At 69.6% G+C, this 57,408-nt stretch carries 48 protein-coding genes and 1 pseudogene (1 of these 49 only partly in view); 11 read left to right on the top strand and 38 right to left on the bottom strand.

Features of this window, described 5'->3' with window-relative positions; genetic code table 11:
- The 4 genes from BLQ77_RS06660 to BLQ77_RS06645 form a co-directional block, all read left to right on the top strand.
- Positions 1–1,449, top strand: the 3' portion of a protein-coding gene (locus BLQ77_RS06660) for an acyl-CoA synthetase (protein ID WP_089956993.1). Its footprint begins 219 nt before the window's first position; the window shows 1,449 of its 1,668 coding nt (coding positions 220–1,668); the start codon falls outside the window, past its left edge; it ends in the stop codon at positions 1,447–1,449.
- A 27-nt stretch (positions 1,450–1,476) separates the two neighbouring features.
- Positions 1,477–2,244, top strand: coding sequence for an SDR family NAD(P)-dependent oxidoreductase (locus BLQ77_RS06655; RefSeq protein ID WP_089956990.1), 768 nt, complete (start codon positions 1,477–1,479; stop codon positions 2,242–2,244).
- Between the two features lie 252 nt (positions 2,245–2,496).
- Positions 2,497–3,681 carry an acetyl-CoA C-acyltransferase gene (locus BLQ77_RS06650; RefSeq protein WP_089956987.1) on the top strand — a complete coding sequence of 395 codons (1,185 nt, stop codon included), beginning with the start codon at positions 2,497–2,499 and terminating at the stop codon, positions 3,679–3,681.
- On the top strand, positions 3,681–4,808 hold the full coding sequence (locus BLQ77_RS06645; protein ID WP_089956983.1) for an acyl-CoA dehydrogenase family protein: 1,128 nt from the start codon (positions 3,681–3,683) through the stop codon (positions 4,806–4,808). Before BLQ77_RS06650 ends, BLQ77_RS06645 begins: the two co-directional genes overlap by 1 nt.
- A gap of 47 nt (positions 4,809–4,855) precedes the next feature.
- Here BLQ77_RS06645 and BLQ77_RS06640 read toward each other — a convergent pair whose 3' ends face one another.
- Positions 4,856–5,434, bottom strand: coding sequence for a hypothetical protein (locus BLQ77_RS06640; protein WP_089956980.1), 579 nt, complete (start codon positions 5,432–5,434; stop codon positions 4,856–4,858).
- Between the two features lie 103 nt (positions 5,435–5,537).
- Positions 5,538–5,855 carry a hypothetical protein gene (locus tag BLQ77_RS06635; RefSeq protein WP_089956977.1) on the bottom strand — a complete coding sequence of 106 codons (318 nt, stop codon included), beginning with the start codon at positions 5,853–5,855 and terminating at the stop codon, positions 5,538–5,540.
- A gap of 709 nt (positions 5,856–6,564) precedes the next feature.
- Here BLQ77_RS06635 and BLQ77_RS06630 point away from each other — a divergent pair.
- From BLQ77_RS06630 to BLQ77_RS06620, 3 genes are all read left to right on the top strand, one after another.
- Entirely contained in the window at positions 6,565–7,149 is a 585-nt protein-coding gene (locus tag BLQ77_RS06630) for an ImuA family protein (protein ID WP_089956972.1), read from the top strand.
- Positions 7,064–8,554 carry a Y-family DNA polymerase gene (locus BLQ77_RS06625; protein ID WP_089956967.1) on the top strand — a complete coding sequence of 497 codons (1,491 nt, stop codon included), beginning with the start codon at positions 7,064–7,066 and terminating at the stop codon, positions 8,552–8,554. The genes BLQ77_RS06630 and BLQ77_RS06625 overlap by 86 nt, the downstream gene beginning before the upstream one ends.
- Before the next feature lie 317 nt (positions 8,555–8,871).
- On the top strand, positions 8,872–12,213 hold the full coding sequence (locus BLQ77_RS06620) for an error-prone DNA polymerase (protein WP_089956963.1): 3,342 nt from the start codon (positions 8,872–8,874) through the stop codon (positions 12,211–12,213).
- A gap of 843 nt (positions 12,214–13,056) precedes the next feature.
- Here BLQ77_RS06620 and recN read toward each other — a convergent pair.
- The 12 genes from recN to ftsW all read right to left on the bottom strand — a co-directional run bounded on the left by recN (position 13,057) and on the right by ftsW (position 27,860).
- Positions 13,057–14,709, bottom strand: a complete 1,653-nt coding sequence (gene recN, locus BLQ77_RS06615) for a DNA repair protein RecN (protein WP_089957735.1) — start codon at positions 14,707–14,709, stop codon at positions 13,057–13,059.
- A gap of 33 nt (positions 14,710–14,742) precedes the next feature.
- Entirely contained in the window at positions 14,743–15,603 is an 861-nt protein-coding gene (locus tag BLQ77_RS06610; protein ID WP_008883859.1) for an outer membrane protein assembly factor BamD, read from the bottom strand.
- A gap of 116 nt (positions 15,604–15,719) precedes the next feature.
- On the bottom strand, positions 15,720–16,649 hold the full coding sequence (gene lpxC, locus BLQ77_RS06605) for a UDP-3-O-acyl-N-acetylglucosamine deacetylase (RefSeq protein WP_089956961.1): 930 nt from the start codon (positions 16,647–16,649) through the stop codon (positions 15,720–15,722).
- A gap of 255 nt (positions 16,650–16,904) precedes the next feature.
- On the bottom strand, positions 16,905–18,557 hold the full coding sequence (gene ftsZ / locus BLQ77_RS06600) for a cell division protein FtsZ (RefSeq protein ID WP_089956957.1): 1,653 nt from the start codon (positions 18,555–18,557) through the stop codon (positions 16,905–16,907).
- Positions 18,558–19,170: 613 nt separating this feature from the next.
- Positions 19,171–20,502: a cell division protein FtsA gene (gene ftsA / locus BLQ77_RS06595; RefSeq protein WP_008884898.1), complete on the bottom strand. Its 1,332-nt coding sequence runs from the start codon at positions 20,500–20,502 to the stop codon at positions 19,171–19,173.
- Positions 20,499–21,386, bottom strand: a complete 888-nt coding sequence (locus BLQ77_RS06590; RefSeq protein ID WP_089956953.1) for a cell division protein FtsQ/DivIB — start codon at positions 21,384–21,386, stop codon at positions 20,499–20,501. The genes ftsA and BLQ77_RS06590 overlap by 4 nt, the downstream gene beginning before the upstream one ends.
- Positions 21,383–22,303, bottom strand: a complete 921-nt coding sequence (locus BLQ77_RS06585) for a D-alanine--D-alanine ligase (protein WP_207545818.1) — start codon at positions 22,301–22,303, stop codon at positions 21,383–21,385. The genes BLQ77_RS06590 and BLQ77_RS06585 overlap by 4 nt, the downstream gene beginning before the upstream one ends.
- 201 nt (positions 22,304–22,504) lie before the next feature.
- On the bottom strand, positions 22,505–23,434 hold the full coding sequence (gene murB, locus BLQ77_RS06580) for a UDP-N-acetylmuramate dehydrogenase (protein WP_089956946.1): 930 nt from the start codon (positions 23,432–23,434) through the stop codon (positions 22,505–22,507).
- A gap of 204 nt (positions 23,435–23,638) precedes the next feature.
- Positions 23,639–23,881: a DUF2484 family protein gene (locus tag BLQ77_RS06575; RefSeq protein WP_089956943.1), complete on the bottom strand. Its 243-nt coding sequence runs from the start codon at positions 23,879–23,881 to the stop codon at positions 23,639–23,641.
- Positions 23,882–23,927: 46 nt separating this feature from the next.
- Complete coding sequence (gene murC, locus BLQ77_RS06570; RefSeq protein ID WP_040384461.1) at positions 23,928–25,325, bottom strand: UDP-N-acetylmuramate--L-alanine ligase; 1,398 nt, start codon at positions 25,323–25,325, stop codon at positions 23,928–23,930.
- A gap of 26 nt (positions 25,326–25,351) precedes the next feature.
- Positions 25,352–26,494 (bottom strand): UDP-N-acetylglucosamine--N-acetylmuramyl-(pentapeptide) pyrophosphoryl-undecaprenol N-acetylglucosamine transferase, encoded by a 1,143-nt coding sequence (locus BLQ77_RS06565; RefSeq protein WP_089956939.1) that lies wholly within the window; start codon positions 26,492–26,494, stop codon positions 25,352–25,354.
- Positions 26,495–26,693: 199 nt separating this feature from the next.
- Positions 26,694–27,860, bottom strand: coding sequence for a putative lipid II flippase FtsW (ftsW, locus tag BLQ77_RS06560; RefSeq protein WP_008884345.1), 1,167 nt, complete (start codon positions 27,858–27,860; stop codon positions 26,694–26,696).
- Positions 27,861–28,188: 328 nt separating this feature from the next.
- On the opposite strand from ftsW, the gene BLQ77_RS06555 reads away from it, so the two are divergent.
- Together BLQ77_RS06555 and BLQ77_RS06550 are read left to right on the top strand one after the other, a co-directional pair.
- Positions 28,189–29,379, top strand: coding sequence for a BaiN/RdsA family NAD(P)/FAD-dependent oxidoreductase (locus BLQ77_RS06555; RefSeq protein WP_089956936.1), 1,191 nt, complete (start codon positions 28,189–28,191; stop codon positions 29,377–29,379).
- A gap of 55 nt (positions 29,380–29,434) precedes the next feature.
- A complete protein-coding gene (locus BLQ77_RS06550) occupies positions 29,435–30,121 on the top strand; it encodes a hypothetical protein (protein WP_089956933.1) in 687 nt (228 codons plus the stop codon).
- 44 nt (positions 30,122–30,165) lie between these two features.
- On the opposite strand, the gene murD is transcribed toward BLQ77_RS06550, so the two are convergent.
- The 24 genes from murD to BLQ77_RS06435 all read right to left on the bottom strand — a co-directional run bounded on the left by murD (position 30,166) and on the right by BLQ77_RS06435 (position 56,416).
- Positions 30,166–31,569 (bottom strand): UDP-N-acetylmuramoyl-L-alanine--D-glutamate ligase, encoded by a 1,404-nt coding sequence (gene murD, locus BLQ77_RS06545; protein ID WP_089956928.1) that lies wholly within the window; start codon positions 31,567–31,569, stop codon positions 30,166–30,168.
- Positions 31,570–31,885: 316 nt separating this feature from the next.
- Positions 31,886–32,968, bottom strand: coding sequence for a phospho-N-acetylmuramoyl-pentapeptide-transferase (mraY, locus tag BLQ77_RS06540; RefSeq protein WP_089956925.1), 1,083 nt, complete (start codon positions 32,966–32,968; stop codon positions 31,886–31,888).
- A 13-nt stretch (positions 32,969–32,981) separates the two neighbouring features.
- Entirely contained in the window at positions 32,982–34,415 is a 1,434-nt protein-coding gene (locus tag BLQ77_RS06535) for a UDP-N-acetylmuramoyl-tripeptide--D-alanyl-D-alanine ligase (protein ID WP_089956922.1), read from the bottom strand.
- The gene (locus tag BLQ77_RS06530) at positions 34,412–35,893 is read right to left on the bottom strand and encodes a UDP-N-acetylmuramoyl-L-alanyl-D-glutamate--2,6-diaminopimelate ligase (protein WP_089956920.1); all 1,482 of its coding nucleotides are present in this window, start codon (positions 35,891–35,893) and stop codon (positions 34,412–34,414) included. Before BLQ77_RS06530 ends, BLQ77_RS06535 begins: the two co-directional genes overlap by 4 nt.
- 57 nt (positions 35,894–35,950) lie before the next feature.
- Complete coding sequence (locus BLQ77_RS06525) at positions 35,951–37,741, bottom strand: peptidoglycan D,D-transpeptidase FtsI family protein (protein WP_008883684.1); 1,791 nt, start codon at positions 37,739–37,741, stop codon at positions 35,951–35,953.
- Positions 37,738–38,100: a cell division protein FtsL gene (gene ftsL, locus BLQ77_RS06520; protein WP_008885697.1), complete on the bottom strand. Its 363-nt coding sequence runs from the start codon at positions 38,098–38,100 to the stop codon at positions 37,738–37,740. The genes BLQ77_RS06525 and ftsL overlap by 4 nt, the downstream gene beginning before the upstream one ends.
- The gene (rsmH, locus tag BLQ77_RS06515; RefSeq protein ID WP_089956917.1) at positions 38,100–39,092 is read right to left on the bottom strand and encodes a 16S rRNA (cytosine(1402)-N(4))-methyltransferase RsmH; all 993 of its coding nucleotides are present in this window, start codon (positions 39,090–39,092) and stop codon (positions 38,100–38,102) included. The genes ftsL and rsmH overlap by 1 nt, the downstream gene beginning before the upstream one ends.
- The gene (locus BLQ77_RS06510) at positions 39,093–39,503 is read right to left on the bottom strand and encodes a division/cell wall cluster transcriptional repressor MraZ (protein WP_089956914.1); all 411 of its coding nucleotides are present in this window, start codon (positions 39,501–39,503) and stop codon (positions 39,093–39,095) included.
- Positions 39,504–40,523: 1,020 nt separating this feature from the next.
- Positions 40,524–43,046, bottom strand: a complete 2,523-nt coding sequence (locus BLQ77_RS29250) for a hypothetical protein (protein WP_242661639.1) — start codon at positions 43,044–43,046, stop codon at positions 40,524–40,526.
- A 9-nt stretch (positions 43,047–43,055) separates the two neighbouring features.
- Positions 43,056–46,415, bottom strand: a complete 3,360-nt coding sequence (gene gpJ / locus BLQ77_RS06500; protein WP_089956911.1) for a TipJ family phage tail tip protein — start codon at positions 46,413–46,415, stop codon at positions 43,056–43,058.
- Positions 46,412–46,813 (bottom strand): C40 family peptidase, encoded by a 402-nt coding sequence (locus BLQ77_RS06495; protein ID WP_089956908.1) that lies wholly within the window; start codon positions 46,811–46,813, stop codon positions 46,412–46,414. Before BLQ77_RS06495 ends, gpJ begins: the two co-directional genes overlap by 4 nt.
- The gene (locus tag BLQ77_RS06490) at positions 46,810–47,334 is read right to left on the bottom strand and encodes a hypothetical protein (RefSeq protein WP_089956905.1); all 525 of its coding nucleotides are present in this window, start codon (positions 47,332–47,334) and stop codon (positions 46,810–46,812) included. Before BLQ77_RS06490 ends, BLQ77_RS06495 begins: the two co-directional genes overlap by 4 nt.
- The gene (locus tag BLQ77_RS06485; RefSeq protein WP_089956902.1) at positions 47,331–47,753 is read right to left on the bottom strand and encodes a hypothetical protein; all 423 of its coding nucleotides are present in this window, start codon (positions 47,751–47,753) and stop codon (positions 47,331–47,333) included. The genes BLQ77_RS06490 and BLQ77_RS06485 overlap by 4 nt, the downstream gene beginning before the upstream one ends.
- A complete protein-coding gene (locus tag BLQ77_RS06480; protein WP_089956899.1) occupies positions 47,750–50,929 on the bottom strand; it encodes a phage tail tip lysozyme in 3,180 nt (1,059 codons plus the stop codon). The genes BLQ77_RS06485 and BLQ77_RS06480 overlap by 4 nt, the downstream gene beginning before the upstream one ends.
- Position 50,930: 1 nt before the next feature.
- Positions 50,931–51,257: a DUF1799 domain-containing protein gene (locus BLQ77_RS06475; RefSeq protein WP_207545817.1), complete on the bottom strand. Its 327-nt coding sequence runs from the start codon at positions 51,255–51,257 to the stop codon at positions 50,931–50,933.
- A gap of 20 nt (positions 51,258–51,277) precedes the next feature.
- Complete coding sequence (locus BLQ77_RS06470; protein ID WP_089956891.1) at positions 51,278–51,586, bottom strand: hypothetical protein; 309 nt, start codon at positions 51,584–51,586, stop codon at positions 51,278–51,280.
- Between the two features lie 17 nt (positions 51,587–51,603).
- A complete protein-coding gene (locus BLQ77_RS06465; RefSeq protein ID WP_089956887.1) occupies positions 51,604–52,536 on the bottom strand; it encodes a phage tail tube protein in 933 nt (310 codons plus the stop codon).
- Positions 52,533–52,694 carry a hypothetical protein gene (locus BLQ77_RS28690; RefSeq protein ID WP_165617044.1) on the bottom strand — a complete coding sequence of 54 codons (162 nt, stop codon included), beginning with the start codon at positions 52,692–52,694 and terminating at the stop codon, positions 52,533–52,535. Before BLQ77_RS28690 ends, BLQ77_RS06465 begins: the two co-directional genes overlap by 4 nt.
- A complete protein-coding gene (locus BLQ77_RS06460; protein ID WP_089956882.1) occupies positions 52,691–53,122 on the bottom strand; it encodes a phage tail terminator protein in 432 nt (143 codons plus the stop codon). The genes BLQ77_RS28690 and BLQ77_RS06460 overlap by 4 nt, the downstream gene beginning before the upstream one ends.
- Positions 53,122–53,550, bottom strand: coding sequence for a gp436 family protein (locus BLQ77_RS06455; RefSeq protein ID WP_089956878.1), 429 nt, complete (start codon positions 53,548–53,550; stop codon positions 53,122–53,124). Before BLQ77_RS06455 ends, BLQ77_RS06460 begins: the two co-directional genes overlap by 1 nt.
- 86 nt (positions 53,551–53,636) lie before the next feature.
- Positions 53,637–54,029 carry an HI1506-related protein gene (locus tag BLQ77_RS28685; RefSeq protein ID WP_089956873.1) on the bottom strand — a complete coding sequence of 131 codons (393 nt, stop codon included), beginning with the start codon at positions 54,027–54,029 and terminating at the stop codon, positions 53,637–53,639.
- An 11-nt stretch (positions 54,030–54,040) separates the two neighbouring features.
- Entirely contained in the window at positions 54,041–54,937 is an 897-nt protein-coding gene (locus tag BLQ77_RS06445) for a Mu-like prophage major head subunit gpT family protein (protein WP_089956870.1), read from the bottom strand.
- Between the two features lie 13 nt (positions 54,938–54,950).
- The gene (locus tag BLQ77_RS06440) at positions 54,951–55,382 is read right to left on the bottom strand and encodes a hypothetical protein (RefSeq protein WP_089956866.1); all 432 of its coding nucleotides are present in this window, start codon (positions 55,380–55,382) and stop codon (positions 54,951–54,953) included.
- The gene (locus BLQ77_RS06435) at positions 55,382–56,416 is read right to left on the bottom strand and encodes a phage protease (protein WP_089956863.1); all 1,035 of its coding nucleotides are present in this window, start codon (positions 56,414–56,416) and stop codon (positions 55,382–55,384) included. Before BLQ77_RS06435 ends, BLQ77_RS06440 begins: the two co-directional genes overlap by 1 nt.
- A gap of 239 nt (positions 56,417–56,655) precedes the next feature.
- Here BLQ77_RS06435 and BLQ77_RS06430 point away from each other — a divergent pair, with 239 nt between their 5' ends.
- Together BLQ77_RS06430 and BLQ77_RS06425 are read left to right on the top strand one after the other, a co-directional pair.
- Positions 56,656–57,072 (top strand): hypothetical protein, encoded by a 417-nt coding sequence (locus BLQ77_RS06430; RefSeq protein ID WP_089956860.1) that lies wholly within the window; start codon positions 56,656–56,658, stop codon positions 57,070–57,072.
- 63 nt (positions 57,073–57,135) lie between these two features.
- A pseudogene (locus tag BLQ77_RS06425) lies at positions 57,136–57,408 on the top strand (transposase); the annotation flags it as partial.

Below are 57,408 nucleotides of genomic sequence, written 5' to 3'. Positions count from 1 at the left end.
GAGATGTCGGCCCGCATGGCCGCCGTGCTCAGGGACGCGGGCGTGCAGCCCGGCGACGTGGTCGCGGGCCTGCTGCCCCGGACGCCCGACCTCGTGGCGACCGTGCTGGGCGCGTGGCGTCTGGGCGCGGCCTACCAGCCGCTCTTCACCGCCTTCGGCCCCAAGGCCATCGAGCACCGCCTGACCACCGCCGCCACAAGGCTCGTGGTCACCGACACCGCCAACCGCGGCAAGCTCGACGGCATCGCGGACTGCCCGCAGGTGGCCGTGGTGCTGAAGGAGGGCGAGACAGCCCCCGACGGCGACATCGACCTGCGCGCCGCCATGGCCGCGGCGCCGGCCGAGTTCGCACCCGTGCAGCGCGGCGCCGACGACCTGATGATGATGATGTCCACCTCGGGCACCACCGGCCTGCCCAAGGGCGTTCCGGTGCCGATGCGCGCGCTGCTCGCCTTCGCCGCCTACATGCGCGACGCGGTGGACCTGCGCGCCGGCGACACCTTCTGGAACATCGCCGATCCGGGCTGGGCCTACGGGCTCTACTACGCGATCACCGGCCCGCTGGTGCTGGGACAGGCGACGATCCTCTGCGAGGGCGGCTTCACCGCGCAGAGCCTCTGCGACACCGTCGAGCGGCTGGGCGTGACGAGCCTTGCGGGCTCTCCCACCGCCTTCCGGATGCTGATGGCGGCAGGCCCCGAGGTCGCGGCCCGCATCAAGGGACAGCTCCGCGTCGTCAGCAGCGCCGGCGAGCCGCTCAACCCCGAGGTCATCCGCTGGTTCGACCAGAACCTCGACGTGCCGATTCACGACCACTACGGCCAGACCGAGCTTGGCATGGTGGTGAACAACCACCACGGGCTCGACCACCCGGTGCGCGCGGGCTCGGCGGGCTATGCCATGCCCGGCTACCGCGTCGCGGTGCTTGACGAGGCCGGGCGCGAGGTCGGCCCCAACGAGCCCGGCACGCTGGCGGTGGACATCGCCAACTCGCCGCTGCTGTGGTTCACCGGCTACCACAACAAGGACACTCCGGCGATCGCGGGCGGGTACTACCGCACCGGCGACAGCGTCGAGTTCGAGCCCGACGGCTCGATCAGCTTCATCGGCCGCGACGACGACGTCATCACCTCGTCGGGCTACCGCATCGGGCCGTTCGACGTCGAAAGCGCGCTGCTCGAGCACCCGGCGGTGGTGGACGTGGCGGTGATCGGCGTGCCCGACCCCGAACGCACCGAGATCGTGAAGGCCTTCGTGGTGCTGGCGGACGGCGTCGAGGGCACGCCGGAACTGTCCGAGGAGCTGCGCCTGCACGTGCGCGGGCGGCTCTCGGCCCACGCCTACCCCCGCGCGTTGGACTTCGTGGCGGATCTGCCGAAAACTCCCAGCGGCAAGGTGCAGCGCTTCGTGCTGCGCAAGGCCGAGGTCGAAAAGCAGGCGCAGGCCTGAGCCCGGACTCTTGAAAGGACAATTGCAATGAAGATCGAAGACAGGGTCTTTCTGGTGACCGGCGGAGGCTCGGGCCTCGGCGCCGCGGTGGCGGAGATGATCGTGGCGGGCGGCGGCAAGGCCGTGCTGCTCGACGTGAATGCCGAGGCCGGCGAGGCCAAGGCGGCAGAGCTCGGCGCCTCGGCGCTGTTCGTGAAGACCGACGTCACCAGCGACGCCGACGGACAGGCCGCGGTGGCGGCGGCGAAGGAGCACTTCGGCCGGCTCGACGGGCTGGTGAACTGCGCGGGCGTGGCACCGGGCGAGAAGATCGTCGGCCGCAACGGCCCCCACGCGCTGGAGAGCTTCGCGAAGGCCATCACCATCAACCTCGTGGGTACCTTCAACATGCTGCGCCTCGCGGCCGCGGCGCTGACGGCGAACGACCCCTCCGAGGACGGCGAACGCGGCGTGATCGTCAACACCGCCTCCGTCGCGGCCTTCGACGGGCAGATCGGTCAGGCGGCCTATGCCGCGTCGAAGGGCGGCGTCGCCTCGCTGACCCTGCCCGCCGCGCGCGAGCTGGCGCGGCACGGCATCCGCGTGGTGACCATCGCGCCGGGGATCTTCGGCACGCCGATGATGGCGGGGCTGCCGCAGGACGTGCAGGACTCGCTCGGCGCCTCGGTGCCGTTCCCGCCGCGTCTGGGCAAGCCCGCGGAATACGCGTCGCTGGTGCGGCAGATCTTCGAGAACACCATGCTCAACGGCGAGGTCATCCGCCTCGACGGCGCGCTGCGCATGGCGCCGAAGTGACACTGTCATCCGGGAGAGCCGCGCCGTCGCCAGCCCGCGGGTTGGCGATGCGACCGTCGAGCCTCTCGGTTTATCCCGGCCACGTCCGAAGGAGCTCGACACGACGCGCTGTCGGCTCACAATCGCCAGCCCCGGGGGCGGGCTGGCGATGGCGCGGCGGCGCTTCGCGCCCTGTCCCGCGCCGGACACCGTTCGACCCCCAAGAGTTTCCGGCTGCCCCGGCAGCCCGCACCCCCTGAGGAGGACACCATCATGGAAGATCCCATCGTCATCGTCGGCATGGCCCGCACCCCCATGGGCGGGTTCCAGGGCGACCTCTCCGGCGCCACCGCCTCCGAGCTCGGCGCCAGCGCCATTGCCGCCGCACTCGCGCGCGCGGGGGTGCCCGCCGGCGACATCGAGGAGGTGGTCTTCGGCTGCGTCCTGCCCGCCGGTCAGGGCCAGGCGCCCGCCCGCCAGGCCGCGCTCGGCGCCGGCCTGCCGCTGTCCAGCGGCGCCACCACCGTCAACAAGATGTGCGGCTCGGGCATGAAGGCCGCGATGTTTGCCCATGACCTGCTCACCGCCGACAGCGCGAAGGTCGCCGTCGCGGGTGGCATGGAGAGCATGACCAACGCCCCCTACCTGCTGCCCAAGGCGCGCGGCGGCTTCCGCATGGGACACGGGCAGGTCATCGACCACATGTTCCTCGACGGACTCGAGGACGCCTATGACAAGGGCCGCCTGATGGGCACCTTCGCCGAGGATTGCGCCCAGTCCTACCAGTTCACCCGCGAGGCGCAGGACCAGTACGCCCTCACCTCGCTGGAGCGCGCCCGGAACGCCATCGCCGACGGCAGCTTCGCTTCCGAGATCACGCCGGTCACCATCAGGACCCGCAAGGGCGAGAGCCTCGTCGAGATCGACGAACAGCCCGGCAAGGCGCGCCCGGACAAGATCCCCTCGCTGAAGCCCGCCTTCCGCGACGGCGGCACGGTGACCGCCGCCAATGCCTCGTCGATCTCGGACGGTGCGGCGGCGCTGGTGATGATGAAGCGCTCCGAGGCCGAGGCGCGCGGGCTCACGCCGCTTGCGGTGATCCGCGGCCACAGCACCCATGCACACGCGCCGAACCTCTTCCCCACCGCCCCCATCGGCGCCATGCGGAGGCTCTCGGACAAGACCGGCTGGGATCTCAGGGACGTCGATCTCTTCGAGATCAACGAGGCCTTCGCGGTGGTCGCCATGGCCGCGATGCGCGACCTCGACCTGCCGCATGACAAGGTCAACGTCCACGGCGGTGCCTGTGCGCTCGGCCACCCGATCGGCGCCAGCGGCGCCCGCGTCATGGTCACCCTGCTGGCCGCGATGCAGAAGAACGACGTGAAGCGCGGCATGGCCTCGCTCTGCATCGGCGGCGGCGAGGCCACCGCCATCGCGCTGGAAAGGGTCGCGTGATGCTGCTTGACGAGCTTCAGGAACAGATCCGGGACGGGGTGCGCGCCTTCGCGCAGGACCGTCTCGCCCCCGGCGCCGCCCGGCGCGACGCCGAGCACGCCTTCCCGCTCGAGGAGCTGGCCGAGATGGGCGAGCTCGGCTTCCTCGGCATGCTGGTGCCCGAGCAATACGGCGGCTCGGACCTCGGGATGGTGGCCTACGCGCTGGCGCTGGAAGAGATCGCCGCCGCCGACGGTGCCTGCTCGACCATCGTGAGCGTGCACAGCTCGGTCGGCTGCATGCCGATCCTGCGCTTCGGCACCGAAGAGCAGAAGGCGAAATACCTGCCGAAGATGGCGCAGGGCAAATGGATCGGCGGCTTCGCCCTGACCGAGCCGCACACCGGCTCGGACGCCTCGGCGATCCGCACCAGGGCGGTGCGCGACGGCGACCACTACGTGCTGAACGGCTCCAAGCAGTTCATCACCTCGGGCAAGAACGGCGACGTCATCATCACCTTCGCGGTCACCGATCCAACGGCGGGCAAGAAGGGCATCAGCGCCTTCATCGTGCCCACCGACACACCCGGCTACGAGGTGATGGCGGTCGAGCGCAAGCTCGGCCAGCACAGCTCGGACACCTGCGCGCTGGCCTTCAACGAGATGCGTCTCCCGGCCGAGAACCTGCTGGGCGCCGAGGGCGAGGGCTACCGGATCGCGCTCTCGAACCTCGAGGGTGGGCGCATCGGCATCGCCAGCCAGGCGGTGGGCATGGCCCGCGCGGCCTTCGAGGCGGCGCGCGACTACGCCCGCGACCGCCACGCCTTCGGCAAGCCGATCCTCGAGCAGCAGGCGGTGGCGTTCAAGCTGGCGGACATGGCGACCCGGATCGAGGCCGCCCGCCAGATGGTGCTGCATGCCGCCGCCCTGCGCGAGGCCGGACGCCCCTGCCTCACCGAGGCGTCGATGGCCAAGCTCATGGCCTCGGAAATGGCCGAGGAGGTCTGCTCGGGCGCGATCCAGATCCACGGCGGCTACGGCTACCTCGCCGATTACCCGGTCGAGCGCATCTACCGCGACGTGCGGGTCTGCCAGATCTACGAAGGCACCTCCGAGGTGCAGCGGCTGGTCATCGCCCGCGGGCTCTGATCCTGTCCCCATACCGTCGCGCCGGGCAAGGGCTCCGGCGAGCGGCCTCAGCTCCGCCGGGCCGCCGACAGGCGCATCCGGCGGAACACCATCATCAGCAGAAGCGTGGTGACCACGAGCCCGATCAGGTCGCCGATGGCATAGATCACCAGCACCGTCACCGCCTCTCCCGGCAGGATGCTCTGGCTGAAGATCGTCGACTGCGCGAGGGAATTGGTGAAGGACGCGATCGAGCCCGCCAGCAGCAGCCACTTCCAGTGCCCCCGCCGTGGCTGGCGGGCATAGAGGTTGAAGCCGAAGCCCCGCATCATCTCGAAGGCCAGCGGCGAGGCCGCCGCCCCCGCGGCGATGGACAGCAGGATCACCGGTTGGGTGGCCTGGCTGACGTCGGACGGGGTGAACATCAGCTCCGACAGGAAGGCGCCGAGCGCGAGCGGCACGAAGGCAATGGGCCCCAGCAGCCAGGTCGCCAGCACCCGCACGCCGTGCGGCAGGTAGGCGAGGCTGGCAAAGTCGGTGACGTCAGGCAGCAGCAGCGCCTGCACCGGCGTGATGAGCCAGGCGGTAAGCCCGTGGGCCAGCATGTAGGCCACGATAACGATGCCGAAGGTCTGGAGTCTGGTCACGGGGCGCTCACCGGGTGTTCTGGGGGCTGCGTCTTTGGCTGTCGTCCTTGTCGTGGCCGCGAATGGCCGGCTGTCGTCTTGCCCCGCCGGCGGCAGAGGCGCGCTACCGCTCGGGAAGGTCGGCGCCCACCAGGTCGCTGCGCACGACGTACGCGCGTGCGCGGCTGCGGCCTGCGTGCTCCAGCAGCCCGGCCCCGACGAGGGTTCGAATTGCCCGGTAGAATGTCGCCTGGGCAACCGGTTGCAAGAGCGAATGGCTGCGGATCCTGTCCGAGCTCACGATGTCGCCCGGCGTTTCGGTGAGGGAATGCGCCGCGAGCAGTACATCGCGCTCGATTCGGCTCAGGTCCTCGAGACCGACGTCACGCTCAAGCTGGCGTAACATTTCACGCAGTTCAAAGATCGGGGTCAGCTTGTCCATGACAGGTATCATTCGTAAATATAAGGGTCCCGTCAACGTAATGAGGGAGACGATCCACGGAGGAGTTTATCATTTTGATAAACTCTTGGCCTTTAGGCCACTCCGTGGTAACGTCCCCAAGGCGCGGTTCCGTGAGTGGTGGCGTCGCCTTGTGTGTTTAATCAGGATCCGCCTTGGTGACATCGTCACCGAGGCCTTTTTTGTGTATACCAATTATCCACTTTGAACCAGCCCTTATGTAAGCTCTTTCCACGTTACGTAACGATCTGAAACAGGGTGACGTGACGGCATCTCCCTTGGTTTGAGCGCTCTCCGCGCCCCCGCCCCTCTCCCACCCGCGACTCCGGGTCGCAGGGCCTCTCGCGGCGTCTCCACCGGTCCGCGACCGCCACGGCAGGGCCTCTCTCCGGGCGCTCCGGGCAGCCCCCCTCACCGAGGCTTCAGGACCTCTTCCGGCGACCCGCACTCCTGGGCTGCGGGATCTCTGCCGGCCGTCCGCACTCGGGACGCCGGGCCCCGTCCGGCGGTCCCCCCGGCGCTCCAAGGCCCCCTCCGACGGTCCGCACGCCGAACGACGGCAGGCCTTCCGACCGTCCGTCCCCGCCCCCCCTTTCCGACAATCCTCCGCCGGCGCGCCAAAACGCCTCCTGTCGGTCCGCGCGCCGCGCACGCTTCCCTCCCCCCGCCCCGGACATGTATCCTGTCCGTCATGCAGCCGAATCTCCACAGCTTCCCCCTGCGCCCCGGCCGCGTCCACGAGGTCTGCGGTCCCGGCGCCACCAGCTTCGCCGCCATCCTCGCCGCTTGCGGCGCGGGGCCGGTGCTCTGGGTGCGGCAGGACTGGGTGACCGAGGTCCTGAACCCGGTGGGGCTCTCGGCCTTCTTCGACCCGGCGCGGCTGCTGATCGCTCAGGCGCCGTCGCAGACCGATGCGCTGGCGGTCACCGAGGAAGCGCTGCGCGACGGCTCGGTGCCGCTGGTGGTGACCGAGATCACCCGCCCGCTCGACCTGCGCCAGGGCCGCAGGCTGCAGCTCGCCGCCGGCACCGGCGGCAGCACCGGGCTCTGCCTGATCCCCGAGAGCATGGGCAGCAACGCCGCCGAGACCCGCTGGCACGCAAGCCCCCGGCTCGCCCCCGACGGCCCGGACTCGACAGCGCTGCGTTGGGAGCTTATAAAGAACAAAACGGGAACACTTGATGCCTGGGATGTTCGATGGGATGAGACGGCGCATCGTCTGCATGTGGTTTCCCCGGTTGGCGAGCGACCGGGCACTGCGCAGGCGCGCGGTTGAGGGGCCGTTCGCGCTGCCCTTCGCGCTGGTGCAGAAGCAGGCCAGCGCCGACCGGCTGGTCTGCCTGAACGCCGCCGCCGAGACGCTCGGCCTGCACCGCGGCATGGCGCTGGCGGATGCGCGAGTCTATTGCCCCGACCTCGTCACCGCCCCCTCAGATCCACCCGCCGAGGCACGCTTTCTCGAGACCCTGCGCCGCTGGGCCACGCGCTACTGCCCCTGGGTGGGGCGCGACGGCGGGGATGGGCTGGTGCTCGACGTCACCGGCGCCACCCACCTGCACGGCGGCGAGACGGCGATGCTCGACGACATGCGCACCCGCGCCGCCCGGTCCGGGCTGGCGCTGCGGGCCGGGCTCGCCGACACCCGCGGCGCGGCCTGGGCGCTGGCGCATCACGGCGAGGGTATCGCCGCCCCCGGCGACACGCTCACGGCCCTGGGTCCGCTGCCCGTCACCGCCCTGCGCCTGCCCCCCGACACGGTCACCGCGCTGCAAAGGCTCGGGCTACGCCTCGTGGCCGACCTTGCCGCCGCCCCGCGTGCGCCGCTCGCGCGCCGCTTCGGGCGCAGACCGCTGGCCCGTCTCGACCAGGCGCTGGGGCAGATGCCCGACCCGGTCACGCCACAACCCGACCCGCCGCATTACGGCATCCGCCTGAGCCTGCCCGAACCGATCGGCCTCGCGCGCGACGTGATGGCCGGCACGGAGCGGCTGCTCGACCGGCTCTGCGCCCGCCTGCAGGAGGACGAGGCCGGCGCCCGCATCCTGCTGCTGACCCTGCGCCGGGTCGACGGCGACAGCCGGCAGGTCGAGCTGCGGCTGGCGAGCCCGATGCGCGACCCGGCCCGCATCCTGCCGCTCTTCACCCGCGGCATCGAGGCGGTGGACGCGGGCTTCGGCATCGATCAGCTGCGGCTCGAGGCGGCCCGGACCGAGCCCCTTCCCGCACAGCAACTCGGCGGGCCGGTGAACGCCGGCGGCCCGGCGCTCGACGACCTGGTGACGCGTATCGGCACCCGCATCGGGCTCGAGAACGTGCTGCGCTACCTGCCCGCCGACAGCCACATCCCTGAACGCGGCTTCTCGGCCGCCGCCGCCGCCTTCTCCACACCGGAAAGCGGCTGGAGCAGCCCGCGCCCGCGCCCGCTGCGGCTGTTCCCGCCGGAACCCATCGCCGCCAGCGGCCCGCACCCGCCCGCCCGCTTCCGCTGGCGCGCCATGACGCTCGCCACCGCCCGCGCCACCGGCCCCGAACGCATCGCCCCGGAATGGTGGCTCCCGGACGAGAGCTGGCGCCACGGCACCCGCGACTACTGGCGGATCGAAACCGGACAGGGCCGCCGCCTCTGGCTCTTCCACACGCCCGCGGCCCCCGGCTGGTTCGTGCAGGGCGAATTCCCCTGACCCCGCCCCCTCCTCCTACACCCGATCCGGAAACCCCCATCCCCAAACCACCCCGACCACTCCACCACCCACACCCAACAAAGGCCCCACACCCGACCACCCCCGCACCACCGCACCCCTTTCATCTTGCCCAATAAACTCCGGGGGCGTCCGCGCCAGCGGACGGGGCAGCGCCCCCAGCCACGCCAGCCACCCGAACAAAGCCCCGACACCCGACCACCCCGCACCGCCGCCCCCCTTTCATCTTGCCCAATAAACTCCGGGGGAGTCCGCATCAGCGGACGGGGGCAGCGCCCCCCAGCCACGCCAGCCAGACCATGACCCGATCCGCAGATCCTCCAGACCTCCCCACCGGCTATGCCGAGCTCTGCGTCACCTCGAACTTCACCTTCCTGACCGGCGCCTCCCACCCCGAGGAGCTGGTCCTGCGCGCCACCGAGCTCGGCCTCTCGGCCATCGCCATCACCGACCGCAACACGCTTGCGGGCGTCGTGCGCGCGTGGTCGGCGCTGAAGACCCTGCGCGAGGACGCGCAGGAGGCGCTGCGGGTGCGGTCGAGTCACCAGACCGATCCCTGCTCGCGGCAGGAGGTGGGCCAGCCGCAGGACCTCGCCGTCCCGGCCGCGGAACTCCTGCCCCGGCTCATCACCGGCGCCCGGCTGGCGCTCTTGGACGATCCCGTCGAATGGGTCGCCCTGCCCACCGACCGCGCCGCCTACGAGCGGCTGTCGCGCCTGCTCACCCTCGGCAAGCGCCGCGCCGAGAAGGGCCGCTGCGAGCTCACCCTCGCCGATCTCGAGACCCACGCGAAGGGCATGATGCTCATCGCCCTGCCGACCCGCGACCTCGCCCGCGCCGCCCGCCCGCTGCAGCGGCTGCAAAGGCGCTTTCCCGGCAGCGTCTTCCTCGGCGCCACGCCGCGCTACGACGGCTCGGACCAGGCCTGGTTCGACGCCTGCGCGAAGCTCGCGCTGCGCATGAACACCCCCATGGTGGCCGCGGGCGACGTGCTCATGCACCGCGCCGCGCGGCGCCAGCTTGCGGACGTGCTCACCTGCCTGCGCGAGGGCTGCACCATCGACGCCATCGGCACCCGCGCCCAACCCAATGCCGAGCGCCGTCTCAAGGGCGCCCCGGACATGGCGCGGCTCTACCGCCGCCACCCCGCCGCCCTGCGCCGCACGCTCGAGATCGCCGCGCGCTGCGCCTTCGACCTCTCCGAGCTCAGCTACGACTACCCCGACGAGCACGACGGCCACGAAGCGCCGCAACAGCGACTGACCCGGCTCGCCCACGAGGGGCTCGCCCGGCGCTACCCGGGAGGGGTGCCCGACAAGGTGCAGATCCTGATGTCCAAGGAGCTGCGCGTGGTCGGAGAGCTGGGCTTCGCCGCCTATTTCCTCACCGTGCACGACATCGTGGCCTTCGCCCGCGGCCGTGGCATCCTCTGCCAGGGCCGCGGCTCGGCGGCGAACTCGGTGCTGTGCTACCTGCTCGGCATCACCGACGTCTCTCCCGATCTCATCGGCATGGTCTTCGAGCGCTTCATCTCGCGCTACCGCGGCGAGCCGCCCGACATCGACGTGGATTTCGAGCACGAGCGGCGCGAGGAGGTGATCCAGTGGATCTACGAGAAATACGGCCGCCACCGCGCCGGGCTCTGCGCCACGGTGATTCATTTCCGCACCCGCGCCGCGATCCGCGAGGTGGGCAAGGTCATGGGGCTGAGCCAGGACGTGACCGCCGCGCTCTCGGGCCAGATCTGGGGGCAGGCCCATGGCGGTGCCGACCCCGAGCGAATCCGCGAACTGGGGCTCGACCCGCAGGACCGGCGGCTCGCCCAGACCATCGGGCTGATCGGCGAGATCATCGGCTTTCCCCGCCACCTCAGCCAGCACGTGGGCGGCTTCATCATCACCGCGGGCAGGCTGGACGAACTCTGCCCGATCGAAAACGCCGCGATGGAGGGACGCACGGTCATCGAGTGGGACAAGGACGACATCGACGCGCTCGGCATCCTCAAGGTCGACGTGCTCAGCCTCGGGATGCTGACCTGCATCCGCAAGTCCTTCGCCCTCCTGGAAAGCCACGAAGGCATCAGCCACACGCTCGACAGCGTGCCGCAGGAGGATCGCGCCACCTACCGGATGCTGCAGCGGGCGGACGCGGTCGGGGTGTTCCAGGTCGAGAGCCGGGCGCAGATGAACTTCCTGCCTCGGATGCAGCCCAAGACCTTCTACGACCTGGTGATCGAGGTCGCCATCGTGCGCCCCGGCCCGATCCAGGGCGGCATGGTGCAGCCCTACATCCGCCGCCGCCAGCAGCAGGAGAAGCCCGAGCCCTTCGGCCCCGCCCTGCACGAGGTCACCGCCAAGACGCTCGGCGTGCCGCTGTTCCAGGAGCAGGCGATGCAGATCGCCGTGGTCGGCGCCGGCTACACCGCGGAAGAGGCCGACCGGCTGCGCCGCTCGCTTGCCTCCTTCCGCCGCATGGGCACCATCGGCGAGCACCGCGACCGCTTCATCCGCGGCATGCTGCGCAACGGCTACGATCTGGACGCCGCGCAGCGCTGCTTCACCCAGATCGAGGGTTTCGCCGATTACGGCTTCCCCGAGAGCCACGCCGCCGCCTTCGCCATGCTGACCTATGTCTCGTCCTGGCTGAAGTGCCACCACCCGGCGATCTTCGGCTGCGCGCTGCTGAACTCGCAGCCCATGGGGTTCTACGCGCCGGCGCAGATCGTGCGGGACATGCGTGAGCACGGCATCGAGGTGCGGCCGATCTGCGTCAACCACAGCCAGTGGGACAACGTGCTCGAGCGACGCGCCGACGGGCGGCTGGCGCTGCGGCTGGGGTTCCGCCAGATCAAGGGCTTCCGCGAGGAGGACGCGGGCTGGATCGCGGCGGCGCGCGGCAACGGCTACCCCGACCCCGAGAGCCTGTGGCTGCGGGCCGGGCTGCTGCCCTCGGTGCTCGAACGGCTGGCCGAGGCCGATGCCTTCGCCGGCATGGGGCTGACCCGGCGCGACGCGCTCTGGCAGGTCAAGGCGATCCGGGCGCCGGCACCGCTGCCGCTCTTCGCCGATCCGCTCGACGGCGAGGGGCTGCGCGAGCCCGACGTGGTGCTGCCGCCGATGCACCTGGGCGAGGAGGTGGTCGAGGATTACGTCGCCATGCGCCTGTCGCTGCGGGCGCATCCGATGGAGCTGCTGCGCCCGGACATCGACGGCATCGTGCCGCATTCCGAGCTGGTGACCGCACCCCTGGGGCATGTCGCGGTCTGCGGGCTGGTGATCACCCGGCAGCGGCCGGGCACGGCCTCGGGGGTGATCTTCATGACGCTCGAGGACGAGACCGGCGTGTCGAACGTGGTGGTCTGGCCCAAGGTCTACGAGCGCTTCCGCCGACAGGTGCTGGGCGGGCGGCTGCTGCGGGTGAGCGGCTACCTGCAGCGCGAGGGCATCGTGGTGCACCTGATCGCGCAGCGGATCGAGGACCTGTCCTCGCGGCTGGGCGAGCTCGGTCACCCGCTGGACGACGCCATCGGCATCACCAACCCCGCCGCCGACGAGGCCCCCCGCCCGCAACGCCCCGCCCCCAGCGCCCGGCACCCGCGCGAGCAGGCCAAGCGGCTGTTCCCGAGCCGGGATTTCCACTGATGTGGGCGCGTCCTGACAGGCCGCTGGAAAACTCCGGCTCCGAATGGCGAGATCCACAGGTCCCCCACTCAGGCGCAATCTCGTGGAGCCGAACGGTTCCGCTCGCGCCAGAGCACGATCAGCTCAGCGAAATCTGGCGTTCGATGACGCTTATCAGCAGCCTGCCAATCACAGACTTCCGGAAAGCGTGCTGCGCTCTGCCTCTGACGCGCAACGACGCCGAAACTCGTGGCCTCCTGTCGGGGTGGTGGAGGCTGGTCGCGTCGAGAGGCGGCCTGGTCGACGAACACGGCTGTCCAGCACCGTCTTCCAGCGTCCCATAGAGGCCGCGGTCGCGGGGCCGCGCATCGCGTAACCGGTCGCAAAGCCACCCCGCAAACCACCTCCCCGCTGGCACCAAACCTGCGCCCCTGCCCCACCGCCATCGCCGGCCCGCGGGATGGCGATGCGACCTCCGAACCTCTCGATTTATCCCGGCCACATCCGAAGGACCTCGACAGTTCGCGCGGACGTCAACACATCGCCAGCCCGGGGGGCGGGCCGGCGATGGGCGGCGGCCTTCGGCCTTGATTCTGCGCGGGGCAGCGTGCGGGCGTCGGGAGAGATCGTTGCGGCGGTGGTCCCAGGGAGGGCCTCACCGTGGGAGACCCTTCACCCGTATGGCAATGTCACCCGTATGGAGATGGGCGAGTGCCGGCTTGGCAAGACTGGAGTCCGTGTCTCGAAATGCTTCCAGGAGATGGCGACAGACAGCGCGATGGCCCCACAGGCCCGTAACGAGGCCGGAGGCCAGAGGTCCGCACCCAGGCGCACCCCAAGACCCCGCTCACACCCGTGAAAAGATCACCCCGCCAACAGCGCCCTTGCGGCGGCCTTGGCTTCGGGGGTCACGGTGTCCCCGGACAGCATCCGCGCCAGTTCCTCTTCGCGGGCCCCGGGGTCGAGCGGCGTAACGGTCGACAGCGTCGCGTCGTTCTCGACCCGCTTCGACACCCGCCAGTGATGCGCACCGAGCGCGGCGACCTGCGGCGAGTGGGTCACGACGAGCACCTGCCCGCCCGAGGCCAGCGCCTTGAGCCGGCGCCCGACCGCATCGGCGGTGGCGCCGCCCACCCCACGGTCGATCTCGTCGAAGATCATCGTCACCGCGCGGTTGCGCTCTTCGGAGAGGCAGACCTTCAGCGCCAGCAGGAAGCGCGACAGCTCGCCACCCGAGGCGATGCGGTTCAGCGGCCCCGAGGGCGCGCCGGGGTTGGTGGCGACGGTGAAGGCCACGGCGTCGCGGCCCTCGGGGCCCGGCTCGCCCTCGTTCACCTCGGTGCGGAACACCGCGCGCTCCATCTTGAGCGGCGCCAGTTCCGCGGCCATCGCCGCGTCCAGACGCTCGGCCGCGGCCTTGCGGGCGGCACTCGCCGCGGCTGCGGCCGCGTCATAGGCCGCATCCGCCGCCTTCACCGCGCGGGAAAGCTCGGCGATGTCCTCGGCACCACGATCAAGCGCCGCCAGCCGGCCCGAAAGCGTCTGGGCCAGCTCCGCCAGCTCGTCCGGCGCCACGGAGTGCTTCCGCGCAAGCCCACGGATGGCGAAGAGCCGCTCCTCGGTCTCTTCCAGCTCGTGCGGGTTGAACTCCAGCGCGTCGAGGCACTCGGCCACCTCGCGCCCGGCCTCGTCGAGCTCGGCCATGGCGCGGGTCAGCGCCGCGACGGCGCCCTCGAGCCGGCCCTCTGCCTTGTCCGAGGCGCCCTCGAGCCAGCGCAGCGCGTTGGCCATGGCGCCCTCGGCACCGTCATAGCCAAGCGCGTCCGAGGCGCGCGCGATGTCCTCACGAATGCGCTCGGCCGCCTGCATCATGCGGCGCCGGGTGTCGAGATCGGACTCCTCGCCGGGCTCGGGCGCGAGCTTGTCCAGCTCCTCCACCGCGTGACGGAGGAAATCCTCCTCGGCCTTTACCTCGGCCAGCGCCGCCTCGGCGGCGGCGAGCCGCTTGCGGGCCTCGCGGCGCCCGGCCCAGGCCGCGCGGGTGTCGGCCAGAAGGGCATCGAGCCCCGCATAATCGTCGAGGATCAGGCGATGGCCCGAGGGGTTGAGCAGGCCGCGGTCGTCATGCTGGCCGTGCAGCTCGACCAGCGTGTCCGAGAGCCGCCGCAGCACCTCGCCCGAGGCGCGACGGTCGTTGACCCAGCCGGTCTTGCGGCCATCAGCGCTGTTCACCCGTCGCAGGATCAGCTCGTCCGAAACCGGCAGACCGGCCTCTTCCAGCACCGCGCGCGCGGCATGGCCGGCGGAAAGCTCGAACACCGCGGTGACCTCGCCCTGCGCGGCGCCGCTGCGCACCAGTTCGGCGCGGCCGCGCCAGCCCAGCACGAAGCCCAGTGAATCGAGAAGGATCGACTTGCCAGCCCCGGTCTCGCCGGTCAGCACGTTCAGGCCCGGCTGGAAACTGAGGTCCAGCCGGTCGATGATCAGCATGTCGCGTATCTCAAGCGCCCGCAGCATCATGCACCGGGCGGGGTCGCGCCCCGCCGTCCCCTAGAGCCACTGGCCCTTGACCATCTGCCGGTAGACCTGCGCCAGCCAGTTGTCGCCGGACACCTTGAGCTTCAGCTCGAGCCCGCGCCCGGTCAGCAATGCATAGGTGTCGGCGTACCAGACGGTGCCCTGGTAGTTGTAACCGAGGATCGCGCCGGCGGTCTGCGCCTCGTTCACGAGGCCGAGCGACAGATAGGCTTCGACCAGCCGGTGCAGCGCCTCGGGCGTGTGCGTCGTGGTCTGGAAATCCTCGACCACCGAGCGGAAGCGGTTGATCGCGGCACCGTAGTGCTGGCGTCTGAGGTAGTAGCGCCCGATCTCCATCTCCTTCGCCGCGAGGTGGTCGAAGGCGAGGTCGAACTTCAGGATCGAGGACCGCGCGTATTCGCTGTCGGGATAGCGCTCGATCACCGTGCGCAGCGCCTGCAGCGCCTGGAAGGTGAGCCCCTGGTCGCGCCCCACTTCCTCGATCTGGTCATAGTAGCTGAGCGCCAGCAGGTACTGGGCATAGGCGGCATCGTCGTCGGTAGGGTAGAAATCGATGTAGCGCTGCGCCGAGGAGCGGCTGTTCTCGTAATCCTTCTCGAGATGGTAGGCGTAGGCCTGCATGATCAGGGCACGCTTGGACCAGTCCGAGTAGGGATAGAGCCGCTCGACCTCACCGAAGTAATACGCCGCCCGCTCGCCATCCTTGCGGTCGAGTTCGTACTCTCCGCGCTCAAAGATCTGCTCTGCGCTGAAGGTCTCTAGAGGAATGTTCCCCTTGGCGTAGCCATCGCGCTCCTGCGCGGTGCACCCGGCCAGAATAATGGCGGAAAAAGCCAATCCGATCACAAGTTTGCGCGATCTGCCGCCTGCCATGCCCGACACCCTCGTGTTTCTTCGACCGAACCGATGACCGGTCCTTGGGCCAAGGTCCTAGCACAGAAAATTCCGGGGCAAAACGCCTTAACGGCGTTTTGCTGCCGACATCACGTTCAGGCGACGGCGGGGATTTCGTCGCGCTCCACCCCGGCCCCGGGAAGCCGCGCGGAGAGCTCGTCATCGCAGGCCACGAGCCGGTAGGCATCGGGATTCGCGAAGAGTTCGTGCAGGAGCATGTTGGTGATGCCGTGACCGGCCTTGTGCCCCTCGTAATGGCCGATGATCGGCGCGCCGGCAGTGAAGAGATCGCCGAGCGCATCGAGCATCTTGTGGCGCACCGCCTCGTCCGAGTGGCGCAGGCCGCCCGGCGAGAGGACCTTGTCGCCATCGACCACGACGGCGTTCTCGTAGGTGCCGCCGAGCGCGAGGCCGTTGGCCTGCATCGCGTCCACGTCCGCCTGGCGGCAGAAGGTTCGGCTGTCGCAGAGCTCGCGCACGAAGGTGCCGTTGGCGAGGCTCAGGCTCTTGTCCTGGGTGCCGATGGCGGCATCGGCGAAGTCGATGTGGAAGTCCATCGTCAGCCCCTCGTCCGGACGGGCCGGCGACAGGCGGGCCCAGCCCTTGGCGGTGTAGACGGCGACCGGCTCGAGGATCTCGATGGCGTGCACCGGGGCGTGCAGGGCGCGGACGCCGCGCGCCATGATGCCGCGCACGAAGGGGGCGGCGGAGCCGTCGAGGATCGGAACCTCTGGGCCGTCGATCTCGATCAGCGCGTTATGGACGCCGCAGCCCGCGAGCGCCGCCATGACGTGCTCGATGGTCGAGATCGCGACACCTGCCTGATTGACGATACGGGTGCACAGCGGGGTCACCTCGACGGAGTCCCAGCGCGCCGGCACCAGCGCATCGCCCAGAAGAATGTCGGTGCGCTTGAACCAGATCCCGTGCTCGGCCATGGCCGGGCGGATCGTCATGCGGGCCGGCTGGCCCGAATGCAGGCCGACGCCCTGGAAGGTCACTGCGGAGCGGATGGTGGTTTGCACGTTACTTACCTCGATCTCGGAGCCATCATAGCAGTCGGGGCTCCTTCGAGGGTGGAGATATAGACGCCCCCCCGTCATCACAAATCAAGTATTGCAACCACTTGAAACATCGCAGGATGCGCATGCGCGGAACCGTGCGCACCCCCGGGACCCTCAAGCCAAGCCATTGCCATCAAAAAGAAAAACGCCCCCTGTTCCGGGGGCGTTCTGGCTCCGTGGGCTCACGGAATTTATCGGTCTGCGAATGATTTTCGCTCAGTTTGCCTGGCGACGCAGGAAGGCCGGGATCTCGATCCGGTCCTGCTCGTGGGCCTCTTCCTCGTCATGCACGGGCGCCGGCTGGTGCGCCTGCATCGGCGGCTGCTGGCGACGCGGGGCCGGCGCGGCGGCCTGCTCGTGGCCGTGGCCGGTCATGCGGTTGATCAGCGAGTTGATCCCGAAACGCGGCTTGTCGGCTTCGGCCGGACGCTGCGCGGCAGGCTGCTGCGCCGGCTGGACCGCCGGACGGGCCGGGGCGCCGCCGGGCTGCTGGCGGTTGCGCGCGGCTGCGGCGTGCAGGCGGGCCATGGTCTCGGCCGAGGGCTGCCCGGGAGCGGGCGCGCGCGGTGCCACGAAGGCCTCGGGCTGCACGTCAAGCGCATCGGGTTGCGGCTGGAACTGGGCCACCTGCGGGCGGTAGGCCGGCGGCGGCAGGCCGTCGTCCGCGACCGCGGGAAGCTCGTCCTCGTAGGCGGTTTCCATCGGCTGCTCTGCGGCGGCGCGCTCGGCGTCCAGCGTCTCGAACAGCGAGGGCTCCTCGTCCTCGTACTCCGGCTCGGGCGCGCGCGCGGCAACGGCGGGCTTCTGCACCGGCGCGGCGGCGACCGGCGCCTCATCGATGTGCTGCTGCTTCAGCGGCTCGGCGAGCTTGCGGCGCGGCACCGGGACATCCTGGTGCGCGGCGGTGGCGTCGATGCCGGTGGCGACGACGGACACGCGCATCATGCCTTCCATGGTGTCGTCGAGGGTCGAGCCCACGATGATGTTGGCGTCGGCGTCCACTTCCTCGCGGATGCGGTTGGCCGCCTCGTCGAGTTCGAACAGGGTGAGGTCGTGACCGCCGGTGATGTTGATGAGAACACCCTTCGCGCCCTTGAGCGAGATCTCGTCGAGCAGCGGGTTGGCGATGGCCTTCTCGGCGGCCTGGATGGCGCGCTCTTCGCCCTCGGCCTCGCCGGTGCCCATCATCGCCTTGCCCATCTCGTCCATCACGGCGCGAACGTCGGCGAAGTCGAGGTTGATGAGACCCGGACGGACCATCAGGTCGGTCACGCCCTTGACGCCCTGGTAGAGCACGTCGTCGGCCATCGAGAACGCCTCGGTGAAGGTGGTCTTCTCGTTGGCGAGGCGGAACAGGTTCTGGTTCGGGATGATGATGAGGGTGTCGACGACCTTCTGCAGGGTCTCGACGCCTTCCTCGGCCTGGCGCATGCGCTTGGCGCCCTCGAACTGGAACGGCTTGGTGACGACGCCCACGGTCAGCACGCCGAGCTCACGGGCGGCCTGCGCGATGATCGGCGCGGCGCCGGTGCCGGTGCCGCCGCCCATGCCGGCGGTGATGAAGCACATGTGCGCGCCGGCGAGGTGGTCGACGATCTGCTCGATGCTCTCCTCGGCGGCGGCGGCGCCCACGGAGGCACGCGCCCCGGCACCCAGCCCCTCGGTCACCTTCACGCCGAGCTGCACCTTGCTCTGCGACATCGACTGCTGCAGCGCCTGCGCGTCGGTGTTCGCCACGACGAAATCGACGCCTTCGAGCTGCTTGGCGATCATGTTGTTGACGGCGTTGCCGCCGGCACCGCCCACGCCGAAGACCGTGATCCGGGGCTTCAGCTCTTCCTGGCCGGGCATCGAGAGGTTGAGTGTCATGTGCTTGTCCGCCTGTGTCTTAATGACTTGATACACGCCTGTCCTGCGCCTTTGGGGTCAATTCTTACCGAGAACTTAGAGTCCGGTCACGCAAAAAACGCGAATTTGCTACGAAATATGGTGCAATTTGGACGTCTTCGCGCGGGATTTCGCCGAAAGACCCAGATTTTGCGGCCAACGCGGAACCAGACGCAAACGACGATTGAGCAGCGCGCCCGAAGGGCCCGCGCAGTGGGTCTTGCGATCATGTTCTGGGATGTCTGCCCGACGTCCCGCCAGCCCGTCTCTGTGGACGGTTGTGTGGACAAGCTAGCAGAGCCCCACCCTGCCGTCATCCGGAAAATCTTCACAAGATCGCCAGCCAGCCCACTCCGGCGCGCCCCCTGCCCGAGACGCCGCCCTGCCCCCAACAGGGCAACACCGCCCCTTCATCTTGCCAGAAAAACTCCGGGGGGAGTCGCGGCACGCGACGGGGGCAGAGCCCCCTCTTCCCGTGCCAGGCTCACCGCCTCAGGACGCGGGGGCAATCCCGCCAAACGCCCAGCCGAAGACCGGGCCAAAGACCGGGGCCAAATCCCCGACCGGCCATGCTGGACCGCTGCCCCCGATGGCCTCACCAGTTGTCGCGGAACCACTTCACGGCGCGTTTCAGCGACCGGGCCGGGTACTTGTCGACGGGGATCTCGAAATCCCACCACTCGTCCTGCGGATGGGCCGCGAAGAGGCACATGCCGACGGCGCTGGCAAAGCCCGGCCCAGTCGCCGCCTGCGGCAGCCCGTGCACGCGCATCGGGCGCCCCAGCCGCACCTGCGAGCCGAGGATCCGGCTCGCAAGCCCGTCGAGCCCGGGGATCTGGCTCGCCGCCCCCGTGAGCACGATCTGCTGGCTCGGCATGTGGTCGAAACCCGCCGCGTCGAGGCAGGTGCGCACCTCCTCGAGGATTTCCTCCACCCGCGGCCGCATGATGCCGATGAGCTCGGCGCGGCTCACCTGTCGCCGGTCGTGGTGCCAGTCGCCGGTGTCGCCCGAGATCTCGATCATCTCGCGGTCGTCCATCCCGGTGGCGACGACGCCGCCGTAGAAGGTCTTGATCCGCTCGGCCATGGCCATGGGGATCTGCAGCCCCATCGAGATGTCGCTGGTGACGTGGTTACCGCCCATCTGCACCGCGTCGGCATAGATCATGTGCTTCTTCATGAAGATCGAGACGCCGGTGGTGCCGCCGCCCATGTCGATACAGGCCGAGCCCAGCTCCTGCTCGTCCTCGACCAGCGCCGAGATGCCGCTGGCATAGGCCGACGACGCGAGCCCCGCGAGCTCGAGATCGCAGCGCTTCACGCAATGCGCGATGTTCTGGATCGCCTGCGCGTTCACCGTCAGCATGTGCATGTCGGTGGCCAGCGACTGGCCGATCTGGCCGCGCGGATCGTTGAGCCCGGAGCGGTGGTCGAGCGCGAAGTTCACCGGCTGCGCGTGCAGCACCTCGCGGCCCGAGCCGAAATCGGGCACGTCGCAGGCCGACAGCACCCGCGCCACATCCTGTTCCGAGACCATGGTGTTCTCGACCTCGACCTGCCCCGCCAGCCCGTAGCTGCGCGGCTCGGCCCCGGCGAAGGAGACGATGACGTGGTCGACCCGGATGCCGGCCATCTTCTGCGCCGCCTGCACCGCGGTGCGGATCGCCCGCTCGGTCTCGCCCATGGCGGCGATCTCGCCGAAGCGCACCCCGCGCGAGCGGGTCGTGGCGGCGCCGATCACCCGGAAGCCCGACTGCCCGGCCAGCGAGCCCACGCCGTCGTCGCCGATGCGCTCGGTTCCGTCGAAGCGCAGGACGAGGCAGGCAATCTTGGAGCTGCCCACGTCCAGGATCGCGACGACACCCCGCTGCATCGCGGCCTTGCGCATGTTCCGCATCGCGCGCTGGGATTCATAGAGCTCGATCATCGCTTTTTCTCTCCGGTCTCCACGGCCTTGATCTGCCGGTAATCCTCGATCGCTTCACCGTTCAGCCGCAGCGACGGGCGCTGCGACAGCCTCAGGTCCACTGCCGCGATGTCCCGCGCCAGCATGTCCACCGCCTGGTCCATGGCGATGGCCCGTTCCAGCGCGCGCACGGCGCCGGTCTCGGGCAGCATGATCCTCTGACCGCGATCGAGGACCACGTCCCAGCGCCGCTCGCCGATGCGCTCGAGCCCGCGCAGCCTGTCCTTGAGCGGCGCCGCCGCCTGAACCAGCGCCACCGCCTCGGGCACCGCCTGGTCGGCGCCGCGCCCGGCGATCACCGGAAGGTCCGGCCGGTCGCTGCGCGCCTCCGCCGGACGCACCCGCACGCCCTTGCGGTCGAGCAGCTCGAGCTGCCCACCCATGCGCCACAGCACCACCGGCACCCGTTCGGTCACCTCGATCTGCAGCACCCCGCCCTGCCGGATCATCAGCCTGGCCTGCCGGACCGCGTCGAGCCCGTTGATGGTCTCGCGCATCTGGTCAAGGTCGAGGTCGAAGGAGCTGATCGGGAAGTCGAGCGGGATGATCTCGCGAATGTCCTCGGCCACGTCGGGGCTGGCGCCGTCGATGGCCATGAGGTTGACCATGAACTCGGGCCGGGTCTCGATCTGGTTGCGGATCTCGGAGATGGTGTCGGTCACCGCGGTGCGGTGCTGCTCGTAGGAAAAGTACCACCCCGCCGCGCCTGCGACGACCGCGAGCGGCAGCCCGACCCGCAGCGCGAAGCGGAAGAGCGGCGTCAGCATCAGCCGCTCGAGCCGGTACTTCAGCCGCGATGGCGCGGGATCGGGGCGGTGCACCTGCTGTGCCTGCTCCGGGGTCATCTGTTGCACGAGGCGTCCTCCACCATCCAGCGGCAGAGCGCGCCAAAGGAGATGCCGACGCTCTGGCCCTGCTCGGGCGCCAGCGAGGTCGGCGTCATGCCGGGCTGGGTGTTGGTCTCGAGCAGGATCAGCCCGTCGAGCCCACGGCTCTCGTCCCAGCGGAAATCGGTGCGGCTGACGCCCCGGCAGCCGAGCGCCCGGTGGGCGCGCAGTGCGTAGTCGAGACAGGCGTCGAAGATCTCATGCGGTACGGCGGCGGGCAGCACGTGGCGCGAGCCGCCGTCCTTGTACTTGGCGTCGTAATCGTACCAGCCGTCGGTAAGGATGTCGGTCACGGTGAGCGCCCGGTCACCGACCACCGTGGTGGTCAGCTCACGGCCCGGCGCGTAGGTCTCGACCATCAGCGTCTCGGGCATCTCGGGGGACAGGCGCGGCGGCGTGTTGGCGCCGTCCATCACCAGGTAGACGCCCACCGACGAGCCCTCGTTGTAGGGCTTCACCACGTAGGGCGGCGCCATGACGTGAGCCGCCTCGATCTCGTCCTTGCTGGCCAGCACGCTCTCGACCACCGGCAGACCGGCGTCGCGGTAGACCTGCTTGGAGCGTTCCTTGTCCATGGCCAGCGCCGAGGCCAGCACACCGGAATGGGTGTAGGGAATGCCGATCCACTCCAGCAGCCCCTGCACGCACCCGTCCTCGCCCCAGCGCCCGTGCAGGGCGTTGAACACGACGTCCGGCGCAAGCGCCTGAAGCTGCTGCGCCAGATCGGGGCCGGCATCGACCTCGGTGACCTGGAAACCTTCTGCCCTCAAAGCGGCGGCACATTCCCGCCCGGAACTAAGTGAGACCTCGCGTTCAGCCGAAGGTCCGCCCAGCAATACCGCCACTTTCGGGTTTGCCCTGCTCGACATACCCAAAACCGCCTCGAAATAGCGGGGCTTTGCGCCCCTTGTTCTGCCTGTCGGGGTCGTTGCCCCTGCCCGGGCGCCGGAGAATCCCGGCGCGTCCGTCCCGTCTGTTGTCCGGCCTGCCTGTGGCCGAAAGGGTGATCAGCGCCCCGAGTCGCACCCGCCGGAACGCGGGCCTTTCAGGGCCTTCCGCAATACACGCCTGGCGCGTTACGGCAGCGCGGGTTCACCCACCCGCATGATTTCCCAATGTAGCTCTATTCCACTGTGTTGGAAAACCTTTTTTCGCACGTCCTCGCCCAGACCCTCGAGATCGGCCGCCGTCGCCTCCCCGGTGTTCACGAGAAAATTCGAATGCTTGGGCGACATCTGCGCCCCGCCCAGCGTCGCGCCGCGCAGCCCCGCCTCGTCGATCACCTTCCAGGCCTTCAGCTCATGGCTGTCATCCTCGCGCCCGGTCGAGCTGAAGCCCGCCGGGTTGCGGAAGGTCGAGCCCGCGGTGCGGTCCTTGGTCGGCTGGGTCTCGTCCCGGCGGGCAAGCTGGGCGCTCATGCGCGCCTCGAGCTCCGCGGCGTCGCCCGCAGGCCCCTCGAAGACCGCCTCGACGATCACCCAACCCTCTGGCAGCTCGCTCTGCCGGTAGGCGAGTCGCAGCTCCCCGGGCGACAGCGTCTCGAGCCGGCCGTCGCGGGTCACCACCCGCACCTCGACCAGCCGGTCGGCAACATAGGTGCCGTAGCAGCCCGCGTTCATCCGCACAGCGCCGCCGATGCTGCCCGGGATGGTGCGCAGGAAGGTGAGATCCACCCCCGCCGCCGCCGCGCGCTTCGCCACATGGGCATCGAGCGCCGCCGCCCCGGCGGTCACCCGCGTCCCCTCGACGGAAATACCGTTGAAGCCGCGCCCCAGCCGAATCACCACGGCGCGGATGCCGCCATCGCGCACGATGAGATTCGAGCCCACGCCCATCGGGAACACCGCCCGCCCGGGCGGCAGCGCGGCAAGGAACGCCTGCAGGTCCGCAAGATCCGCCGGCTGGAAGAACAGGTCCGCCGGCCCGCCGACGCGCAGCCAGGTCAGATCGGACAAGGCGCGGTCCGGCACCAGCCGCCCGCGCACCTCGGGGAGTGTGTCGCTCATGTCCAGCCTTCTGCCCTCTCGCCACCGCGGCGTAAACCCCCGCCGACCGGACCCCGCCGCGTCACGGCACGCCCGGGCGGCGCGGCACGCCCCAACTTCATCTTGCCAGATAAACTCCGGGGGAGTCCGCGGCACGCGGACGGGGGCAGCGCCCCCGCTTGCGCCCTCATCGCCACGCCGGCGACCGGTCCGGAAAGCCCCGCCTCACACCCCGCGCCCAAACTGCGCGCGAAGCCCGCGCACCGGCCAGCGCAGCACGCTCATGCCCGCGAACAGCACGATCAGCCCGACCCACGGGCCGTCCTCCAGGACCACCCAGCCGAGAATCGGCAGCCCGCAGGCGATCGGCCCCCAGGCGCGGCGCCAGTGGTCGTCCTTCGCGGGCAGCATCGCCGGAAGGTTTGCCACCACGGTCCGGAGGCCGGCGGCAAAGAGCGAGGCCGTCACCGGCCCGCCCTCCCCCGCCGCGCAGGGCACCGACCCATGGCCGGTCTCAGCCCTGAAGCCGCGCCGGCAGGTTGTTGGCCCAGGCCGAGATGGTGCCCGCGCCAAGGCAGACCACCATGTCGCCCGGCCGCGCCTGCTCGCGCACCAGCCGCTCGAGATCGTCCTCGTTCAGGATCGCGCGGGCGTGGCGGTGGCCGTGGCGGATCAGCCCGGCGACGAGATCATCGCGGGTCGCGCCCTCGATCGGCGCCTCGCCCGCGGCGTAGACCTCGGCGATGGCGACCACGTCGGCCTCGTTGAAGCAGGCGCAGAAATCGTCGAACAGCGAGTGCAGCCGCGAATAGCGGTGCGGCTGGTGCACCGCGATGACGCGGCCCTCGGTGGCCTGCCGCGCGGCCTTGAGCACCGCCGCGATCTCCACCGGGTGGTGGCCGTAATCGTCGATGATGGTGACCCCGTTCACCTCGCCCACGCGGGTGAAGCGCCGGTTCACGCCACCGAAGGCCGCCAGCGCCAGGCGGATCTCCTCGCGCTTCATGCCGAGATGCCGCGCCACGGCCACGGCGGCCAGCGCGTTCGAGACGTTGTGATCGCCCGGCATCGGCAGGGTGCAGCCCTCGATCTTCATGTCCTCGGCCTGCAGCAGGATGTCGAAATGGGCGATGCCCTTCTCGTAGCGCAGGTTCACCGCCCGCACGTCCGCCTGCGCGTTGAAGCCGTAGGTGGTCACCCGGCGGTCGGTCACCCGGCCCACCAGCGCCTGCACCTCGGCATGGTCGGTGCAGCACACCGCGAGGCCGTAGAAGGGGATGTTCGACACGAACTGGTAGAACCCGTCGCGCAGGTTCTCGATCGAGCCCCAGTGCTCCATGTGCTCGGGATCGATGTTGGTGACGATGGCGATGGTCGCGGGCAGGCGGTTGAAGGTGCCGTCGCTCTCATCGGCCTCGACCACCATCCACTCGCCGAGCCCCACGCGGGCGTTCGAGCCGTAGGCGTGGATGATGCCGCCGTTGATGACCGTCGGATCGAGCTGCCCCGCATCCAGAAGCGTTGCCACCATGGTGGTGGTCGTGGTCTTGCCGTGGGTGCCGGCGACGGCGACGTTGGACTTGAGCCGCATCAGCTCGGCCAGCATCTCGGCCCGGCGCACCACCGGCAGGCCGCGGCGCCGCGCCTCGTCGAGCTCGGGATTGCCCGGCTTGATCGCGGACGAGATCACCACCACCTCGGCGTTCTCGAGGTTCTCCGCCCGCTGGCCCTCGAAGACCAGCGCGCCGAGGCCTTCGAGCCGCTCGGTGATCTTCGACGCCTTCAGGTCCGAGCCCTGCACAGTGTAGCCGTGGTTGAGCAGCACTTCGGCGATGCCCGACATGCCGATGCCGCCGATGCCGACGAAGTGGATCGGGCCGACATCACCGGGAAGTTTGGTTGCGGCGTTCATCATGCCCCCTGCGACTTTCTCGTGTTTCATCCCTGCCCGTCCTCTGCTGCCTGTTGTTGTTGGTCTTCTTCCATGCCCGCCAGCCGCTCGACCAGCCACGCGAGGTGCTCGGCCGCGTCGGGCTTGGCCACCGACAGCGCCCCCCGCGACATCTGCAGCGCACCGTCGGGGTTGGCGAGCACCGCAAGGATCGCCTCGGAGAGGCTCTCGACGGTGAGCTTGCTCTCGGGGATGCGGATGGCCGCGCCCGCGTCCACCAGCCCCTGCGCGTTCACCGTCTGGTGGTCCCCCGCCGCCACCGCGTAGGGGATCAGGATAGACGGACGCCCGATCACCGAGATATCCGCGACCGACGACGCCCCCGAGCGCGAGATCACCAGCTGCGCCTCGGACATACGTGCGGGGATGTCGTGGAAGAACGGCTGCACCTCCGCGTCGATCCCATGCTCATAGTAGTACTTGGTGACGCGTTCGCCATCCTCGTCGCGCGCCTGCTGCGAGATCCGGAGGTTGCGCAGGATGTCCATGGGCATGCGCTCGATGGCGGGCGGCACCACGTCCGAGAGGATGCGCGCGCCCTGGCTGCCGCCGATCACGAGGATCGACATCGGGTAATCGCCGGGCACGATGTAGCCCGCGCCCGCCCGCTCCTGCACCGCCATGCGCACCGGATTGCCGGTGTGCACGCCCTCGACACCTTCGGGCAGCGTGGTGGGCCAGGTGCCGCAGGCGAAGAGATCGACCTTCCTGGCGAAGATCTCGTTGACCTTGCCGGGCACGCCGTTCTGTTCGTGGATCATGCGCGGCAGCTTCATCAGCGTCGCGGCCCCGAGCGCCGGGATCGACGGGTAGCCGCCGAAGCCCACCACCACGTCGGGCCGGTCCCTGCGGAAGCGCCGCATGGTCGAGAGCACGCCCGAGGCCACGCGGAACGGCACCCCGAGCTTGGCCAGCGCACCGCCACGGGCGAAGGTGGCCGAGTTCACCTGCTCGATCTCGGTACTGTGCGGGAAGCCGCCGGTGTAGCGGGCGCCGCGCGCGTCTGTCGAGAGCTTCACCCGCCAGCCGCGCCGCAGCATGATTTCCGCCAGCGCCTGCGCCGGGAACATGTGCCCGCCGGTGCCGCCGGCGGCGATGACAAGAAGGGGGCGCCGAAACCGTTCTGCCATACCCCGTAATCTCCCTTCCTGCCCTGTCCGGACCGTTCCGGCCCGGTTCTGTCGCTGCGCTTCCCGCCCGACCAAGCGGTCGCGGCGATGCGCGGTGTTCTGCCTCTTCCGGCGGCAGCGGCGCCTGCCGCCCCGCCGGATCGGGGCTCCTTATCGCAGCCGCCCCGGGGCGTGAACCCTGATGGGACGGCGGCGGCCGTCAGCGCGACCGTGCGCGCAGGATTTCGCCGATCTCGCCCTGCGGGCGCGAGCGGGTGAAGGCCAGCAGCATGCCGACGGCGATGCCGCCCGCGATCAGCGACGAGCCGCCGTAGCTCACGAAGGGCAGCGTCATGCCCTTGGCCGGCAGCAGCCGCACCGCCACGCCCATGTTGATCATCGCCTGCACGCCGAACATGGCGGCAAGGCCGGTGCCGGCGAGGCGGATGAAGGGATCGCGCTCGCGGATCAGCCGCAGGAACGAGCGCACGACCACAACCGTGTAGAGCGCGATGATCAGCAGCACGAGGACCAGCCCGTATTCCTCGGCCGCGACCGCGATGATGAAATCGGTATGGGCGTCGGGCAGCGACCATTTCACCGTGCCCTCGCCGACGCCGACGCCGAAGAAGCCGCCCTCCTGGATGGCGTTGGTGGCATAGCCGAGCTGGGTGCGCGGGTCCACGTCCGGGGTCAGGAAGCCGTCGATGCGGCGGGCGAAGTGCTCGGAGCCGTTGTAGGCGACCATGCCGCCCAGCACCACGAGCCCGGCCAGCGCCACGAGCAGCAGCATCGGCGCACCGGCCACGAACCACATCACGCCCCAGCCGAAGAGCACGAGGCAGGCCTGCCCGAAGTCCGGCTGCAGCGCCAGCATCAGCACGATGCTCACCGTCAGGCCGAAGGACCAGAGCTTGCCCGGGGGCCCCCCGATCTCCTGGCTCGCGGCCATCATCCAGGCCGCCACGATGACGAACATGGGCTTGAGGAATTCCGACGGCTGCAGCGAGGCGAAGCCCAGCGAGTACCAGCGTACCGCGCCCTTGCCGAAGTCCGTGCCGAGGAAGGGCAGCCCCATCAGCGAGATGAAGGAGACGAGGAAGCCGATCACCGCCAGCCGCCGCACCACCGTGGGCGAGAGCATGGAGGTGATGAACATGGCGGTGAGCGCCAACCCGCCGAAGAAGGCCTGCCGCTGCACGTAGTGGAAATGCGCGAAGCCGTTGCGCTCGGCCAGCGGCGGCGATGCGGCGAGCCCGAGCAGGATGCCGATGCCGAACAGCATCAGGATGCAGGACAACGCCCACCTGTCGACCGTCCGCCACCATTTGGGCAGGACGGGTTCTCCGTCGCGCACGGAAACCGTGCCGTAAACCATTTCCGTCATGGGATCACCGCTCGTGTGGGCCGCATCGCGACCGCTTTGCCTGTGGATGCCCGGATTTTCCGGGTCGTTGCCGCAACGGTAGCAAAGCGCAGGGGCTTTGGGAAGGCTGCCGTGCGCCCTGTCCCGGCCGCAGAGGGGGCGCTGCCCCCGTCTCCTCACGGAGACTCCCCCGGGATATTTTGGGCCATTGGAAACCCGGGCGCGGCGCCCTGTCTTCCAATGGCATCAAATATCCCCGCCGGAGGCATGCCGAACGACAGGGCCCGGGCGCGGGGATCGGGCAAAGGCGGGACTTGCGTCGCGCGCCGCTTCGTGGTCCTGAGCGGGAATGCAGGTCGAGACGCTGATCCTCGGAGCCGGTGCCGCCGGCATGATGTGTGCCGCCCATACAGGCCCCGGCACGCTGGTGGTGGACCATGCCCGCGCGCCGGGCGAGAAGATCCGGATCTCGGGCGGCGGCCGCTGCAACTTCACCAACCTCGGCGTCGAGCCCGGCTGTTTCCTGTCCGGCAACCCGCATTTCGCCAAGTCGGCGCTGGCGCGCTACACCCAATGGGACTTTCTCGACCTCGTCGGGCGCCACGGCATCGCCTGGCACGAGAAGACGCTGGGCCAGCTGTTCTGCGACGGCAAGGCCACGCAGATCGTCGCCATGCTGATGCGCGAGATGGAGGCGGCGGGGGCCGAGCTCTGGCTCGGCACGTCCCTCACCGAGCTGAGCCACGACGGCGAGCGGTTCGTGGCGCGGCTGACGCGAGAGGGGGCCCCGCGCGAGGTCTCGGCGCGCAACCTCGTGCTGGCCACCGGCGGCAAGTCGATCCCCAAGATGGGCGCGACCGGCCTCGCCTACGACATCGCCACACAGTTCGGGCTGGCCATCGTGCCGACGCGCGCGGGCCTCGTGCCCTTCACCTTCCCGGAGGGGCGCTTCGCCGCGCTCTCGGGCCTGTCGCTGCCGGTGCGCGCCAGCGCGGACGGCGCCAGCTTCGACGAAGCCATGCTCTTCACCCACCGCGGGCTCTCGGGCCCCGCCATGCTGCAGGTCTCGAGCTACTGGCGCGAGGGCGAGCCGATCCTGGTCGACCTCTCGCCCGCGCGGGATCTCGCCGAGGCGCTGCGCGACGCCCGGGCCACGGCAGGGCGCCGCGCGCTGTCGACCGTGCTCGGCCAGTGGCTGCCGTCGAAGCTCCTCACCCATCTCGGCGAGACGTTCGGGCTTTCGGGCAACCTCGCGGACCTGCCCGACCGGCGCCTTCTGGCGCTCGCTGATGCGCTGCACGGCTGGGAGCTGCGGCCCCAGGGCACCGAGGGCTGGCGCACCGCCGAGGTCACGCTCGGCGGCATCGACACCGCGGAGCTCTCGTCCAAGACCTTCGAGGCCAGGGCCCTGCCCGGGCTCTTCGCCATCGGCGAGGCGGTGGACGTGACGGGCTGGCTCGGCGGCTACAACTTCCAGTGGGCGTGGTCTTCGGGTGTCGCGTGCGGGCGGGCGATCGCCGCCCGGCGCGGCGGGACTTGAATTCGCAACCGAGTCGTTACACCTTCGTCATCCAGGCGTCACGGAGACGAAACAGATGGCCTTTGCCGACAGCCCCACGCTGCATCCCGCCAACTGGGTGCGGGACATCCGCGCGCAGGTGCCGCGGAAGGCGCTGCGCGATCTGTGGAACCAGTTGCGCTACGGCGCCGACGCCCCGCGCTCGGATGAGTGCATCTACCTCGATCCCTGCGACATCACCGATTCCTACGACCGCCGCCTGACCGGCCGCGCGCTGCGGCGCAACCACAGCGGCATGGTGCTGGGCGGCGACTGGGACACCCACCGCTCGCGCTTTGACGAGACCATCAAGTCGGTGAGCGCCCGGATGCACTACGTGGACGGCCTGCCCTGGGAGGAGACGCCGCTCTTCGACCGCATGCTGCGCGAGGTCGCCGAGGGCAAGCGGCCGGACGGCTGCAACAGCCGCGAGGACGTCGAGCACCGCTACGAGGCGCTCGACCGCATCTTCGAGGAAACCGCGCGGCGCGGGCGCCTGCTGACGCAGGCCGAACTGCCGGATTACTTCCGCCGCGAGCACGGCGGGATCCTCGTGCACATCGACCGCGACGGCCGCCCCCTGCGCGCCAGCGGCGGCATGCACCGGCTCGCCATCGCGCAGATCCTGAAGCTGCCCGAGATCCCGGCCCAGCTTGGCGTCGTGCATGCCGATGCGCTGCGCAAGGGTCTGCTGCCCCCGCTGCGGCAACAGCGCCGGGGCTGAGCGCCCCGCGCCCGGCTTTCCGATGTCCGCACGGGCAGAGGGCCTCAGCCCCCCAGCCCGGCGCGCACCTTCGCGGCAAAATCGTCGCCGCGCTGCTCGAAATTGTCGTACTGGTCGAAGCTCGCCGCCGCTGGCGCCAGAAGCACCACCTCGCCCGGCTGCGCCTCGGCGATGGCGCGGGTCACCGCGGTCTCCATGTCGGTGCAGACCTCGGCCTCGACGCCCGGCAGGCCAAGCGCGAAGCCCGCCGCCTCGCGGCCGATGACATAGGCCTTCACCACGTTCGGGAAGCCTGGCGCGAGCCCTCCGAGCCCGCCCTCCTTCATCAGGCCACCACAGATCCAGCGGACCTTCGGGAAGGCCTGCAAGGCCTTCAGCGCCGCGTCCACGTTGGTGGCCTTGCTGTCGTTGACATAGGCCACGCCGCCCGCCTCGGCGACGATCTGGCTGCGGTGCGGCAGCCCCTCGAAGGACATAAACGCCGCCTCGACCACCCGTGGCGCCACCCCGAGCGCCCGGGCCGCGGCATAGGCGGCACAGGCGTTCTGGTGGTTGTGCGCACCCGGCAGCCCGCGCACCTGGCGCAGGTCGATGGAAGCCACCTGCCGCCCCTTGCGCCACTCGGTGAGGAAGCCCTTACGGGCGAAGACATCCCAGCCCGGCCCGGAGAGCTTGGTGCCGGAGGAGACCCGGATCACCCGGTCATCCGCCGCGCCCTCGGACATCTGGTTTGCGAGGTAGCGCCCCTCTGCCTCGTCCACGCCGATCACGCAGCGGTCCGGCCCGCCCTCGGAGAACAGGCGTCGCTTGGCGGCGAAGTAGCCGCCCATGCCGCCGTGGCGGTCGAGGTGGTCGGGCGAGAGATTGGTGAACACCGCCACGTCCGGGGTCAGGGCGCGGGCGAGATCGGTCTGGTAGCTCGAGAGCTCCAGAACCACCACGCCGCCATCGCCCGGAGGGTCGATGTCCAGCACGCCACGCCCGATGTTGCCGGCAAGCTGGCTGTCGCGCCCCGAGCTGGTCAGGATGTGATGGATCAGCGCCGAGGTGGTGGACTTGCCGTTGGAGCCGGTCACGGCGACCACCCGCGGCGGGGTGTCGAACATGTCCCACTCCCCCTGCCCCAGCGAGCGGAAGAAGAGACCGATGTCGTTGTCGACCGGAACGCCCGCGTCCCAGGCGGCGGCCACGACGGCGTTGGGCGCCGGGTAGAGATGCGGGATCCCGGGCGAGACCACGAGCCGGTCGACGCCGTCGAAGCCCCCCGCCCGCGCCAGCTCGCGCAGCTCGAAGCCCTCGGCCGCGGCCGCCTCGCGCGCGGCGGGGTTGTCGTCCCAGCACAGCGCCACCGCCCCACCCTCGCGCAGCGCCCGCGCAGCCGAGAGGCCCGAGCGTCCGAGCCCCAGCACCGCAACCACCCGTCCTTCGAAACCCTGAACCGGAATCATGCGCAGTCTCCTGATCTTGCGCCCAAAGGGCTAGCGCAGCCCGCCCGTGGATGCCAGAGCGCGTCCGAACGCGACCTGGACATGAGACAACCGCCGGAGGGGGCGCTGCCCCCGCCCTTCGGGCCCCCCGGAGTTTATCGGGCAAGATGAAGGAGCGGCGCCGCGCCCATGCTTCATCTTGCCCGACAAACTCCCGCCGGAGGCAGCCTGCCCGCTCCACCGGCGCAACGCCTGATCATGGGGCGTCATGCCGGCCAGAGGCGTGGAGCCCGCAAGGGCGACTTGACCTGTGCGGCCGTCACGCCGCGCCGCGTGGTCAGCGCACCTTGAGCGTGGCGAGGCCGATCAGCGCGAGGATCAGCGAGATGATCCAGAAGCGGATGACGATCTGCGGCTCGGCCCAGCCCTTCTTCTCGTAGTGGTGGTGGATCGGCGCCATCAGGAACACGCGCTTGCCGGTGCGCTTGAAGTAGAGCACCTGTATGATCACCGAGAGCGCCTCGACCACGAACAGGCCGCCGACGATGGCCAGCACGATCTCGTGCTTGGTTGCCACCGCGATTGCCCCCAGCGCGCCGCCGAGGGCCAGCGAGCCGGTGTCGCCCATGAACACCGCCGCGGGCGGTGCGTTGTACCACAGGAAGCCGAGCCCGCCGCCGATGAGGGCCGCGGTGAAGATGAAGATCTCCCCCGTCCCTGGCACGTAGTGCACGTCGAGATACTCGGTGAAGTCGGTGCGGCCCACCGCGTAGGCGATGATCCCGAGCGCGCCGCCGGCGATCATCACCGGCATGATGGCGAGCCCGTCGAGCCCGTCGGTCAAGTTTACCGCGTTGGCCGCGCCCACGATCACGATCATCGAGAAGGGCACGAAGAAGATCCCGAGGTTGAGGAGCGCGTCCTTGAACACCGGGAACGCCAGCTGGCCCGTCAGCTCCGCCGGATGGAAATACGCCGCCCAGGCGCCCGCGATGCCCGCGATCAGGAAGCCCAGCAGCAGCCGGACCTTGCCCGAGACGCCCGCGGTGTTCTGCTTCTTCACCTTGGCGTAGTCGTCGGCAAAGCCGATCGCCGCGTAGCTGATGGTCACGAAGAGCACCATCCACACGAAGGCGTTGTCGAGCCGCGCCCAGAGCAGCGTCGAGGTCAGCAGCGCGCCCACGATCAGCAGCCCGCCCATGGTCGGCGTGCCGGCCTTGACGAAATGCCCCTCGGGGCCGTCGTCGCGGATCGGCTGGCCCTTGCCCTGACGCTTGCGCAGGACGTTGATGAGCGGTTGCCCGAAGAGGAACCCGAAGACCAGCGCGGTCAGGAACGCCCCGCCCGCACGAAAGGTGATGTAGCGGAAAAGGTTGAACAAATCCCCGCCATCGCTGAGTCCGGTCAGCCAGTAGAGCATGGTTTTTCCCTTCTCACCCGTTGCCGCCCGCCGGCGTCTGTCCCATTTTGCGGATCGCGTCAACCACGCGCGAGAGCGCCATCGACAGCGATCCCTTCACCAGCACCACGTCGCCGGCATCGAGATCATGCCGGACCCGGGCGGCCATGGCGCGCGAGTCTTCGGTCCAGTGGCCGCGCTTCTCGTAGGGCAGCGCAGTCCAGAGCTCGCGCATCAGCGGCCCCACGCAATGCACCACGTCGATCTTGGCCATAGAAGGGTGTCCGGCCAGCGCGCGGTGCATCGCGACCTCGCCCTCGCCCAGCTCCTTCATGTCGCCGACATAGGCGATGCGCCGGCCATGGGTGACACGGCCCAACCCGTCGCGGGGCTCGGCGGCGGCCAGCACCTCGAGCGAGGCGCCCAGCGAGGCCGGGTTGGCGTTGTAGGCATCGTCGATCAGCTCGAGCGTCAGCTGGGTCTCGACCGGGTCGAGCAGCACGACCTCGCGCAGCCCGCGCCCCGCCCCGGGCTGCCATTGCCCCAGCGCCGTCACCGCCAGCGCCCGGTCGAGCCCCAGCGCATGCGCCACGGCGAGCACGCCCATGCCGTTCACCGCGAAATGCCGCCCCGGCACCGCAACCTTGTAAAGCAAGTTCGAGCGCCACGCCCGGCCCTGCGCAACGGTGGCCGCGTCGCAGATGGTGACCTCGGTGACCCGGTGGTGATTGCCCGCGGCCTCGCCGAAGTCGATCACATGCGCGGCGCGCGCTTGGGCCAGCTCGCGCAGGATCGGGCTCACCGGCAGGTCGCCGTTGATTACCGCCGTGCCGCCCGGCTCGAGCCCCTCGAAGATGGCGCCCTTCTCGCGGGCGATGCCCTCGAGGCTCTCGAAGGCGGCAAGATGCGCGGGTGCCACGATGGTCACCATCGCCACGTGCGGTCGGGCCATGCGCGACAGCGGCGCGATCTCGCCGGGGTGGTTCATGCCGATCTCGATGACCGCGAAATCCACGTCCGCGGGCATCCGCGCCAGCGTCAGCGGCACGCCCCAGTGGTTGTTGTAGCTCTTCTCGGCGGCGTGCACCTTACCCTGCGCGCCCAGCACGCAGCGCAGCATCTCCTTGGTCGAGGTCTTGCCGACGGAGCCGGTCACCGCCACCACCTGAGCCCGGCAGCGGTCGCGCGCGGCAATGCCCAGCTTCTCCAGCCCGGTCTGGACGTCGTCCACGACCAGCAGCCTTGCCGGGTCCACACCCTCGGGGACGTGGCTCACCAGCGCGGCGGCGGCCCCCTTCTCGAGCGCCTGCGCCACGAAATCGTGACCGTCTCGGGCTGCCCTGAGCGCCACGAAGAGATCCCCCGGCGCGATGGTCCGCGTGTCGATGGAGACGCCGGTCGCGTCCCAGTCCCCGGCCACCTGCCCGCCGGTTGCGGCAGCGGCCTCCTGCGCCGTCCAGAGCGTCACAGCCCCCTCCCGTCCAGCGCGGCCACGGCGACGCTCGCCTGTTCCACGTCGTCGAAGGGATAGACCGTGTCGCCGACGATCTGGCCGGTCTCATGGCCCTTGCCGCAGACCAGCAGCGCATCGCCCGGCTGCAGCATGTCGACGCCGCGCAGGATCGCCTCGGCCCGGTCGCCGACCTCGATGGCCTCGGGCGCGCCCCCAAGTACCTGAAGCCGGATCGCGGCGGGGTCCTCGGAGCGCGGGTTGTCGTCGGTCACGATGACCACGTCCGCGTGCTCGGCGGCGGCTGCCCCCATCAGCGGGCGCTTGCCGGCATCACGGTCGCCGCCCGCGCCAATGATGGCGACGAGGCGGCCCATGACATGCGGGCGCAGCGCCTTGATCGCGGTCGAGACCGCGTCGGGCGTGTGGGCGAAATCGACATAGACCGCGGCGCCGCTGTCGCGGGTGGCGGCCAGCTGCATCCGGCCCCGCACCGTGTCGAGCTTCGGCAGCGCACGGAACACGTCCTCGGCTTCGGCCCCGCAGGCGATGACGAGCCCCGCCGCGAGCAGCGCGTTCTGGCCCTGGAAGCCGCCGATGAGGTTGAGGCGGAGCTGTTCGACCACGCCGTGCCACGACAGCCTCAGCTCCTGCCCGGTGGCGTCGAAGCGCTGGCCCAGCAGGCGCAGGTCGGCGCCCAGGGAGTCGCCCACGGTCAGCGTCTCCTGCCCGCGCGCCTTGGCGATGGCGAGCATGTCGATGCCGCGGGCGTCGTCGATGTTCACCACGGCGGTGCCCTCCTCGGGGAGGACGCGCGCGAAGAGCCCCGCCTTGGCGGCGAAATACTCTTCGAAATCAGCGTGGTAATCGAGATGATCCTGGCTGAAGTTGGTAAAGCCCGCGGCCCGCAGCTGCACCCCGTCGAGCCGCCGCTGGTCGAGCCCGTGCGAGGAGGCCTCCATCGCGGCATGCTCGACACCGGCAAGCGCGGCCTCGGCCAGCGCCTTGTGCAGGGTGATCGGGTCCGGCGTGGTGTGGCGCAGCGGCGCCTGCCAGTCGCCCTCGATCCCGGTGGTGCCGAGGTTCACGGCGCGGAAGCCCATCTCCTGCCAGAGGCGGCGGACAAAGGTCGCCACGCTGGTCTTGCCGTTGGTACCGGTCACCGCGATCATGGTGGCGGGCTGGGCGCCGAAGAACAGCGCGCAGGCAAAGGCAAGCGCCTGCCGCGGATCGGCCGCGATCACCAGCGCGACCTCGCTGCCTGCCAGCGCCTCGGCCGCGATCTGCGCGCCCTCGGCGTCGGTCAGCACCGCCGCTGCACCCTGCGACAGCGCCGCATCTACGAAGCGCGCGCCGTGCACCTTGGTGCCCGGCATCGCCGCAAAGAGATGGCCCGGCATCACCGCCCGGCTGTCCACTGAAATCCCCGAGATTCGCGCCTCGCGCCCGCCTCGCGCGGTCAGGCCCAGCTCCGAGAGCGTCTTTTCCCCGCTCATGGCAGCCCTTTCATCTTTCCAAGAATGCCCGGATCCGGAGGCAGCCCCCGGGGGCCTTCACTGCCGGGCGAGCGTCACGTTGGTCACTTCGCCCATATCGTAATCCGGACGCAAGCCCAGAAGCGGCGCGATCCTGCCGATCATCTCGGCGGCCACCGGAACGGAGGTCCAGCCGGCGGTGCGGCGCGGCTTCGGACCCGAGGTCTCCACCGGTTCGTCCAGCGTCACGATCAGCACGTATTTCGGGGCCTCGGCCGGGAACATCGACGCGAAGGTGGTGATGGTCTTGTCCTTGTAATAGCCGCCGCCCTTCTCCCTGGGCTTGTCCGCGGTGCCGGTCTTGCCGCCGACGTGATAGCCGGGCACGTCGCCGAAGCTCGCGGTGCCCTCCTTGACCACGCGGCGCAGCATGTGGCGGGCGTTGGCGGAGACCTCTTCGGACAGCACCGTGTCGCCGTAGCTGATACCCTTGTGCTTGAGCAGCGTGGGCTTCACCAGGTGGCCACCGTTGGCGATGGCGGCATAGGCGGCCGCAAGGTGCAGCGGCGTGGCGCTGAGCCCGTGGCCGTAGGAGATGGTTACCGTCGACAGGTCGGTCCAGCGCTGCGGGATCAGCGGCTTCCCGCCGGGCGCCTCGACCATCTCGAGCGGCACCGGGTCGAAGAAGCCGAGACGGCGGAGGAAGTCCTTCTGGCGCTCGGTACCGATGGCGAGGGCGATCTTGCCCGTGCCCCGGTTCGAGCTGTTCATGATGACTTCCTCGACGCTGATCTGGCCGTAGTTGTGGCCCTCGAACTCGCCGATGGCGTGGCCTCCCACCCGGAAGGGCGGGCGGGTGTCGATGATGGTCTCGGGCGTCACGATGCCGAGCTCCATCGCCTGCGACGCGGCGAGGATCTTGAAGGCCGAGCCCAGCTCGTAGACGCCCTGCACCGCGCGGTTGAAGAGCGGGCTGTCCGAGGGGCTGCCGCTGGTCGGCGGCCGCGGCCGGTCGTTGGGGTCGAAATCGGGCAGCGAGGCCATGGCGAGGATCTCGCCGGTGTGCACGTCCATCAGCACCGAGGCCGCGCCCTTGGCGTTCATCAGCCGCATGCCGCTGTCGAGCACCCGCTCGGTCGCCGCCTGGATGGTGAGGTCGATCGACAGCTCGAGCGGCGCGCCCTCGCGGGCGGGATCGCGGAGTTCCTCGTCGAAGTATTTCTCGATGCCCGCGGTGCCCACCACCTCGGCCGAGTCGACGCCCTCGCGGCCGAAGCTGGCGCCGCCGAGGATGTGCGACGCGATGGCGCCGTTGGGATAGAGCCGCATCTCGCGCGGGCCGAACAACAGGCCGGGCTCGCCGATTTCGTGCACCGCCTGCATCTGCTCGGGGCTGATCTTCTTGCGGACCCAGAGGAACTTGCGTTTCTCGTCGGTGAAATCCTTGACCATCCGCTCTTCGTCGAGATCCGGGAAGATCGCCTTCAGCTCCTTCGCCGCGCGCAGCGGTTCGATCATCTGCTGCGGGTGGGCGTAGAGCGAGTGGGTCTCCATGTTGGTCGCCAGCAGCCGGCCGCGGCGGTCGGTGATGTCGGCGCGGCTCGCGATGATCGAGGCACCGGTGGCCCGGGCCCGCGGCTCGCTCGGCTCGGTGGCCGAGAGCAGACCCATCCGGGCGCCGATCACCACGAAGGCACAGAAGAACATCGCGCCCATGACCAGCAGACGCCCCTCGGCGCGCACGCGCGCCTTGTCGCGCATCTGCTCGTGGCGGATGCGCAGGTTCTCGCGCTCGATGGCGTCGGGGTTCTCGCCGTTGCTGCGGGCCTGAAGGATGCGCGCCAGCGGGCGCAGCGGTGTCCGGGTCATGGCCACAGCTCCTCGTCGTCGGCGGCGGCGTTTGCGCTGGTCACCTCGATGGCGTCGGTCACCACCAGCGGCACGTGCGGGAAGGACACCTGGTCGACCTTGCCGAACTGCTCCGGGCGCATCGGCAGGAGGCCCAGACGCTCGAAGTTGATCTCGGAGAGCTCGCGCAGCCGGTCGGGGCGGTTGAGATAGGCCCATTCCGCCTTGAGGATCGCCAGCCGTGCCCGCGCATCGGCGATGTCGCCGTGCAGGTCGGCCACGTGGTCCAGCGCCGCCTGCGTCTGGTAGTTCTCGCGATAGGCCCAGAAGGCGAGCCCGATCAGGCCAAGGAAGGTGGTCACATAGAGCATGGTGCGCATCAGCGTTTCCCCCTCAGTTGAGGCATGTTCAGGGTGTCGGGAGACACGTCGCCCGGATCCGCCGAGGTGCGCTGTCCGATGCGCAGCCGGGCCGAGCGCGAGCGTGGGTTGGCGGCGAGCTCGTCGTCGTCGGGGCCGATGGCCTTGCGCGTCATGGTGACGAACTGCGGCTCCTCGGCCTCGACCACGGGGGCATAGCGGCTCACCGCGCCGAGCCGGCCCGAGCGCGCCTGCAGGAAGCGTTTGACCATGCGGTCCTCGACCGAGTGGAAGGTCACCACGCAGAGAAAACCGCCCGGCTTCAGCGCCTTCTCGGCGGCCATGAGCCCGCGCCAGAGTGCGCCGTACTCGTCGTTGACCGCGATGCGCAGCGCCTGGAAGCTGCGGGTGGCCGGGTGGCTCTGCCCCGGTTTCGGGCGCGGCAGGCAGGCCTCGACGATGGCGCTCAGCCGCGCCGTGGTCTCGATGGGCTCCTGTTCGCGCGCCTTGACGATGGCCCGCGCGATGCGGCGCGAGGCCCGTTCCTCACCGTATGTATAGAGAACGTCCGCCAGCGTCGTCTCGTCGAGCCGCTTGACCAGCTCGGCGGCGCTTTCGCCGGCCTGTTCCATGCGCATGTCGAGCGGCCCGTCCTTCTGGAACGAGAAGCCGCGCTCGGCGATGTCGAGTTGCATGGACGAGACCCCGAGGTCGAGCACCACGCCGTCGGCGTCGCTCACGTACTGGTCCATGTCCGCGAAGTTGCCCTCGACCAGCTCGAGCCGGCCGCCGTAGCTGCCGATCCACTCGGCCGCCATGCGATGCGCGAGCGGGTCGCGGTCGATGCCGATGACCTTGTCCGCGCCCGCCTCGAGCAGGCCGCGGGAGTAGCCCCCCGCCCCGAAGGTGCCGTCGACCCAGGTCCCCGAGACCGGCGCCACCGCGTCGAGCAGGGGCCGGAGCAGGACCGGGACGTGCGGCGCGTTGTCAGATGTGTCCGCCGCGGGTGCCATTTATTGTGCCTCCTTGCCGAGCAGCGAGAGCGGGTTGCGCGGGAGTTCCGACTTGAGGTTCTCCGACCGCACCTGCTTCTGCGCATCGTACTGCTCGGCATCCCAGATGCGGAAGGTGTTCAGCGAGGCCACCAGCGCCGCCTCGCTGCCGATGCCGAAGCGCTCGCGCAGCTTGGCGGGCAGGACGATGCGGCCGGTGTCGTCGACCGTCGCGTTGACCACGTTTGCCGAGTAGATCTCTTCCAGCGCATCGCGCTCGTCACCGTGCTCCATCGCGTCGATGCGGTCTTCGATCCGCTCGATCTCGGCGATGGTGTAGCATTCGATGAAGTTGTAGGCGGGGTTGCCGTAGACCATGACGAAATTGGGGTTCTCGCCGCCCGACCAGTCCGGGTCGCCGGCTTCGAGCACACGACGGAAGGTCGCAGGAATCGAGACCCTGCCCTTTCCGTCGACCTTGTGCCGACTCTCGCCTCTGAACCTTGGCCTGCGGCTCACTGTCCCTACTCGACCCCCTGAAACGAAATACGGCGGGTTGATCTGCTGCCACCGATCAACCCGCCGCCTTGACCCGTTTACGGGCTTGTCCAGCTGCGCGCGCCACCTGGGGGGATGTTCTGCTCGCTCGCGCGCCGGATTCTGTCGTCACGATGAAGGGCGGGTGCCTGTATGAACCTGCTCTGGTTTATTTTTTTGGGATTGTGTGCGGAGCGTTTTCGCCCTCTGTCCCGTCCCTCATCGTGGTTAAAGGTATCTCATGGGAAATCATGGGAAGCAACGGTTTTTTTCGAGTCCACACCACGAAATGTTGTCCACAGCGCCTGTGGAAAACTACATTTTGTGTGTTCCCGCCGCCACGTTCACGAATATGTGGTAAGGTGAAAGCAGCTGAGCACCAGATATAGTCACGCCGGCGTGATCTTCGTTGCGCCCACCGTTTCCCAAAAAAACTGCAGGAGCACCATGGGCTTCGTAACCCGACTCGGGTCAGAGATTGAAAACTGTGCCGCAAAAGCCTCGGAATCGTGGTTCAGGAGTCCCTTCAGGCCGGTACTTCGTGAATCACCTCAAGCGGATGAGCACCTCAGACCATGAATTCCCACCCCCTCCGTCCCATGGTTTCCCAAACGCGTGGGCGGGGGCTGTTTGTAGCGTGTGTGTAGCGTGACGCTCAAACTTGCAGTGATTTAAGGCGAAGTTTACAGCAACGCGTTTTTCGGGATCGGGGCGTTTCGAGCGGCCTGAGCGGTCCGCCAAGGGTTTCCACGGGATTTCCCGTCCCATCCCATCCCACCGTCCCACGCGTTCCCAGCCTGCCTCCCATCTGGTCCCATCCGGGAAGCCATGGCACCCCGCCGTCCTGCCCCGTTCAAACACGTCGATTTACAGGAGCGTTAAACGGGGCATTGAAGGGGCGGTTCACGCCCCACCTCAGAACGTCCCGATGCTGCCCGCCCCCGAGACTTCCTCGGTGCCGGCGAGGTTGGTGTGGTTGCGCTTGAGCACGGTGCCGCCGTTGGCCTCGATCGCGAAGTTGTTCGTCCCGCCGCCGGCGGCGTCGGCGAAGGTCTCCTCGAGATACATTACTGCATCCTCGGAGCACTTGAACGCGCCGCAGGTGCCATCGGGGTCGCGGGCCGTGGCCCGGGTGCCGAGGAACCAGCTCAGGGTCTGCTCGATGCAATGCACCTCGGTACCGTTGATGCCCCAGCCGTAGCGCCCGCCGATGTCGATCGACTTCACCGTGTCGTGGGTGGTGAAGCCATTGATGCTGGTCTCGTCGAGGCGGCCATTGTCAGCACTGATGCAGTTGACGTGCAGCACCGAGAGACCTGCGCCTGCGTCGGAGTGATAGCCGAAGCCGTCCTTCTGGCCCTTCGAGCCGTCGACGCCGAACATCGCCACCAGCCCTTCGGTCTGGGTGACCGAGACCGCGTTGCGGATCTGGGTCCGGTGGCCCTGGTAGAGGAAGCTGCAGTTCACCGCGACGATGTTGCGGGTACCGGTGCCGGTGACCGCGAAGGCGCCGTCGATCCCGCCCTCGGTGTGCATCCCCTCGATGTAGATGTCGCCCGGGGTGCTGCTGTCGAACTCGAGCCCGCGCACGTTGCGCAGGAGCGCGATGTGCCGGTTGCCCGGCTCGCGGCCGATGTTGACGTAGACGCGGTTGTTCGCGAGGTCGCGCCAGAAGGTGTTGTCCGGATTCGCCCGGACCGCAGCCAGCGCTTCGGCGTCGGTCTCGCCGTTGTCCTGCTGGTGCTCGAGGTCGATGTAGTGGCCACGGGCATCGCGCTTGTCGGTGCGCAGCACGCGCCCGATCGAGGTGGCGGTGGTGTAGTAGCAGGTTCCGCTGTCCAGCGTCCACGTGTTGGTCCAGCTGCCAACGCGATAGTACATCGGCGCGTCGCAGATGATCGCCATGTGCTGGGTGGGCTCGACCGCGCCGTTGTTCGTCGCCCAGGTCTCGCCGGGGCTCTCGCCGCCTTTCACCTTGATGATATAGGCGCTGCCGGTGGCGTTGCCGGCGGTGATCGCCGCGTGCAGGTTCCGTTTGGCGCTGCTGTAGTCGCCCCAGTAATCGCCGACGCCATCGTTGCTGTCGTCGCCTTCTTCCGGGTCGACATAGAAGACATTGCCGCTCCAGATCGCCATCGCGACCAGGGTGCGCGGGTTGACGCTGCAGAGCCAGGTGCTGCCGACGAGTGCCGCGTAGACAGTATCGGTCGCAGTCCAGCCGAGACCGGCAGGCGGCTCGAAGGCATCCCTTCCGGCCAGCGCGTAGGGCGTGGCGAAGTGGCCGAGCGTCTCGCCCTCGGCGATCATCTCGGTGACGGTCGGCCGCGTCGCACCGCTCCCGCTGGAACTGCCGCCCGCTGAGGGCGCCCAGAGGATGAAGTCCGTACCATCGTACTGGAAGAGGAACTCGGTCGCGGCTGCCAGGCGCCCGGCGGCGGGGTCGCTGCCGTCGGGCTCCAGGAGAGGCAGCGCGCCCAGCCCCGCGATGTTGACGGTGACCGGGCCGCCCGAGTTGCCGCCGCTCCCGATCCGCCCGAAGAAGAACTGCCCGCGCGTGTACTGCGAGATCGTGCCGTCGGCCGTGGTCGCGGTGATCGCATCGGGGTTGGCGGTGCTGATGGACTGCAGGCGCTGCGGCCGCAGGCGCCGATCCCAGATCCGGCGGTAGCCCTGCCCGAGCAGCCGCCACACCGCCCCGGTGTAGACGAGCGAGACCCGGTCGGAGGTCGCAAGCGCACCCGCCGGAAGGGCAGTGCCCTGCCCGTCCTGCACCGCCACCGCGCCGGTCCCGCCGACGTTCAGGGTCACCGCCCCGGTGTTCGTCCCCGGCCAGGGGAAGTCGCGCAGCACCATTCCCCGGGTCAGGCTGACCGCGGCGCCCCCGACAGCGGTGTCGGCGAGGTTGCAGGTGGCAGCGTTGCCGGTGCCTCCGATGTTCGCGACGAGGTAGTTGATCCGGCCCGCCGCGTCGGTGAGCGCGGTCTGCGCTGCCGCACCGATGTTGCCGCGCGCGGTTGTCGCCTGCGGCGCGTACTCAGAGAGCGCATTGGAGATCGTGGGCTTTGTGACCAGCGCCGAGCCGGCTGGGATGTCGGTGAGGAAGGTCGCGACCCCGCCCGCGTCATGATCGTAGACGTCATATGCGATCGCGGGATCGGCGTTCTCGACCCGGAAGCGATCACCCTCACCGGTCGCGGCAATGCCCTCGGCCGTGGTCTCATAGATCGGGCTCTCGGCGAAGGCCTGGTCTTCCACCGCCGTGATCCGCGCGGAGAGCGCATCTGTTGTCGGTGTCCCCACGAGCACCCCGCCCCCGGCGAGCAAGGTCCCGAGGTCAGATATGGTGAACAGCCCGGAGGTGCCCTCGTTGAGCGCCAGCAGGTAGTCCGCCGAAGCGAGGGTCGGGTTGTCGGAGATCTTCACGCCGTTCTCGGCCATGGCGGGTCCTCAGTAGATCGTGGTGGAGACTGCGGCCGTGAGCGCGGCGCGCACATTGTCAACGTTGACCGGGGCGAGGTGGTAGTCCCACGCGCCGGCCGGGGCGGAGGCGGCGGTGGCGCGGTAGAGCACCACCCGCGTCAGGGCGCCGTCGAAGTCGGTGCTGGTGGCCAGCTCGAGCGTGGTGTTCCCCGTCTCGGCCGTCAGTTCCAGGAAGTGCGTGCCGTTGGCGTCGAGCGCCGCGCCGGTGACCGTGCTGCCACCGGTGAAGGACGGCGTCACGCTGCCCGCGGTGCGGCCCGTGACCACGACGGCCAGCCGGTAGGTGGCGCCCGCGGTGAGCGCGACCGCCTGGGTGAGGCTGTCCGCGACGCCGGCGCTGTGCTGCGCCTGCCCGCCCGCGATCGCCCAGTTGGCGCCCGGCGTCCATCCGGCGGCGGACCCGAAGTCTCCGTCCGCGACCAGCGTGACCCGGGTGGCATCGCCGTCGATGATCGTGGTGGTGAGCCCCGGCGTCACCGCCACGGGATGCCCGACCGCGTCGGTGTCGGGATCGACCGTGTCGCCCGAGGTCACGCGGTAGAGCTGCACGGCGGCCGTCTCCGCGTCGGTCACCGCGAGCTCGATCCGGGCATGGCCGAGCCCGCCGGTCACCGTCACGGTCTGCTCGTCGAGCGCCGCCGGCAGCGCCGTGGCATCGGCGCCGACGGTGTGGGTGACGACGGAGGTGGAGGCGCCTTCGGTGGCGTCGAACGCCACGGCCACCGCCTGCAGCTCGATGAGATCGCCGCGCTGGTAGGTCTCGAGCTGCACGCCGGCGTCTGCCGCCCAGATCAGCAGCTCGGTCCAGCTCCCCGCGCCCTGCAGCCGATGAGCGAGCCGATAGTGCGAGATCTGCGCCGTCTCGCCCTCCCCCGGCGCCAGGCGAATGATGACGTAGGGATCGGGCGCCGCGACCACCTGCTCGAACCACGCCGCCCCGAGGCCCGGATCGTCGAGGCCGGAGGCGTTGTCGCTGTCGATCTCGGTGAAGCGCGGCGCCAGCGGCGGCGTGGTGGTGACGCTGATCGGATCGCCAACGGTCACCTCCCAATCCGGAATGACCTCGGCGTCGGACAGCGTCTCGATCTCCGGCGCGGCGAGCTTCAGGGTGAGCTGGGCGCCGAAGTCCTTCGCGGGTTCGATGCCGGTTACGATCATGTCGTGGCTCTCTTCGCCCCGCAGGCCGAAGTGCACGGTTGCGCCCACCTCGGGCATAGCCGTGACCCCGGAGAGCAGCAGAAGCCGGGTGGTGCCTTCGGAGAACAGGACCTCGGCCACGGTGGCCGCACCGACGCTGTCCTCGACATCCTCGTAGACCCGGTAGCCCAGCCCATAGGCGCTGCCCGCGTCCATGGTCACCGGCGTGTCCAGCTCGACCAGCATGCCCTCCACGCGACGGACGCGTGCCGCCACCTGGGCGCAGGTCAGCACCGGGTGCGAGACATGCACAAGGTCGCCCCGGGTGGCGGTGCGGGCGGCGCCGGCCTGGTAGCAGGTGAAGGTGTCCGGCCGCAGCGCGATCTCGTGCATGCGCCGGCGGGTCTCGAGGTAGATCTCGTCGGGGTTGGTCTTGCCCGGGTGCACCATCTCCTCGGTGAGCGAGATCGGCCCCGTGTAGCCCGGCCAGCGGATCACCCGCTCGGCCTCTTCCCAGTCGTCGGTCTCGTCGTTGAACCTGACCCGCACCGCGTGCGGCGGGTCGAGATACTCGCGGCGCCAGCGGACGTCCGAGCAGTTGCGCGGCGAGAGATGGTCGATGACCTGGTCGCGCTCCCTGTCGATCACCACGGTCCACCGGATCCCGTCATGGCGCGGCGAGGCCCGCCCGGCGCCGGCGATGGCGCGCAGCATCTCGCCCAGCGGCTCGCCCTGCTCGTGGATGCGGTCGTAGCGCAGCCCCTTGCCCTCGCAGAACGTGAACCAGTCCTGCATCATGTCCCAGTCGATCTCGGCATCTGTCGCGGCATAGGGGCTGCAATCCCCCTTCAACGTGGCGATGAACGCCACCGCCGGGTTCCGCGAGAGATCCTCCGACCAGGCTTCCCCGTCCCAGGTCTCGGCGTAGCGCGCGACAATGCCGTTGAGAGTGTCGAGCTGGCCGTTCAGCTGGTAGGTCGCGCGGATCCGGATCGCGGTCAGCGCCAGCGGCTTGTCGACGTTCAGCGGGTACTCGGGTCGGATCGACTGCACCGCCGCCAACATGACCTGGTCGAAGTAGCGGTCGTTGGTGCGCTCGGCGGTCATGCGCGTGACCTCGACCTGCCAGCGCCCGCGCGCGGGCAGCTGCCACGAGAACTGACGGAAGAACGGATCATCGCGGTTCGCGACCAGCGAGAGCGTGGTGACCTCGTCCCAGGCGTCTTCGTCCGAGAGCCGCTGGCGGATGCGCACCTCAACCTTCAGGCTCTTCTGCTTGTCCATCTCGCGGTTCAGCCGGTAGAGCCCGGTGGGGAACCAGAAGATCAGCGTGGCGATCTGGGTGGCGCTGGCCGTGACCCGCACCACCGGCGTCTCGATCGCCTCGCCCGAGACGATCTCGCCCGCATCGTTGCGCGGCCGCGGCCGGACCAGTTCGACGCTTTCGCCGTCCTCGATCACCTGGCGGGGATAGAGCGTCACCGGCTCGTCACCCGCCAGCCCCTCGCGGTGCTCGATCTCCACATTATTATAGTGCCCGATCGCGGTGTCGCCGATGCGGAGGTCTGAGATCTTCAGCCGGCCGTAGCCCCAGACGAAGAGCGCGACGACGTATTGCTCGTCTCCGATGATCTGCGTGTAGCTCCGCGCGGCAAAGGGCGGCGCGTAGCGGTGGCGCCCCAGGGCCCACGGCACCGGCGCGTCCGGGCGGAGCTGGTTGTTCCAGCCCGAGAGCGTGTAGCGGTTGCGGCGGTCATTCTCCTCCGGCGTCACCGGCGGCACCAGGCTGTTGACCAGGGCGGCGCCGAGGAAGTTGAGCGCCATGGCGGTCACGCTGATCCCGAACTGGCTGCCGCCGAGACCGATCAGCCCCGCGACCGGCCCCGCGATCGCCACCGCGGCGATCGAGACCACCGCCAGCAGCACCGAACGCAGCCCGTCATTGCCCGGCACCAGGCGGATCACCACCCGGACGCCGGGCTTCGGGCGCACCTGCCCCCACCACTCAGGCAGGACCAGCGCCACGCCCCGGTCGGAGACCAGCGTCACCCGCACGAAGGCGCGATCCGCCGGCGCGAGGCCGGGCAGCGTGTGGGTCACGATCTGCCCGAGCGTCAGCCCCTCGGGCAGTTCGATCTCCTCGCGGGCGAGGCCCGGGTCGAAGAGCGGGGCGGAGAGGATCCGCGTCATGCCTGCCCCCGGTAGCGCCAGGCGCCCTCGAAGCGGCTGCGCCAGCGCGGCCCGGTGACGTCGGCCAGCGCCGAGCCGGTCTCCGGGCTGTGCAGCATGAAGCGCGCATCGACCTTCAGGCCGATGTGGCTGCGGTAGCCGCCGCGGCGGTAGATCAGCACGTCGAAGGGCGCGGGCTCCGCGACCGGCTCCCAGGCGCCGTCGCTCGTGGCGGCACCGATCAGCGCCTCGATCTCGCCCTCCTCGAGCGCACAGATGCCCTCGGGCGTGTAGGCTGGCAGCGCAATCCCCAGCTGCTCGCGGTAGACTAGGCGCACCAGCCCCCAGCAGTCGCAGCCGCGCCGCTCCCTTCCGAGCGCCACATGCGGCAGGCCGATATAGGCGTTCGACCAGCTCACCGGTGCAGCCCCGGAAAGCGGTCACGGGTCATGCGGTCCATGGGGGCGTATTCCTCCTCGATCGGCTGGCGCGAGATGGCGAGCGAGACCTCGGAGGCATCGCCCTCGGCCGAGATCAGCTTGAGATTGCGGAACTCCACCTCGACCACGTCCGGCGTGGCCGCGAGCACGACGGCCATGTGCACGGTGGCGCGGGTGGCGATGGCGCGAAGCTGGGTGGCGATGTCGTTGGTCACGTTCTCCAGCACCAGCCCGCCGGCCGCCGGCGCGTCTTCCTGGTCGCCGGGGATCTCGGCCGAGGCCAGCACGAACAGGTAGGGCTCGGAGGCCGGGTCCGCGCCCATCCAGGCCGAGCGCGTGCCGTAGGTCAGCGGGTCGGTCCCGAGCCGGACGGTGGGATCGGTCGAGAGCAGCACAGGCGCCGCGAGCGCGCTGTGCTCGAAGCGGAAGAGCGCGACCTCGACCTGATCGGACAGCGCCGCGTCGAAGGCGCGGCGGGCGTTCAGCGACACGCGTCTCATGGCATCACCCAGACGGAGAAGGATTTGGTGAAGGTCATGCCCCGGAGCGTCTCCGAGGGCGGCTCGTCGCCGAAGACGCAGAGCCACTGCGCCGACATCAGGATCGGCGTGCCGTCCTCGTAGAGCAGCGGCACCCCGGTCTCGTGCAGCAGCGGCCAGCCGTCGGTCACCGGGTCGGGCATCCGGAAGGGCGTCGTGCCGAAGCCGCAGGCGTCGCGGTAGAAGCTGTCGAAGACCGCCTTCTGCGCGCGCGAGAGGACGAGCGAGAGGTGCACGCCCTGCGCCACCTGGGAATACTGCTTGCGGTAGCCCGGGATCGGCGCGTCCTGCGCGCGCTTCAACCGCGGATCCGTGGCCTGCGCCTGGTAGCGGTCGCGCAGCGGGCGGGGCAGCTCGGAGGGCCAGCTCAACACGGTCATCGGCGGGGCCCCACCAGTCGCTGGCCATACTGGCCCTGCATCGCCTTGCGCGCCTTGCCGCCCGGCATGGTGAGCGCGTTGCCCACCATCTCGGAAAGCACGTACTTCTCGCGCCGGCCGCCGCCGGGCAGCGCCTCATCCTCGACGGAGAGTGCCATAGGCATGCCCGGCGGCGTGACGACCTGGATCTCGCGGGGCCCGGCACTGACGGGCATGCCTGCAAAGCCGCCGCCGTTGGCGCGCGCCGGCAGGCTCGCCATGGCGTCACCGCCGGAGTTGATCCACTCCAGCAGCCCGCGGTTGCGCGAGGTCGCGGCGCCGTTCACCACGAACTCGCCGGAGCTGATCCGGATGAGCCCACTGTCCGCGCGGCTGCCGCCGGGGAAGTACTGGTAGCCGCCGTCGGCATTGGCGGGGGCGGCCGCCGCGGCCGGGCCGAGGATCGCGTCGACCAGCCCGCCGACCCAGCTGGTGGCCCCGCTGCCGCCGGCGCCGGTGAGGCTCGACAGCAGCCCGCCCAGCACGTCGAAGCCCTGGCCGAGCGTGCCGAGCGTCTGCTGCGCCGTCGTGGCCGTGGTGCCGAACTTCGCCAGCGCCTCTTCGGCGCCGCCGAGCCGGTCTGCCCAGCCATGCGCCCCGCTCGGGTTCGCGGCGGACCAGCCCTGCGGCCGCTCGAAGCCCACGAAGGCCTCGGTGGCCTCGCGCACATTGGTCGAGGCCAGCAGCGTCTGCAGGACCCCGTTCTCGCCGGTGAGCAGCTCGGACCACGCGTATTGCAGCTGCGCCTCGACATTGCCGAGCCCGCCCATGCCGCCAAGCGCCCCGAGCAGCCCCTGCCCGCGCCCGGCGTGGTGCTGGAAGAGCCCGAAGGAGGTGCCACCGTCGCCCACGGCCATCGGGTTGAAGGCGCTCTCGGACGAGACATTGCCGAGGATCGCCGCGATCTGGTGCGGCGCCAGCCCCTTCTCCGAGAAGAACCGCCAGACCTGTTCCTGCACCGCCGGCGAGCCAGAGAGACCGGCCCCACCACCCAGACCCGAGGCGATGAAGGGCTCTCCCGTGAGCGCACCGGTGACCGTGACATTGCCGGCGGTCACTGCCATCGAGGCGGTGGAATAGGCCTTCATCGCCGAGACGTCGGGATCGGGCATATCGCCGCCGGTGAGCCGGCCCCAGATCCCCTGCCAGCCGCCGAGATCGTCCATGGTGGGCAGGTCGGTGCCGAACACCGCGTTCTTCAGCGGGTTCAGCATGCCGAGGTTGCTGAAGGTGGTGGCGACCTCTTCGGCGATGGACTCGAGCGCGCCCGCGAGGTCGCGGTTGATCAGCCGGTCGAAGAGGTCGTCGATCGCCTGCGTGCCGGCGCTGCGGACCGTCTCCCAGGCCTGCGCCTGGCGCGCGATCTCGCGGGTCAGCTCGGCCTCCTCGAGCACCGCGTCGCGGACCTCCCGAGCCCGGTCGCTGCCGGCATCGAGCCCCTGCTGTCGGATCAGCAGCTCGGCCTCGTAGAGCGCGAGGATGCGGGTGCGCACCGCCTCGGACTGGCCCAGCAGCTGCTGCTCAAGGCGCAGCTTCCAGAGGCGCAGGTCCGCCTGCCGGAGGTAATCGCCCGAGGCAGCGAGCGACCCGAACGGATCGGCAGAGGAAAGGCCGTTCTGAGCTTCCCACGCGGCCCGGTAGCCGGCTTTCTGCTCCTCCGACCAGGACTGTTGCGCCAGCATCAGCTCCATCTGCTCGCGCTCGGCCGCGATCTGGAGCGTCTTGACCTCGAGGCTGTCGCGCCCGTGGGCGACGATGGCGCGGGTGATCTCCGCCTGCGCCTGGAGTTGCGAGACCTGGCCACGCCAGTCCCGCGCCGCCTCGGCATCCCGGATCGCCTTGGCCCGCTCCATCTCGGCGCGGTTCAGCTCGAGCACCTGCCCGATGATCTGCGGCAGGAAGCCCTTCTCCTTCAGCCGCGCTTCCAGCACCGCCTGCGCCTGCTCCATGCGCAGCGCCTCGACCTCGGCGGACCGCTCGCCGAAGCGCAGGATCGCGTCCGACAGATCGATCTCGCGCTGCAGCTCGGTCGTGATCTTGCGCCGCTCGATGTAGGCCTTGGCGGCCGCGTCCGCCTGGTCGCGGATGTCCTGGGGAATGGCCTCGGCCACGGCCTTCAGCTGACGCAGCGTGTCGAGCGTCTCCGAGAGCGTCGAATAGAACGCGAGCTGCTCCTTCGTCATGGCGCCGATGCCGCCCGTCGCGGCCTTCAGATCGTCCTGCAACTCCCGGATGCCGTCGATCTGGTCGTCGTAGGTCCCGGCGCTGCCGATCGAGCCGATGATGGCCTGGTACTCGGCGTAGTTCGCGCCCCGACCGGTGCGGGAGATGCGCCGGTCGCGCTCCTCGAAGAGGTCCTGGATGCCCTTCGCGGACATGCCCTCGGCGAGGCTCTGCCCCGCCTTCGCCGCGTCGATCTGCAGCTCCTCGAGCGCAATGGCCTGCAGCTCGCGCCGCAGTTCCTGGATGTCCCGACCGCCGCTGCCGTAGCGCTTGATCAGGTCATCGGTGCTGAGCCCGACCAGATCCCGGTAATCCCCGATGCGGCTGTTGATCCGATCGAGCACGTCCTCGAGCGTCTCCGCCTCGTCCTTGCTGCGGGTGAGCCAGCTCATCATCGCGGCGCCGGCGGCAATCGCCCCGATCGTGATCAGGTTGACCGGGCTCAGGAGGCTCATGAACGCCGTTCCCAGCGCCCGCACCGCCCCGGCAGCCCCCATCGGCCCGATCACCTGGGCGATCTGCGAGCCCTGCTGGAGCGCCAGCTGCAGCGGGTTCTGCCCCGCCTGCATCATCACGCCGATGTCGAAGAACTGCGCCGAGAGGTTGCCCACCTGCCCCGCGGCGATCCGGGCGCTGTCGCCCGCGCCCCTGGCGCCGCCCCGCAGCCGGTCGAAGGCCGCGCCCGCGCGGGTCTTCACGCTGTCATAGGTGGCGCCCAGCCGGTCGAGGATCGTGGTGGTGCGCCGGGCCTCGGCGCCGGCCCCCGACAGCGCCGCCTCTTCCGCGCCCGTCGACGTGGTGGCGCCGGTGGTCGCGGCATTGAGCTCGTCGGTCGCCGTCTTCAGCGCCCGCACGTCGGCGGCGGCTTCCTTGCCGCCCCGCATCGAGAGATATCCAGCCACACGGAATGCCATGTCAACGCTCGTTCAACACCTGTTTCGCCCCGTCTTCGATCAGCCGGATCTCCGCCCAGAGAGCAGGGTCCGGATCGTGGCCCGCGAGGCGGAGGCCGCTCTCGCAGGCGCCGTAGTCGAGCCCCTGGTAGACCGCGCCGCGCGGACCTACAGCGACGCGCCACTGGGTCTGGACCGCGAGGAAGCATTCGAGCGCCTCGAGATGCTCCTCCCAGATCCCTTCCTGGTCCTCACCGGGGTCCCGCAGCAGCTCCAGCGGGATGCCCCAGAACCGGGCGTCGCGCTCCAGCTCGTCTTCCTGGCCGTTGTCGAAGAGCCCGCCGGACACCCAGGCGCGTCCGGCCCAGGTCAGTTTCCCGCCTTGGCCCGGTAAAAGCCGGTGTGATACGCCCCCAGCATCGCCACCCGCAGGTCGGAGTAGTCGAGCAAGTCCTCGAGCAGCTCGCGGCTGAAGCCGAGCGGCAGGTCCTGGTCGTCGAGCAGCCCGTCGAGCCCGGCGATGACCCGGCGCAGGAAGCTCTTCTGGGTCTCGGCGCCGGGGGCGTCGAACTCCGAGAGCTGGGCATCGGGCAGCGCGCGGAAGGTCGCGACGAAGCTCTCCTCGCCCACGTGGACGGTTGCGGTGAAGGTGCGGGTCTTCGAGAGGCGGAAGGCCATGGGACGGTCCTTTGTCGTCAGGTGAGGGTCAGGGTCCACTGGTCGTTGCCGGCGCCGGGCAGCGGCACCATGCGCAGCGGCCATTCCTTGATCCCCTGCGCCTCGGTGATGCCGGTCGGGCGCTGCATCAGCGCGTCGGGCACGTCGAGCGTGGCGATGTTGCCGGCACTGGTGCCATGCACGAGCTGCACCGGCACCGCGGTCTGGTCGCGGGCGAGCGCGAACGGATCGAGCGTGGCCAGCGGCACCGCCTTGATCTGCATCTCGATCATGTCGGAGCGATCGACGATGACGATCTCCTCCTCGCCGATCAGGAAGCGGCCCTGGACATCGTTGCCGAAGCCCAGCTGGAAGTTGCGCAGCACGTACGGATCGCCGTCGATGGTGAAGGTGGGCGTGTTGGCCTTGGTGCCGGCCAGGGGCTTGAGGAAGGCCGAGTAGTCCGGGCTCGGCAGCGCGGCGGCCACCGGCTTCACCCAGAGGCCCGTCATGGTGAACTCCAGCTGCGGGATGCCCGAGGCGTTGACCGTGAGCTTGCAGTCGCCGCGCGCGCCCAGCAGCGCGTAGAGCGTGCCGTCGATGTTGAGGTAGATCGTGGCGCTCTCGAAGCTGCCCGAGATCGGGTTGTAGACCACGTCGGTGAGCGCCGTGACGGTCTCGGCCACGCCGCAGGCGCGCAGCACCGGGCCCCAGGCCGGCGCGGTGCCGGCGGTGCCCGAACCCGCCAGCTCGACGCGGAAGCTGATCACCGCGTGCACGTCGACGGGGATGGTGGCGTTGGCGCCGAGATAGGGCGTGTCGTGGCCGCGATCGAGGTCCGAGCCCTCCATGGGGCGGATGCTGATCTCGCTGGCGAGGATCGCGTTGGCCGCACCCGTGGGCGTGGCATCGGTGCCGTAGACGCTCTCGATCTTGGCGAGCAACACCTTCTTGCGGAAGTAGAGCGTCATTCGGAGGCCTCCTTCTGGTCAGTCTTTGCGCTGCTCGCGGCGGGCTTTGCGGGCTTGGCGGCCGGGGCCGCGGGCTGGGTCCGGGCGGCGAGCTTCAGCTTGCCCTTGTCGTCGCGGGCATAGCTGCCGCCGCCGGAGGGGAGTGGTCGCCTGGTCATGACGTGATCCTCAGCTGGTCGGTGATGGAGAACTCGATCTGGTAGCCGAGCAGGCCGTGATCGGTCGGGATGATGGAGGCCTGGCGCAGCTCGAAGACACCGACCTCGTCCGCCGGCGCCCATCCGGCGAGCGCCGAGACGATCTCGTCGACGAAGGCCTCGAGCCGGCCGAGCGCACGCTCGCCCGCCGCATCGACGGAGCGGGTCAGCAGCACCACGGCGATGGTCCGCACGATCGGCTGGGTGAAGGCGCCGGCGAGGGCGTCGCCCTGCCCGCCCCGGATCCCGGTCGGCAGCACGTAGGCGCGCACCCCGCCCGAGGGCAGCGTCTTGCTCTCCATCAGCCGGGTGAACGCGGCAGCACCATCGATGCGGTGCGCGAGATCCGGCACCAGCGCCTCGAGGCGGGCGATGAGCAGCCCGAGCATCAGATCCAGCCCTTCAGGGTCTGCTCGGTCATCGGCCGCGCGCGGTCGTTGACCCGCACGCCCCCGGCGCCGGTGGTGGTGGTGGCGACGCCCTCGGCGTTGAGCCTGAGCGTGCCGCTGGCGATCTGCTCGAGCTGGCGGATCGCGGCCTTGTAGTCGGCCTCGATCTTCTCGTCGGGCGTGTAGATATGCAGCGTGTAGATCGCGATCTGGCGCGAGATCGGCCCGATCTGCACCGGCACGGAGGCGAAGGGCAGCACGTAGCGCCCGGCGCAGTAGCCGTCGATCAGCGCGTCGGCCTCGGCGATCGCCCGGTCGACCACACCGCCGTCGATCGCGCCACTCGCGATCTCGCCGCGGTCGGTCAGGTCGACGAGCAGCTGGGCGCCGTAGCGCTCGACCAGGTCGGCTTGGGTGCTGTAGGCCACGTGTCTCTCCGGGAAAGGCCCGGCGGCACCAGGGCCGCCGGGAGGTGAGGCAACGCCCGCGGGCAGTCAGCGGGCGGAGCGGTCGATCAGTCGATCTCGCGGGTCTCGACGCTGAGCCGCGGGTCACCCAGCAGGGCGGCGATCTCGTCCTCCGAGAGGTCCTCGGCGGGGATCGTCACCGGCTCGGCCGTGAAGTGCCGTCCGGCGCGCCAGCGGCCTTTGCGGGGCCCCGTGACGACAACGACGAGCGGCTGGCCCGTGGCGGCGGAGGTCCCGTCCGGACCCTCCGCCGCAGCCGGGGTGCCAGCCGCGGCCGTATCGGCCGGGGCGGGCTCCGGGGGTCCGGGCGTCGTGGTGGCGCCTTCCGCCTCCGCGACGCGTTCCGCGAGCTTCGCGTCGCCGATGTTGGGCGCGAAGGAGACCTTCGCGGCGGCGGCGCGCGCCTCCAGCGCGATCCGGTATGTGCTCTTCTCGGTCATGACCCCGGACCTCAGGCGAGCCAGGGCACGATGAGCAGCTGGGCGGTGCCTTTCCACTCGTTGGTCTCGCCGCCCGTGCCCAGCTCGGAGTTGAGCAGCTTGCGGCCGGCGCTCTCCAGCGAGGGCGGCACCACGAGCAGGTTGGGCATCAGCCCCAGCGGGCGGCCGTAATCGCCCTTCATGCCGGAGAGCGCCGCGCGGGCGGTGGCGTAGTTGGCCGCGTTCAGCGTCTGCTTCGACCCCCAGGCCATCTGCCAGAACCCGAAGCCCGAGTTGAACCGGGCGTCGGCGCCGTAGATGAACTCCTTGTTCATGAAGACGTTCTGGCTCGTCAGATCCGTCATCGAGACGAACTCGAAGTCCTTCCGGCGCTGCAGGATCACCGGCTTCAGCGCCCGCGACGTGTCGAGCAGGAACCAGGGCGTCCCGGCCCCGCCGTCGGTGTTGGCGACCGTGGTCAGCTCGCCGTTCTCGTCGAGTACGGGATGGTCGGTGTCGAAGAAGTTCTGGCCGTCGTAGCACTCGGTCGAGAAGCCGGCCTTGAGGGTATCGCCGAAGACCAGCGCGTCCTTCTTCGAGCCGGTCGACATGCCCATCTCGGTGAACATCGGGCCGTAGATCCCGAGGTTGTCGGTCTCGATGTCGTCGCGGTCGACACCGATGGTCAGTTCCCAGGGCTTCTCCTTGATGGCGTAGTCGTGCTGCATGAGGCTCTGGACCGCCCGCGGGCCGATCCATTCGCGCACGTTGGGCATCTTGCCCAGCCAGCCGTACTTCAGCTCCTTCTGGGTCGAGGTCACCTCGGTCGCGACCTGCGACCACTGCGACGACGCCTGGCCGAGCCCGTTCTGGAAGTTGGTTGCGAAGCCCGCGCGGAGCGCGTTCAGGTTTGCGGCATTCACCAGCATGTCAGGGTCTCCGTCAGGATGCGTTGGTCAGGGCTTCGTCGAACCGGACCCAGACGCCGCGGTCGTCCACGGCGTCGATGATCCCGGCAGGCGAGCGGGTGGCGGTGCCGTCGGTCTTCGCGACGGTCTGGTCATCGACCGCGAAGGCCACCGCGCCGATGTCGGCGATGGTGATCTCGTCGGCCCCCGCCGCGTTGCCGAAGCGGAAGGTGCCGGGGCGGTAGTCGCAGGCCAACTCGCCGGCCGCACCAGCGCTGTTGTCGACCCGCTCCATGGCGACGCCCGCACCGACGAGGCCGGTGGCGGTCTGGCCCTCGACCAGGTGGCCGCTGGCGTTGCGCATCACCATGGCGCCGGCATAGATCAGCGTCGCCGCGGCCACCGCGCCGCGGCGGATATCCCCTTCCGAGCGGGGCGTGTTGCGGTCCTGTGTGAGCGCGGCCATCAGAGTGCCTCCCCGAGGTTCTTCGCCATCGCCGCCGGGTCGATGCCCAGCATCTTCGCGATGGCGGATTGATCGGTGCTGAGGGCTGCCTCACCCTCCTTCGGGGCGGGCGGTTCCAGCGAGGTGTTGGTCTGGTCGAGCCGGGGCAGCGCCTGGATCATCTTCGCCGCGCGGGCGGGATCCTCCATGTGCAGGGCGACATACTCCTCGCGCGCCGCCTTCACGCCGGCGCGCCGGTCGCGGATCGCGCCGTCGACAAAGTCTTCCGCCGCCTTGCGCTTGCCACCCTCCTTGAGGGTGGTCACCTCGGCCTGCAGCGCGGCGATGGCCTCGGCCTGCTCGCCACCGGCGCTGGCAAAGCCGCGGGCGGCCGCCACGACGGTGGTCAGGCTGACCTCGCCTTCGAGGCCCATAGCGCTGCCGATCTGGCCAAGCGCGGTGCTGAGGGTCTCGTCGCCCTCCCCGTCTGCGTCGAGGCGCGTGGCCAGGGCGGCCGTGATGTCATCTTCCGAGGCATCCTCGGACAGGCCAAGCAGCTTGGCCACCTTCGCGGAAAACATGTCGCCATACTCCGTGCTGTTGAGCGCGAGCAGCTCGCGCAGGGCGGGATCATTGGTGAGGGCGGCGCGGGCGATGGCATTCACCCGGCCGGTGGTCTTGTCGTAGGAAAGGACGGGAGAAAGGCCCCAGTAGGCACGGTCCGAGAGCAGCGCCCGGCCGCTCTCGTTCCAATCCACGCGGCCCCAGATGCCGTCCGCGCGCTCCTCCATCTCGGTGATGAAGCCGCGCGCCGGCGCCGACAGGCCCAGCTTGGCCGCCGTGTCGGTGCTGTGGTTCTCGTCGATGTGGATGCGCTGGCGGCGCGAGAAGCTCTCCTCGATCACCGCCTTCGCGTCGTCATAGTGCCAGGGCCCGCGCCCGTCGCGCGCCTGGACCCGGCCCCTGGGGACGAGGTGGACCCACTCCGGAACGGTCTGGCCGTTTGCCGGAGCCGGGAGCGGGATTGTGGAGAGGGAGACGAGGGCGGTGTTCATGCAGCGATCTTTGCCCCGCGAGGCAGATCGCAAACATGTCCAACTGGTTGTCAGGGGGAGTGGCGTGGCCGCAAACTAAGACTGCCGCACCTCACGGGCGACGGTCAAGTGCACGATGTTCGTCGCCGGCAACCGCACGCGAGGGCTTGGGCCACGGACCACTTTGCGGACGAAGCGGACGTTGCAATGCCGGGCAAGGCATTTAGGGTATTTCAGAAACCCGCTCATGGAGATGAGGTATGAGTGAAATAATCGACATCAAGCTTCAGGTGGAAATGTGCCTCAGAGCTCTTGAAGCAGTTTTGCCGTTTGCGGATGCCGCTGGCATAGAGACCAATTGTGAAGACGCCTACGATGAGTGGGAGGAAATCGTTGAAGCGCTTTACTCCTCTTTCGTTGTGCGGCCGATTTGCGATAGCGGGGTCTCCTGGGGTATTTGGCAGTTCCACAGACTGGGCTTCGAGATTGATGACGAGGCAAGAGCGGTGGTCTTCGTCGACATCGACTCCAGCACTTACTTCATTTTTGACATCACCAAGTTTGAAGACAACCACATGCGGCTGGTTCTCTGTCCTTTGGATCCGTCGGCTGACGAGATTATTGCAGCTACTGATAATTGTGAGAATTTTCGGGTCGAACTCGTCCCCAATCGGTGAGGCTCTGTTGCACAAATCGCGTGAGGGATTCATCTCGTGAATCCAGCGTGGTAGCCGGGATGCATGAGCAGACCCATACCCGCGACCTACAGGACCAGGAACTGGCCAGCCTATAACGAAGCGCTCAAGCGCCGGGGTTCGCTGACGATCCACTGACCGGCAGTGCATTGCGCAGCAATGTCACGAGAGGTTGGTTCGACCCTGAGATGAGCTGGGATGGCGCGGTGACAGGCCGGCGTGGCCGACAGCAGACCTACAGCGATGCCGCTATCCAGACGTGCCTTTCGATGAAGGTTTTGTTCGGCATGGCGCTCCGGCAGACAACCGGGTTCGTCG

The organism is Salipiger thiooxidans, from assembly GCF_900102075.1.
In the GTDB taxonomy this organism is placed as follows: Bacteria; Pseudomonadota; Alphaproteobacteria; order Rhodobacterales; family Rhodobacteraceae; genus Salipiger; species Salipiger thiooxidans.
Note: the sequence above shows the minus strand (reverse complement) of the source record. Positions and strands in the feature narration are given on the sequence as shown.

Excerpts from the sequence above, each read along its gene's own strand:
- BLQ77_RS06655 (WP_089956990.1), top strand. The coding sequence starts at position 1,477 with ATGAAGATCGAAGACAGGGTCTTTCTGGTGACCGGCGGAGGCTCGGGC.
- BLQ77_RS06650 (WP_089956987.1), top strand. The coding sequence starts at position 2,497 with ATGGAAGATCCCATCGTCATCGTCGGCATGGCCCGCACCCCCATGGGC.
- BLQ77_RS06645 (WP_089956983.1), top strand. The coding sequence starts at position 3,681 with ATGCTGCTTGACGAGCTTCAGGAACAGATCCGGGACGGGGTGCGCGCC.
- BLQ77_RS06635 (WP_089956977.1), bottom strand. The coding sequence starts at position 5,855 with ATGGACAAGCTGACCCCGATCTTTGAACTGCGTGAAATGTTACGCCAG.
- BLQ77_RS06630 (WP_089956972.1), top strand. The coding sequence starts at position 6,565 with ATGCAGCCGAATCTCCACAGCTTCCCCCTGCGCCCCGGCCGCGTCCAC.
- BLQ77_RS06625 (WP_089956967.1), top strand. The coding sequence starts at position 7,064 with ATGTTCGATGGGATGAGACGGCGCATCGTCTGCATGTGGTTTCCCCGG.
- BLQ77_RS06620 (WP_089956963.1), top strand. The coding sequence starts at position 8,872 with ATGACCCGATCCGCAGATCCTCCAGACCTCCCCACCGGCTATGCCGAG.
- recN (WP_089957735.1), bottom strand. The coding sequence starts at position 14,709 with ATGCTGCGGGCGCTTGAGATACGCGACATGCTGATCATCGACCGGCTG.
- BLQ77_RS06610 (WP_008883859.1), bottom strand. The coding sequence starts at position 15,603 with ATGGCAGGCGGCAGATCGCGCAAACTTGTGATCGGATTGGCTTTTTCC.
- ftsZ (WP_089956957.1), bottom strand. The coding sequence starts at position 18,557 with ATGACACTCAACCTCTCGATGCCCGGCCAGGAAGAGCTGAAGCCCCGG.
- ftsA (WP_008884898.1), bottom strand. The coding sequence starts at position 20,502 with ATGATCGAGCTCTATGAATCCCAGCGCGCGATGCGGAACATGCGCAAG.
- BLQ77_RS06590 (WP_089956953.1), bottom strand. The coding sequence starts at position 21,386 with ATGACCCCGGAGCAGGCACAGCAGGTGCACCGCCCCGATCCCGCGCCA.
- murB (WP_089956946.1), bottom strand. The coding sequence starts at position 23,434 with ATGAGCGACACACTCCCCGAGGTGCGCGGGCGGCTGGTGCCGGACCGC.
- murC (WP_040384461.1), bottom strand. The coding sequence starts at position 25,325 with ATGAACGCCGCAACCAAACTTCCCGGTGATGTCGGCCCGATCCACTTC.
- BLQ77_RS06565 (WP_089956939.1), bottom strand. The coding sequence starts at position 26,494 with ATGGCAGAACGGTTTCGGCGCCCCCTTCTTGTCATCGCCGCCGGCGGC.
- ftsW (WP_008884345.1), bottom strand. The coding sequence starts at position 27,860 with ATGACGGAAATGGTTTACGGCACGGTTTCCGTGCGCGACGGAGAACCC.
- BLQ77_RS06555 (WP_089956936.1), top strand. The coding sequence starts at position 28,189 with ATGCAGGTCGAGACGCTGATCCTCGGAGCCGGTGCCGCCGGCATGATG.
- BLQ77_RS06550 (WP_089956933.1), top strand. The coding sequence starts at position 29,435 with ATGGCCTTTGCCGACAGCCCCACGCTGCATCCCGCCAACTGGGTGCGG.
- murD (WP_089956928.1), bottom strand. The coding sequence starts at position 31,569 with ATGATTCCGGTTCAGGGTTTCGAAGGACGGGTGGTTGCGGTGCTGGGG.
- mraY (WP_089956925.1), bottom strand. The coding sequence starts at position 32,968 with ATGCTCTACTGGCTGACCGGACTCAGCGATGGCGGGGATTTGTTCAAC.
- BLQ77_RS06530 (WP_089956920.1), bottom strand. The coding sequence starts at position 35,893 with ATGAGCGGGGAAAAGACGCTCTCGGAGCTGGGCCTGACCGCGCGAGGC.
- BLQ77_RS06525 (WP_008883684.1), bottom strand. The coding sequence starts at position 37,741 with ATGACCCGGACACCGCTGCGCCCGCTGGCGCGCATCCTTCAGGCCCGC.
- ftsL (WP_008885697.1), bottom strand. The coding sequence starts at position 38,100 with ATGCGCACCATGCTCTATGTGACCACCTTCCTTGGCCTGATCGGGCTC.
- rsmH (WP_089956917.1), bottom strand. The coding sequence starts at position 39,092 with ATGGCACCCGCGGCGGACACATCTGACAACGCGCCGCACGTCCCGGTC.
- BLQ77_RS29250 (WP_242661639.1), bottom strand. The coding sequence starts at position 43,046 with ATGGCCGAGAACGGCGTGAAGATCTCCGACAACCCGACCCTCGCTTCG.
- gpJ (WP_089956911.1), bottom strand. The coding sequence starts at position 46,415 with ATGACGCGGATCCTCTCCGCCCCGCTCTTCGACCCGGGCCTCGCCCGC.
- BLQ77_RS06490 (WP_089956905.1), bottom strand. The coding sequence starts at position 47,334 with ATGAGACGCGTGTCGCTGAACGCCCGCCGCGCCTTCGACGCGGCGCTG.
- BLQ77_RS06485 (WP_089956902.1), bottom strand. The coding sequence starts at position 47,753 with ATGACCGTGTTGAGCTGGCCCTCCGAGCTGCCCCGCCCGCTGCGCGAC.
- BLQ77_RS06480 (WP_089956899.1), bottom strand. The coding sequence starts at position 50,929 with ATGGCATTCCGTGTGGCTGGATATCTCTCGATGCGGGGCGGCAAGGAA.
- BLQ77_RS06470 (WP_089956891.1), bottom strand. The coding sequence starts at position 51,586 with ATGGCCTTCCGCCTCTCGAAGACCCGCACCTTCACCGCAACCGTCCAC.
- BLQ77_RS06465 (WP_089956887.1), bottom strand. The coding sequence starts at position 52,536 with ATGACGCTCTACTTCCGCAAGAAGGTGTTGCTCGCCAAGATCGAGAGC.
- BLQ77_RS28690 (WP_165617044.1), bottom strand. The coding sequence starts at position 52,694 with ATGACCAGGCGACCACTCCCCTCCGGCGGCGGCAGCTATGCCCGCGAC.
- BLQ77_RS06460 (WP_089956882.1), bottom strand. The coding sequence starts at position 53,122 with ATGCTCGGGCTGCTCATCGCCCGCCTCGAGGCGCTGGTGCCGGATCTC.
- BLQ77_RS28685 (WP_089956873.1), bottom strand. The coding sequence starts at position 54,029 with ATGACCGAGAAGAGCACATACCGGATCGCGCTGGAGGCGCGCGCCGCC.
- BLQ77_RS06445 (WP_089956870.1), bottom strand. The coding sequence starts at position 54,937 with ATGCTGGTGAATGCCGCAAACCTGAACGCGCTCCGCGCGGGCTTCGCA.
- BLQ77_RS06440 (WP_089956866.1), bottom strand. The coding sequence starts at position 55,382 with ATGGCCGCGCTCACACAGGACCGCAACACGCCCCGCTCGGAAGGGGAT.
- BLQ77_RS06435 (WP_089956863.1), bottom strand. The coding sequence starts at position 56,416 with ATGAACACCGCCCTCGTCTCCCTCTCCACAATCCCGCTCCCGGCTCCG.
- BLQ77_RS06430 (WP_089956860.1), top strand. The coding sequence starts at position 56,656 with ATGAGTGAAATAATCGACATCAAGCTTCAGGTGGAAATGTGCCTCAGA.